The sequence below is a fragment of the Bradyrhizobium sp. C-145 genome, assembly GCF_023375135.1.
Taxonomy (GTDB): Bacteria; Pseudomonadota; Alphaproteobacteria; order Rhizobiales; family Xanthobacteraceae; genus Bradyrhizobium; species Bradyrhizobium zhanjiangense.
In genome coordinates this window covers 5979072-6034612 of record NZ_CP088150.1, presented here as the reverse complement: position 1 = coordinate 6034612, position 55541 = coordinate 5979072, and the positions used below count along the sequence as shown (strand labels likewise).

Annotated in this window: 55 protein-coding genes and 5 pseudogenes (2 of these 60 cut by a window edge); 26 read left to right on the top strand and 34 right to left on the bottom strand. The window is 62.9% G+C overall.

From position 1 onward, the window contains the following. From LRP30_RS28555 to LRP30_RS28535, 5 genes are all read right to left on the bottom strand, one after another. A protein-coding gene (locus tag LRP30_RS28555; protein WP_128939286.1) for a hypothetical protein crosses the window boundary here: on the bottom strand, window positions 1-197 show its beginning. The gene continues 412 nt to the left of window position 1, outside the view; 197 of the gene's 609 nt are visible here — the first part of the coding sequence; its start codon is at window positions 195-197; the stop codon falls past the left edge of the window. Further along, window positions 194-1042: an ABC transporter permease gene (locus LRP30_RS28550; RefSeq protein ID WP_130211771.1), complete on the bottom strand. Its 849-nt coding sequence runs from the start codon at window positions 1040-1042 to the stop codon at window positions 194-196. The genes LRP30_RS28555 and LRP30_RS28550 overlap by 4 nt, the downstream gene beginning before the upstream one ends. Further along, on the bottom strand, window positions 1039-1845 hold the full coding sequence (locus LRP30_RS28545) for an ABC transporter ATP-binding protein (protein WP_128945326.1): 807 nt from the start codon (window positions 1843-1845) through the stop codon (window positions 1039-1041). Before LRP30_RS28545 ends, LRP30_RS28550 begins: the two co-directional genes overlap by 4 nt. Then, complete coding sequence (locus LRP30_RS28540) at window positions 1842-2801, bottom strand: YVTN family beta-propeller repeat protein (RefSeq protein ID WP_249756892.1); 960 nt, start codon at window positions 2799-2801, stop codon at window positions 1842-1844. The genes LRP30_RS28545 and LRP30_RS28540 overlap by 4 nt, the downstream gene beginning before the upstream one ends. 193 nt (window positions 2802-2994) lie before the next feature. Continuing rightward, entirely contained in the window at window positions 2995-4176 is a 1182-nt protein-coding gene (locus LRP30_RS28535) for an ABC transporter substrate-binding protein (RefSeq protein ID WP_249756891.1), read from the bottom strand. A 59-nt stretch (window positions 4177-4235) separates the two neighbouring features. On the opposite strand from LRP30_RS28535, the gene LRP30_RS28530 reads away from it, so the two are divergent. Next, complete coding sequence (locus tag LRP30_RS28530; RefSeq protein WP_249756890.1) at window positions 4236-4805, top strand: DUF3280 domain-containing protein; 570 nt, start codon at window positions 4236-4238, stop codon at window positions 4803-4805. A gap of 161 nt (window positions 4806-4966) precedes the next feature. Here LRP30_RS28530 and fghA read toward each other — a convergent pair whose 3' ends face one another. Together fghA and LRP30_RS28520 are read right to left on the bottom strand one after the other, a co-directional pair. Beyond that, complete coding sequence (gene fghA, locus LRP30_RS28525) at window positions 4967-5812, bottom strand: S-formylglutathione hydrolase (protein WP_249756889.1); 846 nt, start codon at window positions 5810-5812, stop codon at window positions 4967-4969. A 70-nt stretch (window positions 5813-5882) separates the two neighbouring features. After that, complete coding sequence (locus tag LRP30_RS28520; protein ID WP_128939281.1) at window positions 5883-6503, bottom strand: response regulator transcription factor; 621 nt, start codon at window positions 6501-6503, stop codon at window positions 5883-5885. Window positions 6504-6697: 194 nt separating this feature from the next. Here LRP30_RS28520 and LRP30_RS28515 point away from each other — a divergent pair, with 194 nt between their 5' ends. From LRP30_RS28515 to LRP30_RS28500, 4 genes are all read left to right on the top strand, one after another. Beyond that, window positions 6698-8056: a histidine kinase gene (locus tag LRP30_RS28515; RefSeq protein ID WP_249756888.1), complete on the top strand. Its 1359-nt coding sequence runs from the start codon at window positions 6698-6700 to the stop codon at window positions 8054-8056. Window positions 8057-8219: 163 nt separating this feature from the next. Then, window positions 8220-10691, top strand: a complete 2472-nt coding sequence (locus LRP30_RS28510; RefSeq protein WP_249756887.1) for a TonB-dependent receptor — start codon at window positions 8220-8222, stop codon at window positions 10689-10691. 168 nt (window positions 10692-10859) lie between these two features. After that, entirely contained in the window at window positions 10860-11027 is a 168-nt protein-coding gene (locus tag LRP30_RS28505) for a hypothetical protein (protein ID WP_164940780.1), read from the top strand. 61 nt (window positions 11028-11088) lie between these two features. Further along, entirely contained in the window at window positions 11089-11496 is a 408-nt protein-coding gene (locus tag LRP30_RS28500) for a hypothetical protein (RefSeq protein ID WP_249756886.1), read from the top strand. Between the two features lie 138 nt (window positions 11497-11634). On the opposite strand, the gene LRP30_RS28495 is transcribed toward LRP30_RS28500, so the two are convergent. Beyond that, window positions 11635-13104: a sulfatase-like hydrolase/transferase gene (locus tag LRP30_RS28495; protein ID WP_249756885.1), complete on the bottom strand. Its 1470-nt coding sequence runs from the start codon at window positions 13102-13104 to the stop codon at window positions 11635-11637. Window positions 13105-13322: 218 nt separating this feature from the next. Between LRP30_RS28495 and LRP30_RS28490 the strand changes: the two genes are divergently transcribed. The 3 genes from LRP30_RS28490 to LRP30_RS28480 all read left to right on the top strand — a co-directional run bounded on the left by LRP30_RS28490 (window position 13323) and on the right by LRP30_RS28480 (window position 17050). Then, window positions 13323-14786: a GH1 family beta-glucosidase gene (locus LRP30_RS28490; RefSeq protein WP_249756884.1), complete on the top strand. Its 1464-nt coding sequence runs from the start codon at window positions 13323-13325 to the stop codon at window positions 14784-14786. 253 nt (window positions 14787-15039) lie between these two features. Further along, window positions 15040-16272 (top strand): acetyl-CoA C-acetyltransferase, encoded by a 1233-nt coding sequence (locus tag LRP30_RS28485; RefSeq protein ID WP_249756883.1) that lies wholly within the window; start codon window positions 15040-15042, stop codon window positions 16270-16272. Between the two features lie 475 nt (window positions 16273-16747). Continuing rightward, complete coding sequence (locus LRP30_RS28480) at window positions 16748-17050, top strand: HU family DNA-binding protein (RefSeq protein ID WP_084805933.1); 303 nt, start codon at window positions 16748-16750, stop codon at window positions 17048-17050. 72 nt (window positions 17051-17122) lie between these two features. Here the strand turns inward: LRP30_RS28480 and LRP30_RS28475 are convergent, their stop codons facing one another. The 5 genes from LRP30_RS28475 to LRP30_RS28455 form a co-directional block, all read right to left on the bottom strand. Beyond that, window positions 17123-17278, bottom strand: coding sequence for a hypothetical protein (locus tag LRP30_RS28475; protein WP_249756882.1), 156 nt, complete (start codon window positions 17276-17278; stop codon window positions 17123-17125). Window positions 17279-17283: 5 nt separating this feature from the next. Further along, a complete protein-coding gene (gene lon / locus LRP30_RS28470) occupies window positions 17284-19677 on the bottom strand; it encodes an endopeptidase La (RefSeq protein WP_249756881.1) in 2394 nt (797 codons plus the stop codon). Between the two features lie 8 nt (window positions 19678-19685). Continuing rightward, window positions 19686-20069 (bottom strand): Hsp20/alpha crystallin family protein, encoded by a 384-nt coding sequence (locus LRP30_RS28465; RefSeq protein ID WP_011088914.1) that lies wholly within the window; start codon window positions 20067-20069, stop codon window positions 19686-19688. A gap of 153 nt (window positions 20070-20222) precedes the next feature. Beyond that, window positions 20223-20789 carry a DUF892 family protein gene (locus tag LRP30_RS28460; RefSeq protein ID WP_128932484.1) on the bottom strand — a complete coding sequence of 189 codons (567 nt, stop codon included), beginning with the start codon at window positions 20787-20789 and terminating at the stop codon, window positions 20223-20225. A 113-nt stretch (window positions 20790-20902) separates the two neighbouring features. Further along, entirely contained in the window at window positions 20903-21109 is a 207-nt protein-coding gene (locus LRP30_RS28455) for a hypothetical protein (RefSeq protein WP_091898377.1), read from the bottom strand. A gap of 86 nt (window positions 21110-21195) precedes the next feature. On the opposite strand from LRP30_RS28455, the pseudogene LRP30_RS28450 reads away from it, so the two are divergent. The 3 genes and pseudogenes from LRP30_RS28450 to LRP30_RS28445 all read left to right on the top strand — a co-directional run bounded on the left by LRP30_RS28450 (window position 21196) and on the right by LRP30_RS28445 (window position 23907). Continuing rightward, a pseudogene (locus LRP30_RS28450) lies at window positions 21196-21802 on the top strand (MarC family protein). 170 nt (window positions 21803-21972) lie between these two features. Continuing rightward, complete coding sequence (locus tag LRP30_RS45035) at window positions 21973-22107, top strand: class II aldolase/adducin family protein (RefSeq protein WP_256477626.1); 135 nt, start codon at window positions 21973-21975, stop codon at window positions 22105-22107. A gap of 12 nt (window positions 22108-22119) precedes the next feature. Then, window positions 22120-23907, top strand: a complete 1788-nt coding sequence (locus tag LRP30_RS28445; protein ID WP_249756880.1) for a chloride channel protein — start codon at window positions 22120-22122, stop codon at window positions 23905-23907. Window positions 23908-23918: 11 nt separating this feature from the next. On the opposite strand, the pseudogene LRP30_RS28440 reads toward LRP30_RS28445, so the two are convergent. Then, window positions 23919-24168 (bottom strand): annotated as a pseudogene (locus LRP30_RS28440) (DUF2798 domain-containing protein). A gap of 302 nt (window positions 24169-24470) precedes the next feature. On the opposite strand from LRP30_RS28440, the gene LRP30_RS28435 reads away from it, so the two are divergent. Together LRP30_RS28435 and LRP30_RS28430 are read left to right on the top strand one after the other, a co-directional pair. Then, on the top strand, window positions 24471-24878 hold the full coding sequence (locus tag LRP30_RS28435) for a hypothetical protein (RefSeq protein ID WP_249756879.1): 408 nt from the start codon (window positions 24471-24473) through the stop codon (window positions 24876-24878). 653 nt (window positions 24879-25531) lie between these two features. Beyond that, window positions 25532-25723: a hypothetical protein gene (locus tag LRP30_RS28430; protein WP_028153650.1), complete on the top strand. Its 192-nt coding sequence runs from the start codon at window positions 25532-25534 to the stop codon at window positions 25721-25723. A 250-nt stretch (window positions 25724-25973) separates the two neighbouring features. Here LRP30_RS28430 and LRP30_RS28425 read toward each other — a convergent pair whose 3' ends face one another. After that, window positions 25974-26120, bottom strand: coding sequence for a hypothetical protein (locus LRP30_RS28425; protein WP_249756878.1), 147 nt, complete (start codon window positions 26118-26120; stop codon window positions 25974-25976). A 55-nt stretch (window positions 26121-26175) separates the two neighbouring features. Here LRP30_RS28425 and LRP30_RS28420 point away from each other — a divergent pair, with 55 nt between their 5' ends. Beyond that, window positions 26176-26385 carry a hypothetical protein gene (locus LRP30_RS28420; protein ID WP_249761988.1) on the top strand — a complete coding sequence of 70 codons (210 nt, stop codon included), beginning with the start codon at window positions 26176-26178 and terminating at the stop codon, window positions 26383-26385. A 19-nt stretch (window positions 26386-26404) separates the two neighbouring features. On the opposite strand, the pseudogene LRP30_RS28415 reads toward LRP30_RS28420, so the two are convergent. Then, window positions 26405-26641 (bottom strand): annotated as a pseudogene (locus tag LRP30_RS28415) (transposase); the annotation flags it as partial. Between the two features lie 403 nt (window positions 26642-27044). Between LRP30_RS28415 and LRP30_RS28410 the strand changes: the two are divergent. Continuing rightward, on the top strand, window positions 27045-27419 hold the full coding sequence (locus LRP30_RS28410; RefSeq protein WP_249756877.1) for a response regulator: 375 nt from the start codon (window positions 27045-27047) through the stop codon (window positions 27417-27419). Window positions 27420-27804: 385 nt separating this feature from the next. Here the strand turns inward: LRP30_RS28410 and LRP30_RS28405 are convergent, their stop codons facing one another. After that, entirely contained in the window at window positions 27805-28023 is a 219-nt protein-coding gene (locus LRP30_RS28405; protein WP_249756876.1) for a hypothetical protein, read from the bottom strand. 988 nt (window positions 28024-29011) lie between these two features. Between LRP30_RS28405 and LRP30_RS28400 the strand changes: the two genes are divergently transcribed. Further along, a complete protein-coding gene (locus LRP30_RS28400) occupies window positions 29012-29311 on the top strand; it encodes a DUF1330 domain-containing protein (protein ID WP_128944301.1) in 300 nt (99 codons plus the stop codon). Window positions 29312-30203: 892 nt separating this feature from the next. On the opposite strand, the pseudogene LRP30_RS28395 reads toward LRP30_RS28400, so the two are convergent. Continuing rightward, window positions 30204-30392, bottom strand: a pseudogene (locus LRP30_RS28395) (CsbD family protein); the annotation flags it as partial. 352 nt (window positions 30393-30744) lie between these two features. Here LRP30_RS28395 and LRP30_RS28390 point away from each other — a divergent pair. Next, window positions 30745-30945: a hypothetical protein gene (locus LRP30_RS28390; RefSeq protein WP_249756875.1), complete on the top strand. Its 201-nt coding sequence runs from the start codon at window positions 30745-30747 to the stop codon at window positions 30943-30945. A 45-nt stretch (window positions 30946-30990) separates the two neighbouring features. On the opposite strand, the pseudogene LRP30_RS28385 reads toward LRP30_RS28390, so the two are convergent. The 3 genes and pseudogenes from LRP30_RS28385 to LRP30_RS28375 form a co-directional block, all read right to left on the bottom strand. Beyond that, window positions 30991-31185, bottom strand: a pseudogene (locus LRP30_RS28385) (hypothetical protein); the annotation flags it as partial. Between the two features lie 627 nt (window positions 31186-31812). Beyond that, window positions 31813-32166: a hypothetical protein gene (locus LRP30_RS28380; protein WP_249756874.1), complete on the bottom strand. Its 354-nt coding sequence runs from the start codon at window positions 32164-32166 to the stop codon at window positions 31813-31815. Between the two features lie 62 nt (window positions 32167-32228). Then, a complete protein-coding gene (locus LRP30_RS28375; protein WP_249756873.1) occupies window positions 32229-32642 on the bottom strand; it encodes a hypothetical protein in 414 nt (137 codons plus the stop codon). A gap of 677 nt (window positions 32643-33319) precedes the next feature. Here LRP30_RS28375 and LRP30_RS28370 point away from each other — a divergent pair. After that, window positions 33320-33859, top strand: coding sequence for a DNA ligase (locus tag LRP30_RS28370; RefSeq protein ID WP_346016178.1), 540 nt, complete (start codon window positions 33320-33322; stop codon window positions 33857-33859). A gap of 426 nt (window positions 33860-34285) precedes the next feature. After that, window positions 34286-34726, top strand: a complete 441-nt coding sequence (locus LRP30_RS28365) for a nuclear transport factor 2 family protein (protein WP_249756871.1) — start codon at window positions 34286-34288, stop codon at window positions 34724-34726. A gap of 91 nt (window positions 34727-34817) precedes the next feature. On the opposite strand, the gene LRP30_RS28360 is transcribed toward LRP30_RS28365, so the two are convergent. Next, window positions 34818-35093, bottom strand: a complete 276-nt coding sequence (locus tag LRP30_RS28360; RefSeq protein ID WP_249756870.1) for a hypothetical protein — start codon at window positions 35091-35093, stop codon at window positions 34818-34820. A gap of 320 nt (window positions 35094-35413) precedes the next feature. Between LRP30_RS28360 and LRP30_RS28355 the strand changes: the two genes are divergently transcribed. After that, window positions 35414-36028 carry a DUF1080 domain-containing protein gene (locus LRP30_RS28355; RefSeq protein WP_249756869.1) on the top strand — a complete coding sequence of 205 codons (615 nt, stop codon included), beginning with the start codon at window positions 35414-35416 and terminating at the stop codon, window positions 36026-36028. A gap of 437 nt (window positions 36029-36465) precedes the next feature. Here LRP30_RS28355 and LRP30_RS28350 read toward each other — a convergent pair whose 3' ends face one another. Together LRP30_RS28350 and LRP30_RS28345 are read right to left on the bottom strand one after the other, a co-directional pair. Then, on the bottom strand, window positions 36466-36726 hold the full coding sequence (locus tag LRP30_RS28350; protein WP_249756868.1) for a hypothetical protein: 261 nt from the start codon (window positions 36724-36726) through the stop codon (window positions 36466-36468). A gap of 908 nt (window positions 36727-37634) precedes the next feature. After that, window positions 37635-37865, bottom strand: a complete 231-nt coding sequence (locus tag LRP30_RS28345) for a hypothetical protein (protein ID WP_249756867.1) — start codon at window positions 37863-37865, stop codon at window positions 37635-37637. A gap of 586 nt (window positions 37866-38451) precedes the next feature. Between LRP30_RS28345 and LRP30_RS28340 the strand changes: the two genes are divergently transcribed. The 4 genes from LRP30_RS28340 (at window position 38452) to uraD (ending at window position 41061) form a co-directional block, all read left to right on the top strand. Next, window positions 38452-38727, top strand: coding sequence for a hypothetical protein (locus LRP30_RS28340; protein WP_249761846.1), 276 nt, complete (start codon window positions 38452-38454; stop codon window positions 38725-38727). 89 nt (window positions 38728-38816) lie between these two features. Beyond that, entirely contained in the window at window positions 38817-39230 is a 414-nt protein-coding gene (locus LRP30_RS28335; protein WP_014493672.1) for a DUF3830 family protein, read from the top strand. After that, window positions 39231-40166: an allantoinase PuuE gene (puuE, locus tag LRP30_RS28330; protein WP_249756866.1), complete on the top strand. Its 936-nt coding sequence runs from the start codon at window positions 39231-39233 to the stop codon at window positions 40164-40166. Window positions 40167-40173: 7 nt separating this feature from the next. Then, entirely contained in the window at window positions 40174-41061 is an 888-nt protein-coding gene (uraD, locus tag LRP30_RS28325; protein WP_249756865.1) for a 2-oxo-4-hydroxy-4-carboxy-5-ureidoimidazoline decarboxylase, read from the top strand. On the opposite strand, the gene LRP30_RS28320 is transcribed toward uraD, so the two are convergent. Next, window positions 41058-43784 carry a molybdopterin cofactor-binding domain-containing protein gene (locus LRP30_RS28320; RefSeq protein ID WP_249756864.1) on the bottom strand — a complete coding sequence of 909 codons (2727 nt, stop codon included), beginning with the start codon at window positions 43782-43784 and terminating at the stop codon, window positions 41058-41060. The genes uraD and LRP30_RS28320 overlap by 4 nt on opposite strands. Next, entirely contained in the window at window positions 43781-44608 is an 828-nt protein-coding gene (locus tag LRP30_RS28315) for an FAD binding domain-containing protein (protein WP_249756863.1), read from the bottom strand. The genes LRP30_RS28320 and LRP30_RS28315 overlap by 4 nt, the downstream gene beginning before the upstream one ends. A 153-nt stretch (window positions 44609-44761) precedes the next feature. Here LRP30_RS28315 and LRP30_RS28310 point away from each other — a divergent pair, with 153 nt between their 5' ends. Continuing rightward, window positions 44762-46111, top strand: a complete 1350-nt coding sequence (locus LRP30_RS28310; RefSeq protein WP_249756862.1) for an 8-oxoguanine deaminase — start codon at window positions 44762-44764, stop codon at window positions 46109-46111. 94 nt (window positions 46112-46205) lie between these two features. Here the strand turns inward: LRP30_RS28310 and LRP30_RS28305 are convergent, their stop codons facing one another. The 4 genes from LRP30_RS28305 to LRP30_RS28290 all read right to left on the bottom strand — a co-directional run bounded on the left by LRP30_RS28305 (window position 46206) and on the right by LRP30_RS28290 (window position 50910). Further along, window positions 46206-47282: a BMP family ABC transporter substrate-binding protein gene (locus tag LRP30_RS28305; protein ID WP_249761845.1), complete on the bottom strand. Its 1077-nt coding sequence runs from the start codon at window positions 47280-47282 to the stop codon at window positions 46206-46208. 77 nt (window positions 47283-47359) lie between these two features. Further along, entirely contained in the window at window positions 47360-48277 is a 918-nt protein-coding gene (locus LRP30_RS28300; protein ID WP_249756861.1) for an ABC transporter permease, read from the bottom strand. Continuing rightward, the gene (locus tag LRP30_RS28295; RefSeq protein WP_249756860.1) at window positions 48264-49355 is read right to left on the bottom strand and encodes an ABC transporter permease; all 1092 of its coding nucleotides are present in this window, start codon (window positions 49353-49355) and stop codon (window positions 48264-48266) included. Before LRP30_RS28295 ends, LRP30_RS28300 begins: the two co-directional genes overlap by 14 nt. Continuing rightward, entirely contained in the window at window positions 49339-50910 is a 1572-nt protein-coding gene (locus LRP30_RS28290) for an ABC transporter ATP-binding protein (RefSeq protein WP_249756859.1), read from the bottom strand. The genes LRP30_RS28295 and LRP30_RS28290 overlap by 17 nt, the downstream gene beginning before the upstream one ends. 561 nt (window positions 50911-51471) lie before the next feature. On the opposite strand from LRP30_RS28290, the gene LRP30_RS28285 reads away from it, so the two are divergent. Further along, complete coding sequence (locus tag LRP30_RS28285; RefSeq protein ID WP_249756858.1) at window positions 51472-52575, top strand: hypothetical protein; 1104 nt, start codon at window positions 51472-51474, stop codon at window positions 52573-52575. A gap of 139 nt (window positions 52576-52714) precedes the next feature. Here LRP30_RS28285 and LRP30_RS28280 read toward each other — a convergent pair whose 3' ends face one another. The 4 genes in view from LRP30_RS28280 to LRP30_RS28265 are tightly spaced (at most 13 nt apart) and all read right to left on the bottom strand, a layout consistent with a single transcriptional unit that may run on beyond the window. Beyond that, window positions 52715-53200, bottom strand: coding sequence for a nucleoside deaminase (locus tag LRP30_RS28280; protein WP_249756857.1), 486 nt, complete (start codon window positions 53198-53200; stop codon window positions 52715-52717). A 13-nt stretch (window positions 53201-53213) separates the two neighbouring features. Next, a complete protein-coding gene (locus LRP30_RS28275) occupies window positions 53214-54746 on the bottom strand; it encodes an ABC transporter ATP-binding protein (RefSeq protein WP_249756856.1) in 1533 nt (510 codons plus the stop codon). Further along, a complete protein-coding gene (locus tag LRP30_RS28270) occupies window positions 54743-55426 on the bottom strand; it encodes an isochorismatase family cysteine hydrolase (RefSeq protein ID WP_249756855.1) in 684 nt (227 codons plus the stop codon). Before LRP30_RS28270 ends, LRP30_RS28275 begins: the two co-directional genes overlap by 4 nt. An 11-nt stretch (window positions 55427-55437) precedes the next feature. Then, on the bottom strand, window positions 55438-55541 hold the 3' end of the coding sequence (locus LRP30_RS28265; RefSeq protein ID WP_249756854.1) for an ABC transporter permease. Its footprint extends 823 nt past the window's final position; 104 of the gene's 927 nt are visible here — the last part of the coding sequence; its start codon lies off the right edge, out of view — the gene reads right to left on this strand; it ends in the stop codon at window positions 55438-55440.

The following is a 55541-nucleotide window of genomic DNA, read 5'->3' as shown; positions in this document are numbered from 1 at the left end:
ACCAGCGCGCTGATCTTGGCATCGTCCTTCCATTTGTTCTGGACGTCGTCGAGCGGCGGGCCGGCCCAGACAGCCGCCAGCGAAATCTCCGGCACCTTGGCCTGGGTGCAGGGCCAGTCCGGATAGCGCGAATCGGCCGCGCGCGCGGCCGTGCTCGACAGCGCAATTGCCATGGCAGCCAGGATCAGAACCTTCATCCTTCGCCTCCCGCAGGCCCGCGTCGCGCCAGCCCGCGCGACGGATCATAGGCGAAAATCGCACCGATCATGAAGACGATTGTGCAGATCGCGACCACCGCCAGCGAGACCCAGTTGATCTGTCCGTACAGCGCAAATCGTATCAACTCGACCGCATGAGTGAACGGATTGGCCTCGCAGAGGTAATACAGATAAGGGCTGCCCTCCTGGACCCGCCAGAGCGGATAAAGCGCGGAGGAGGCGAAGAACATCGGGAAAATGACAAAATTCATCACGCCGGCGAAGTTTTCCAGCTGCTTGATGCCGGATGAGATCAGCATGCCGAGCGAGCCCAGCATCAGCCCGGACAGGATCAACGCCGGCAGCACGGTGAGATAACCCGATGGAGGCGGGGTGATGTCCCAGAACCAGGCGATCAAGAGGAACGCATAGACCTGGAGCAGCGACACCGCGGTGCCCGCGAGCAGCTTGCAGAACAGCAGGAACCCGCGCGGCAGCGGGCTCACCAGCAGCGTGCGCATATTGCCCATCTCGCGGTCATAGACCATCGAGAGCGAGGACTGCATGCCGTTGAAGAGTTGGATCATCGCCATCAAGCCGGGCGCGATATAGACCTCGTAAAGGATGTAGGTCTCGTAGGGCGGGATGATGGAAATGCCGAGCACCTGGCGGAAGCCGGCGGCGAAGATGAACAGCCACACCAGGGGCCGCACCAAAGCCGAGACGAAGCGCTCGCGCTGATGCAGGAAGCGCAGGCCCTCGCGCCAGACGATACCGGTGAGGCAGGTCATGTACTCGGCGAACGAGAAGCCGCGCGGCGCTTCGCGGGTGGTGATGCTGCTCATGCGCCGCCTCCCGGCATGGTTTGCGCGCCGGTCAGGCGCATGAAGGCGGTGTTGACGTCCTGCGCGCCAGCTTCCGTGACGACGCGGCTCATCGGGCCCTGCGCCAGCACCTTGCCCTGGTGCAGCACCACGAGATCGTCGCCGGGCATGATCTCGTCGAACAGGTGCGTGGCCCAGAGCACGCCGATGCCTTGCTCAGTCACGAGCTGGCGGACATGGCCGATGATGTCGGCGCGCGCCTTGACGTCGAGGCCGACGGTCGGCTCGTCCAGCAACAGCAGCCGCGGCCGGTGCAATAGCGCCCGTGCGATCTCCAGTCGCCGCATCTGCCCGCCCGAGAGATCGCGCACCTTGCTGCCGGCGCGCTCTTCGAGGCCGATGCGCCCGAGCAGCTCGGCGCTACGTGCAGCCGCCTCACGCCGGCTGATGCCGTGCAGCGCGGCGTGATAGAGCAGGTTCTGCGTCAGCGAGAGGTCGAGATCGAGCGTGCGCGGCTGGAACACGACACCGAGCAGCCGCAGCGCCTCGCCAGGGCTCTTGCTGATGTCGTGACCGAAGATGGAGACACGACCAAGCTGGATGCCGAACAGGCGCGTGATCAGTGAAAATAGCGTGCTCTTGCCGGCGCCGTTGAGACCGAGCAGCGCCGTGAAGCTCGCCGGCTGCACGTTGAAGGAGACGTCGGTCAGCGCCCGTCGCGGCCCGTAAGAATGGCTGACGCCGTCGATCGACAGCGCCGGCACCGCGGCCGCTTCCGGCCTCGGCGTCTCACGCGGCTCAGGGGTGGGGGCAGGGCTGGTCATGGCGCGATCGCGACGCCCCAGGGCAGTTCGCCCACCTGAATGGTCTTGATCACTTTTTGCGCGGCGACGTCGATAACGGACACATCGTTCGACACGCCGTTGGTGGTGAGCAGGTATTTTTCATCCGGCGTGAACGCCATGTGCCAGACCCGCTGCCCGACCAGCAGATATTTCGTCACCTTGCGCGTCGCGACGTCGACCACGGCGATGCGGTTGGCGGGGCCGAGCGCGATGAAGGCGGTCTTGTCGTCCTTGGTCATGCCGATGCCGACCGGCTGGATCGCCTCTTTCCGCAGGCCGGGAATCTCGAAGGTGACCTTGCCGATCACCTCGTGCTTCCCGGGATCGATGATCGAGACGGTGCCGCCGATCTCCGAGGACACCCACAGTTCCGAACTGTCATGCTTGAACTCGGCAAAGCGCGGCCGCGCATCGACCAGCACATTGGCAACGATCTGGCGCGAGGATGTGTCGATGAAATGCGCCATGTTGGTCGTCTCGGACGTGTTAATCAGCGTTTTGCCGTCGGGGCTGATGGTCATGCCCTCGGGCTCGACGCCGACCTGGATGTCGCTGAGCCGGGCGCGCTTCTCGAGATCGATCACGGTCACCGTATTGTCGTTCTCGTTGGCGACGTAGAGGACCTTTCCGGCGGCATCCTGGGCAAACAATTCAGGGTCGGGGCCGGAGGGCAGGCTGTCCACCACGCTTTGCGTCTTGGCGTCGATCACCTGGATGGTGTCGTCGTCGCCGACCGCGACCATCACGAACTTGCCGTCGCGGGTGAAATCGATGCCGCGCGGGCGCTGGCCGACCTTGATGGTCTTGGTCACGGTCCAGCTGTCGGTATCGATCACCGACACCGTGTTGCTCTTCTCGTTCGAGACATAGGCGATGAACGCATGCGCGGGCGCTGTGACGAGCGCTAGAGCCACAAGCAGCGTTGCCTTCAGCATACGCAGGCGGGCGGTTCTTACCTCCCCAGCTTGCGGGGGAGGTCGTATCGCATCGTGAGATGCGATACGGGAGAGGCCTCGCTCCGCTTGGGGAGTTTTCTTCGTGGAGACACCCTCTCCCCAACCCTCCCCCGCAAGCGAGGGAGGGGGCGCAGTGTCGTCGCGGTGGCAGCTTGACCTCATCTCACGATTCTCATTTCAACTTGCATTTGCTCTCCGGACGGTCGTAGCCGAGCGTGTCGAGCTCGGAGACCTGGTGCAGGAAACCTTCTTGCGGCGACACCGACACCACCATGCGGCCGTCGACCAGCAGGATCGGCTGGCGAAGCTGGAGATTCCAGTCGCGCAGGGTGAGCCGCGTCCCCTTGAAGGCGGCGACCGAGAAATCCGGGCCCTTGATGAAGTCGGTGACCTTCTTGACGTCGCCGGAATTGGTGCGCGAGGTGGCCTCCCCAATCATGCGCACCGCGGTCCAGGCCTGCATGTCGAGCGCGGTCATGCGCCGCGAATTCAGCTTGACGAAGCGGTTCTGCATCTGGATCGCGCCCCACTGGTCCTGCGCGGCATCCCAGCTGCGCGGCACGAGGCCGGCCGAGCCCGCGACGGGACGGGGATCCCAGGTGCGATAGGGCAGATACGCGCCGAACACCTCGCTCTCGTCGGCGACAACGAGCACGTCGTACGCCGCGGCCTGCTGCGTGAACACCGGCATCTGGCGCTGGATCAGCGTCACGCCGGAGTCAGTCCGGCGCGCGCCGCCTTTGTCCTCGAAGGTGCGCTCCTGCACGATCTTGGCGCCGAACCGCGTTGCGGTGCGCCGGAGCGCATCGGCGAACAGCTTGTCCTCGTCATGCGAGCCGACCACGAGCAGCCAGCGTTTCCACTGCTTCCACACCAGATATTGCCCGAGCGCATCCGCCAGCATCGCGCGCGTCGGCGCGGTGTGGATGACATTGGCGCGGCAATCGGCCTCGCGCAGCCGCTCGTCGATTGCGCCGACGTTGAACAGCAGCGTGCCGCGCTCCCGCAGCGCATCCGAGACTTTCAGCAGCGCATCGGCTGGCAGGTCGGCGATGACGAAGCCGTTCTTCTCGGCGAGCACGGTCGCGGCCTGGACCGGATCCTCACCTTCCTTGATGCGGCGCTCCTCCAGCGTAAAGCGCTGGCCCAGGAATTTTCCGGTGGTGTTGTTGTCTTCGATGGCGAGACGGGCGCCGGCGAAGCCGTCATTCTCCGCGGGCTGCTCGACCAGCGACAGCGTCGATCTGGTGCCGGCGACGCCGAGATAGCCGACGCCGATCGTAACAGGGTCCGCCGCGAGCGCGCTCGTCGCGGCAACACCCAAGCCGATCAGGCCGACCAACCATCGGATCATGTTTCCTCCGGACGATCTCTCCGGCTTGACCGCCGTTGGAGAATTGTCTCTGCTAAAGCATGACCAATTTGTCAGGGCATGCAACCCCGCATTTCGTCCTCGCGCGTATGGGGACTGGAATCACGATCGTGCGAGCGCTGATATGTCTCGCCGCTTTGCTATTGACCGGATCGGTCGCGCTCGCCGACCCGCCGAAACTGGCGGTGTTCGATTTCGAGCTGATCGACACCAGCCTGCCTGGCGAGTTCTACGGCTCAAGGCCCGAGCTGGCGCGGCTGGAGCGCATCAGCGAGCAGCTGCGCAAGGAGCTGGCTGATTCAGGCAGGTTCCAGGTGCTCGACATCGCCCCAATCAGGGATGCCGCCCGTCACGCGAACTTACAGGCTTGCGGCGGCTGCGACCTCAAGCTGGCCGGGCAGCTCGGCGCCGAGCTGGAGATCACCGGGCTCGTGCAGAAGGTCTCGAGCCTGATCATCAACCTGAACATCTATCTGCGCGACGTGAAGACCGGCACCATGATCACGGTCGCCAGCGCCGACATGCGCGGCAACAGCGATGAATCCTGGACGCGAACGATGAGCTATCTGATCCGCAACCGCTTGCTGGCCCCGAATTACGGGCGGCCGTGAGGTCTTCGCCTCTCCCCGCCTGCGGGGAGAGGCCGGAATTTGCGAAAGCAAATTCCGGGTGAGGGGGAGTCTCCGCGGCTCCAACTGTTACCGTTTTCGCGGAGGCGGCCCCTCACCCCAACCCTCTCCCCGTAAGAACGGGGAGAGGGAGAGCAGAAAGCTCACCCCTTCAATCTCTCCGCATGCCAGTGCAGGTGATCGCTCATGAAGGTCGAGATGAAATAGTAGCTGTGGTCGTAGCCTGCCTGGCGCCGCAGCGTCAGCGGGATGCTCGCCTTGGTGCAGGCGGCTTCAAGCAGCTCCGGCTTGAGCTGCTCTTTCAGGAAATTATCGGCCTCACCGACGTCGACCAGGAAGCCGGAGAATTTCGCGCCGTCTTCGATCAGTGCCACCGTGTCGTGGCTGCGCCAGGTGTCCTTGTTGGGCCCGAGATAACCGGTCAGCGCCTTGATGCCCCAGGGCACGAGCGAGGGCGCCACGATCGGGGCGAAGGCGCTTGCCGCGCGGTAGCGGTGCGGATTGCGCAGCGCCACCGTCAGCGCGCCGTGGCCGCCCATCGAATGGCCCATCACCGATTGCCGCTTGGCATCGACCGGAAAATTCTCCGCCACCAGCTTCGGCAGCTCGTCGGTGACGTAGCTCCACATGCGATAGTTGCGTGCAAACGGCTCTTGCGTCGCGTCGACGTAGAAGCCGGCGCCGAGGCCGAAATCATAGGCGTTGTTGGCATCCCCAGGTATGTCGGGCCCGCGCGGTGAGGTGTCGGGCGCGACGAAGATCAGGCCGAGCTCGGCGCAGGCTTTGCGGAATTCGCCCTTCTCGGTGACGTTGGCATGCGTGCAGGTGAGCCCGGAGAGGTACCAGACCACGGGCAGCTTGGCGCCATCCGCATGCGGGGGGACATAGACCGAGAACACCATGTCGGTTCCGGTCGCCTGGCTCGCATGGCGGTATACGCCCTGCACGCCGCCATAGGATTTGTTCGTCGAGACAGTCTGAATCGTCATGCCCAAAAGCTCCGTGGCATCTCACCACATCAAGATTGCAACGCTTGTGTGACCGAAATTTGTGGCGGTGTCAGGCAACGCCGCTGTCGATCGCCAGACGCACCAGCTCGACCGAGGTCTTCACCCCGAGCTTCTGTCGCATGATCGAGGAGGTGTTGGCCACCGTCTTGTAGGACGATTGCACCAGCCAGGCGATCTCGGACAGGCTTTTTCCGGCGCTGAGCAGCCGCAGGATCTCCATCTCGCGCGCGTTCAGCTTCGACAGCGGGCTTTGCGCCAGCGTCGGTCCCGCAAAGGCAATGCTGCGCGCGATCGCGCTCGGCAGATAGGTGCCGCCGCTTCCGACAGCGCGGATCGCCTCGACGAGATCGTCGGGGTCGCCGGTCTTGGAGACGTAGCCCTTGGCGCCGCATTCGATCGCGCGCGCGGCGAAGGCTGGATCGTCGTTCATGCTGAACATGATGATGCGGGCCTCGGGCGCGCGCTCGAGGATGCGGCGCGCGAGCTCGAAGCCGGAGACGGTCGGTAGGTTGATGTCGATGATGCAGAGGTCGGGGCGCTCGACGATGAAGACGCACTCGCCGTCTTCGGCGTCGGCGGCCTCCAAGATCTCGATCTCGCCCTCGTCGGCCAGCACGGCACGGCAGCCGGAGGCGACGATGGGATGATCGTCGACGATCAGAATGCGCATAGGCGTTCCCCGCGACAGCCGAGGCCTGTTCTGCGCCGCATGAAGCCGACTAGGCAAGACGCGCGCGTCTTATGTCGCCTCATGCAACCCGGCCGGGATTGCTGTACGCTTCCGATTAGATATCCGCCGCTTCGCCTCTGTCAACGTCATCGGACAGGCGCGGGCAAAACCTTCGCGGGGCACGAGCGATACCAATGTGGCAAAACCTATCTTTGCGCGGGCGCATCAACCTGTTGCTGGCGCTGCTGCTGGCACTCGGGCTCGCCGTCAATATCGGCCGCCAGGTTGCGGAGGCGGGGCCGCGCGTGCAGGCCGAGGACCAGAGCGTGATCCGGCTCGCGCGCGAGTTCATCGAGATGATCGTTGCCGATCTCAACGAGGCACCCGATCCGGATGCGAGATTGAACCAGATTGCGCGCGATCTCAGCCGTCTGCGCCATGTCAGCATCGCGCTACGGGATGCCGGCGGAAATCCGCTGACGCCGCCCCGGTCTGATGTCGACGCCGACACGCGCGGGCCGCCGGCCTGGTTCGTCAGCCTGGTTCATCCCGAGCAGACCGCGGTCAGCGTGCCCGTCTCGATCCATGGCAAGCCCGGCTCGCTCGTGATCACCTCGCATCCGAACGACGAAATGGCCGAAATCTGGGACAGCATCGTGACCCAGCTCGAGGTCGGCTCGGTCATCGCGTTCGTGCTGTTCCTGGTGATGATGAATGTGGTCGGCCGGGCGCTGGTGCCGCTCCAGTCGTTGGCCGAGACGATGGCCGAGATCGAGGGCGGGCATTATGACGCGCGGGTCACGCCGGGCGGCGCGCCCGAACTCGCCGCGATCTGCGGCAAGCTCAATCATCTCGCAGCAGCGCTCGGCGAGGCGGTCGAGGACAAGCGGCGCCTTGCCGAGCGTGCGGTGTCGCTCCAGGACGTCGAGCGCAAGGAGATCGCGCGCGAGCTGCATGACGAGTTCGGGCCGTATCTGTTCTCGCTGCGCGCCCATGCCAGCGCGCTGGCGAAGCTGGCGGACGGACGTGCGCCGAGTGCGGAGGCCGTCCGCAAGCACGGCAGCGCCTTGCTGGAGCAGATCAATGCGCTCCAGCAGTTCACCCGCCGCGTGCTGGAGCGACTGCGGCCCGTCGGCCTCGCCGAGCTCGGCCTGCGCCAGGCGCTCGAATCGCTGTCGCGGCTATGGCGGGAGTCGCATCCCGAGGTCACGATCGAGACCTCGATTTCGCCTGCGCTGGGCGCGACCGGCGAGACCGCCGACCTCACCATCTACCGCATCGTGCAGGAGGCGCTCACCAACGTGTTCCGCCATGCCGGCGCGACCTCGGTCAACGTCATCATTGAACCGGCGGTGCTGGCGACGCGCGATGGCCGCGTCTGCGCCCGGGTGAGGGTCAGCGACAATGGCCGCGGCATGGAGCCGGGTCAGAAGCTCGGTTTCGGCCTCGTCGGCATGCGCGAGCGGATCCTGGCGCTGGGCGGCACGCTCAATGTCGTCTCCGGCGAGAGCGGTTTGACCGTCGAGGCGTTGGTTCCGACGGCGGCGGCCTGATCGCGCCCGAGATCATCGGGAAGAATTCCCGATTTGGTCGGGAAAACGGGTGCGGATATCTCCCGACCTTTTGTGGCTGGCGCACCCACTGCCGCTGATTACACTTGTCTCGACCAAACGGCGAAAATCAAAACAGCCGGTGGTCACGGATGGGAAGGCGGGGATGGGCAAGGGTCTTTCGTTCAAGCGTCGTTTGTTGATGGCCTCGGTGTCGACGGGGCTGATATCGGGTTTGGTCTTTGCAGGCCCTGCCGGGGCGGCGCAGGACGATGAGACCAACGTTCAGAACCTGCCGCCGGTCGAGGTGACCGCACCACCGCCATCGACGGCGAAGCGCACTGCGCCGTCGCGACCGGTCGCGCGCGTCGGGGCGCCGTCGTCCGCGAGCCCCAGGACACGCATTTACGTCTATCCGACCGCGCCGGGCACCGGCCGGGGTCTCGATGTCGACAAGGTCCCGTCGGCGATCAATGCCGTCGATGCCAGCCAGATCAGGCGCACCGGTTCGCTCAACGTCACCGATGCGCTGCGCGACAACATCGCCGGCGTCAATATCAGCGAAGTCACCGGCAATCCGTTTCAGCCCGATGTCGAATTCCGCGGTTTCGTCGCTTCGCCCGTGACCGGCACGCCGCAAGGCCTCGCCGTGTACCAAAACGGCGTCCGCATCAACGAAGCCTTCTCCGACGCCGTCAATTGGGACCTGATCCCAACCGCCGCGATCAGGTCGGTGACGCTGGTGACCAACAATCCCGCCTTCGGCCTCAACGCGCTGGGCGGCGCCATCAACCTGCAAATGAAGGACGGTTTCACCTATCAGGGTGCGGAGCTCGATGTCATGGGCGGCTCGTTCGGTCGCATCCAGGGCTCAGCACAATGGGGCAAGCAGGTCGACAGGAATTTTGGCGTCTATGCCGCGCTCGAAGGCCTGCACGACAACGGTTTCCGCAATTTCTCCCGATCGGACGTGCGGCGCTTCTACGGCGATGTCGGCTACAAGGCCGGCGACAGTGAATTCCACGCCAACATGGGCGTCGCCAAGAACGATTTCGGCGCCAGCGCCACCGTTCCGGCCGAGCTGCTCGACAAATATTGGGGCGCGACCTACACCACACCGCAGACCACGAGCAATCGCGTCGGCTATCTCAACCTCACCGGCAAGGTCGATGCGACGCCGACCTGGACGCTCGAAGGCACCGCCCATGTGCGCCGCTACGAGCAGAAGCTCGTCGATGGCAATCCGACCGATGTGCAGGAATGTGCCATTGCAGGGCTGCTGTGCTTCGGCGACGATACGACGCCGGCGAACGGCACGAACGGTCTTCAGCTCGCCAATCCCTTTGCCTCGGGAACCATCCTCGGCGAGATCGACCGGAGCACGATAAGGTCGACCACCCTCGGCGTGTCGGGACAGGCCACCAACACCGATCAACTGTTCGGCCACGACAACCGCTTCGTGATGGGCGCAACCTATGACGCCAGTGTCACGCGCTATACTGCGACCGCCGAGATCGGCTCGATCGGAGAAAACTACGTCGTCAGCGGCAGCGGCGTCTTCTTGGGAGCGACCGGCACGCCGGACCCGGTTGCCGGTCCGGTCTCGCTGCGGACCGTCAACCAGTATAACGGCATCTACGCGATGGATACGTTCAACGTCACGGACGCCTTCGCCATCACCGGCGGCGGCCGTTTCAACGTGGCGCGCATCACGCTGGAAGATCAGCTCGGGACCGACCTCAACGGCGATCACACCTTCACCCGGTTCAATCCGGTGGTTGGCGGCACCTACAAGATCACGCCCGAGCTGACCGCCTATGCCGGCTATTCCGAGGCCAACCGCGTGCCGACGCCGCTCGAGCTCGGTTGTGCCGATCCAGCCCGTCCCTGCCTGCTTGCGGCGTTTCTCGTCTCCGACCCGCCGCTGAAGCAGGTCGTGTCCAAGACAGTAGAAGCGGGCCTGCGCGGCACTAAGGAGCTGAACATCGGCACGCTCGGCTGGAAGATCGGCGGCTTCCGCGCCACCAACTATGACGACATTGTTGCGGTACCCGCCGTCGGGCGCACCGGCTTCGGCTATTTTTCCAATGTCGGCCGGACGCGCCGGCAGGGGTTCGAAGCCGAAGTCAGCATCAAGTCTCCCACGCTCCAGTTTCAGGCGAGCTACGCCTTCCTCGACGCGCGCTTCCTTGATCCGCTGGAACTCGGCTCGGAGAGCCCGTTCAGGGATCCCGTCACCGAGACCATCCAGGTCTCGCCCGGCAACCAGATCCCCGCAATCCCGCGCCATCGCGTCAAGATCGGCGTCGACTACGCCGTGACCGACGTCTGGAAGGTTGGCGGCAACGCGCTGTTCGTCTCCAGCCAGTATCTGGTCGGCGACGAGTCGAACCAGTTCGCGAAGCTACCGTCCTACACGGTGTTCAATCTCCACACCTCCTATCAGGTCACGAAGAACGTCCAGCTCTACGGCCGCGTCGACAACGTCTTCGATAAGCGTTACGCGACCTACGGCCAGTTCTTCGACCGCGAAGCCTTGCCCAACTTCACCAATGGCGGCGCAGAGTTCACCGACCCGCGCTCGCTCAGCCCGGCACGGCCAAGGGCGTTCTATGCGGGCATGCGAGTGACGTTTTGAGTGTGACGAATTGCGCGACGGATATTTCGTCGGGCGCGCTCCGTTCCCTCTCCCACAACAGGAGGGAAGGAAAGACCTTTAACCGATCAGAAACCATAGAAAATGATCCGAAAATTTTAACGAAACTCCCCGGCCGTCTCTGCGTCGGTTCGTCGGAGGGCCCGTCTGATGACAGAGCACCAGTTGAAAGAGCAGGAATTCCGGATCGCGCGTTACAGGCGCCTGGAGCGGGAGGTGACAGATCCGCTCGCCGCGTGTCTGCTTCACAGCATCATCGAGGAGCTTGAAGCCGAGCTGCGCAAGGACAGACCGGATTGGCACGGGCCGCGCGATTAACGCTTTCTTAGCGCTAATGATGCGGACTATCCGCTTGGGAATACCAGGGGAGACGGCTCCCATGCTGAAGGACGGCACCTACGCGGCTTGGTACAAGACGCCGCTCGACCAGGGTACCGGCATCGTCCATGTCGCAGACGGACAGATCTGGGGCCGCGACAGCCTGATGACGTATCATGGCTCCTGTCGGGTCGATGGAGATCGCTTCACTGCCACGGTATCGACGAAGCGTCATACCGATGGACGCGCAACGGTGTTCGGCAACGATGATGAGCTGACGCTGACCATCGAAGGAAACTGCCCCGGCAAGATCGCGACCTACACGGCGACCGCCGTACAAGTCCCGGGAATGATCCTCCAGGGCACGCTCATCCTGACCGAAAAGCAGCCACCGGCACCTGAACGAACCGAGCAGATGCCGGCGTTCAATCCCGACAAGCTGCCGAAATTGCCGAAGCGCTCGCGCTGAGCGAGGAGAGGCATCGCGCTGGCCTCCGATACCCGGGTTGATAGCGGCAAACGGCAGAGGGACAGCCTTGAGGGCGTGAAGCCACTTTACAGGTCTTCAAGGACGAGAGCGACAGACATGCGCAATACCACTGCTCGGTCATTGCGCACTTCGACTGCTATCCGCGTCGTCTGTCGATGCTCGCTGTTGGTTGCGGGCGTCCCGCATCGGCAGAGGAAACGCTCGCCGGGGCTGGAGCCTGTACCAAGCCACTTGACCGGGCTCGAATTGGGCGCGGTCATGTCTCGACCAGAACGGCGGGGCATGGTCGCCGACCACCAGGATGTCGGCCGGCGCCACGGCTGGGTCGCGAGCTATCTTTGCGACGACGGCAAATACGTCGTGCCAAAGTTCGGCCATCCTGCAAACCTTGGGTCGACTGAAGACGCCGCCGTCGGTCTCGCAATGAAAATCCGTCAGAGCTTGGCCAGGCGCGACCGGAATATGGGTATTCAATGTGAGCCAATAGATGAAGCGTGGCTTGCCTTGCTTTCCCGCTTCGCGGGAGGCCGCGGAAATCACGGGCGCGAGATCTGCATCGCACGCGCCAGCGAAGGCGCTGCCGCATACGCGGCGGGTCGTTTTGACCAGCTCGTCGCGGAAGAGTTCCTGGTCGAAGCCGATTGTCGGATACCACTGCTCACGCTCGAACATACCTCCAGCGAAGCCGTGCACGGCGATGTTGCTATACCCTCGCGCGGCCAGCAGATCCGGCAGGCAGGTGTTGGTGTCATTCTGAACGTACTCTGTATAGAATGTGCGCGTATTACATAGTTCCCGCATCTCGCCCGATGTCGTCGAACCGAAATAGACCGTTTTTCCGGAGGTGATGGTGTAGTCCCTGGTCAGACTTTGATCATACAGGGGTTCTGCTATGCGCGTTCGGGCGTTCTGGTCCTTCAGGTAGCCCAAGCTCTCGACGATCACCAGGACGACGTTGTTTCCGTCGGCCCCTGCTGCCTGCCTAAAACCCGACACCTCCGCAGCGGATTGGATCGGCTCGTTGCGTGCCATCGTGGAGCCGAAATGGTAGTGTGGCGACGCGTTGCTGACATAGTCCATCACGCCGAACGCCTGTGCCAAGAAGAAGAGAACCGGTATGTTCGCATTCATAAGCATGGCGCGCGGCCTTAAGCATGCCAGGCTTAGGCCCGTGGTCATGACGAGTGTGACGATCAAAGCGAAATAAAGCGGTGAGGCGAAGAAATTGATGCGCCTCGCGTGGTCGACAGCTGCCATTAGGTCACTCAGCCCGATGCCGAACATGAGAGACAACGTTTGCACAATGTCGAAGGTGAGCACGGCAAGAAACAGCGCGACCGTGAGCATGAAGGGAATACGCCGCGCCAGGATGGCAATGCTGGCATAGAGAGCGATGGCGATGGTCCGCGGCGGCAAGCCGATATCGACCAATGAAGCCATCGTTGCGAGCGAGATTAGGTTTGGTATCAGGAGCCCGCCCGCGAGGAGCCGCACGTTGGGCGAATCGAGCGTGCCAAAGAACGTGGCCCACTTTTCGCGACCTTGCGCGGCCCGCCGCGGATTGGCGGCAATTGACGACGGAGGCATTTTCGCAACCAAAAAGGGACTGTTTTTTCTGAGTGCAGCCTATAGGCGAGACCTGAAGCTTAGATTAATTGCGCTGCGGAAAAGGCGTTGAATGAGTTAACTATGGGGAGGCGGCCCCGGCTTGCCGACTTTCCAGGACGTCGAAGTCGGACATAATGCCTGAGCGTCCGCGACGAAGCTCGGGCGTCTCGCCCAAACCATCCCAGGAGGCAGCATCAATGTCGGACAAGGTCTCGCGTCGCCAATTCGCGAAAATCGCGGGGCTGTCCGCAGCCGGAATGGCAAATCCCGTTGGGGCCGTCGAGGTCAACCCGGCACCGCCGCCGCGCGCCGGCACCGGCTTTCCGGCAGGCTTTGTCTGGGGCACGGCGACCTCGTCCTATCAGGTCGAGGGCGCGGTCAACGAGGATGGGCGAGGGGCTTCGATCTGGGACAAGTTCGTGCGCATCCCCGGCAAGATCGAGGACGGCACTACCGGCGACCGCGCCAATGAGCATTATCACTGCTACAAGGAGGATATCGCGCTCATCAAGGAGCTCGGCTGCAAGGCCTATCGCTTTTCGGTCGCCTGGCCGCGGGTGTTTCCGGATGGCGATGGCAAGCCGAACCCGAAAGGGCTCGACTTCTACAACCGGCTCGTCGACGAGCTCCTCAAGAACGGCATCGAGCCGTGGCTGACGCTCTATCATTGGGACCTGCCGCAATCGCTCCAGGATCGCTTCGGCGGCTGGCGCTCGACCGAGACCTGCAAGATCTTCGGCGACTACGCGGCCTATGTCGCCGAGCATCTGACCGACCGGGTCAAGAACGTGTTCACGCTGAACGAGAGCGGCCGCTTCGTTTATTTCGGTTACGGCATTGGCATCGACGCGCCGGGCCTGACGCTGCCGCAGGCCGAGCTCAACCAGATCAGGCACAACAGCGCGCTCGCGCACGGGCTCGCGGTGCAGGCCGTGCGCGCCCATGGCCGCCACGGCACCAGGGTGGGACCGGCCGAGAACATCGATGCCTGCGCGCCCGCGATCGACACGCCGGAGAACGTCCGCGCCGCTGAGATCGCGCTACGCGAGATGAATGGCGGCTATCTCAACGTCATCATGACCGGGCAGTATACCGACGCCTTCCTGAAGTTCGCCGGGCCCAACGCGCCGAAATACACCGATGCGGAGCTGAAGATCATCTCTTCACCGGTTGATTTCCTCGGCCTCAACATCTACGCGCCGCAGAACTACGTGGTGGCTTCCGACCAGGGTGCCAGCTTCATGCCGCTGCCGATCCCGAAATCGTTCCCGCACATGAATTCGGACTGGCTGCGCGTCGGACCCGAGACGATCTATTGGGTGCCAAAGCTGGCTGCCAAGATCTGGAAGACGGACGCGATCTATATCAGCGAGAACGGCACCTCCGGCGACGACGTCGTGAGGCCCGACGGCAAGATCTACGACACCGACCGCATTATGTATCTGCGCAACTATCTCGCCCAACTCCAGCGTGCCACCAGTGAGGGCGTGCCGGTGCGCGGCTACTTCCTCTGGAGCCTGATGGATAATTTCGAATGGGTGTACGGGCTGAACAAGCGCTTCGGCCTCTACCACGTCAATTTCGACACCCAGGTCCGCACCCCAAAGCTCAGCGCCAGCTTCTATCGCAACGTGATCGCGACCAACGCGGCGGGGGTGTGATCTCTTCGCCTCTCCCCGCCTGCGGGGAGAGGCCCGGAATTTGCGACAGCCAATTCCGGGTGAGGGGGACTCTCCGCGAGTCCATCTGCCACCGTCCTTGCTGAAGCTCCCCCTCACCTGGATTTTCCGCTGCGCGTAAAATCCAGCCTCTCCCCGCACGCGGGGAGAGGCGAGGCGAGCCACCACGCATTGACTCACCTGTCCTCCTGATTCACAACGCCTCTCAACACCCATCAACAAGAGGACAACGCCAATGGTTGACGCGCTGATCATCGATGCCTGCCGCACCCCACGCGGCATCGGCAAGGCCGGCAAGGGAGCGCTCTCGGGGATTCATCCGCAGCAGCTCGGCGCAACCGTGCTGCGCGCGCTCGCCGACCGCACCGGCATCGACACCGCCGATGTCGACGACATCGTCTGGGGCTGCAGCGCGCAGGTCGCAACGCAAAGCGGCGATCTCGGCCGGATGTCGGCGCTCGATGCCGGCTACGACGTGCGCGCGAGTGCCGTGACGCTCGACCGTTTCTGCGGCTCCGGCATCACCAGCGTCAGCATGGCCGCAAGCTCGATCATGGCGGGCGCCGAAGACCTCGTTATCGCCGGCGGCTGCGAGATGATGTCGATGGAGGGACGCCGTGGCGGCGGTCCGATGATGATGGACAACGGCAATCTGCGCCTGCGCGCGCGGCACCCGCAGTCGCATCAGGGCGTCTGTGCCGACGCGATCGCGACGCTGGAAGGCATCACGCGGCAGGACGTCGACGCGCTCGGCCTCGAAAGCCAGAAACGTGCCGCGCATGCGATAGCAAATGGTCACTTCAAGAAGAGCCTCGTGCCCGTCCACCGCGAGGACGGCAGCCTTGCGCTCGACCATGAAGAATATCCGCGGCCGCAGACCACGATGGAGGGCCTCAGCAGCCTGAAGCCGGCGTTCCCCGCCATCGCCGACTATGCGCTCGATGACAAGGGCACGACCTATCGCAGCCTGATCCTGCAAAAATATCCGGACCTGAAGATCGACTTCGTGCACCACGCCGGCAACTCGTCCGGCGTCGTCGACGGCGCCGCCGCGATCCTGCTGGCCTCGCCGGCCTACGCCAAGGCATATGGCCTCAAGCCGCGCGCCCGCGTGGTGGCGATGGCCAACATGGGGGACTCGCCGACCCTGATGCTGAACGCGCCGGTACCGGCGACGCGCAAGGTGCTGGCGAAGGCGGGGCTGACCGTCGACGACATCGACCTGTTCGAGATCAACGAGGCCTTTGCTGTGGTTGCGGAAAAATACATCCGTGATCTCGAGCTCGACCGCGCCAAGGTCAACGTCAATGGCGGCTCGATCGCGCTCGGCCATCCCATCGGCGCGACCGGCTCGATCCTGATCGGCACCGTGCTCGACGAGCTCGAACGGCGCGACCTCAAGCGCGGTCTCGTCACCATGTGCGCGGCTGGCGGCATGGCGCCGGCGGTCGTCATCGAGCGCATCTAGCTTCACTCTCTCTCACCTCTCCCCGCTTGCGGGGAGAGGTCGGATTGCATCGTCAGATGCAATCCGGGTGAGGGGGACTCTCCGTGCGTCCGGCTGTCACCTTGAGCGCGGAAGCAGCCCCTCACCCCAACCCTCTCCCCGTAAGAACGGGGAGAGGGAGAGCAACTGCGATGGCGGCAACACACCAATCTAGCCCTTATTTTTCAGGGTGAATCGCGACCGGCCTCCGGCAAAGAGGCCGGTCGTCGCTTGTCGAAAGCATCGAATCAGCTTTAGCAAGGTGGCTTGCGGGCCTTTGAAACAAGGCAAAAACCGCTGCCTGAGGCTTCTTTCGCTCCGGAAGCAGCTAAAATGCAGGGTTTTTTGTCACAGAGGGCCAAAAAAGCCCGTAAAAACGCGATAAAACTGTGCAGAAGGCTATAGGCCTTCGCCGCTTGGTCTAATATGCAACCGGCAACGAATCAGAGGAGACACGATGCCAACCCAAATGTCCAAATCGCAGCTGATCGAAAAGATTGCGACCGCCACCGAGCTTTCCAAGCGTGACGTCAAGAGCGTCATGGAGACGCTGACCGACGTCGGTCACAAGGAGCTCAAGAAGAACGGCCTGTTCCTGGTGCCGGGCTTCGCCAAGTTCGTGGTCATCAAGAAGCCCGCCACCAAGGCGCGCAAGGGCACCAACCCGTTCACGGGTGAAGAGATGATGTTCAAGGCCAAGCCGGCCCGGAAGATCGTCCGCGCCCGCCCGGTCAAGGCTGCCAAGGACGCCGTGGCCTGACAACGCAAAGGCCCCCTCGGATAGGAGGGGGCCTTTTATTTGGGGCTGCCGCGAGGGCTCGAGACGGAGGGCTCAACCCTTGCGGCGCTTCACCCGGACCGGGACCGGCTGAAGCCGCGGTCCTGGCGCCGCCAGCGCATCGCGAACCCGATCGATGGCGCGATCGAGCAGCTGGCGCAGCCGCTGCGTTTTCCGTGATCGCTTCGCTCCTTCCAGCAATCCGCTCATCGCATTCACTCCGCCGCCTCGACCTTGGCATCAGCGGGCTCGAGCGCCGCGGCGATGGCTTCGTCCACGCGTTCCAGCCAGATGAATTCGAGGTTGTCCCGCGCGCTCTTCGGGATGTCGTCGTAATCCCGCTTGTTGCGCGCCGGCAGCATCACCCGCTTCAATCCGGCAGCGGCCGCAGCCACCACCTTCTCCTTGATGCCGCCGACTGGCAGCACCAGGCCGCGCAGCGAGATCTCGCCGGTCATCGCGGTGTCGCTGCGCACCGTGCGATTGGTGAGCAGGGACGTCAGCGCCGTGAACATCGCAACGCCCGCGCTCGGCCCGTCCTTCGGGGTCGCTCCCGCGGGAACGTGAACGTGGATGTCGCTCTTCTCGAACAGCTGCGGATCGATGCCGAGCTGGGTGGCTCGGCTCTTCACCAGCGTCAGCGCAGCTTGCACGCTCTCGCGCATGACGTCGCCGAGCTGACCGGTCAGGATCAGCCCGCCCCGGCCGGGTACGCGCGAGGCCTCGATGAACAGGATGTCGCCGCCGACCGGCGTCCAGGCGAGACCGGTGGCGACGCCGGGAACGCTGGTGCGCAGCGCGATCTCGCCCTCGAAGCGCGGCTGGCCGAGCACGATGGCGATGTCCCTCGGGCTCACCACGACCTTCGCGGCCGTGCCCTCGGCGACCTGCACCGCGGCATGCCGGAATACCTTGCCGATCTCGCGCTCGAGGTTACGCACGCCGGCCTCGCGGGTGTAGCTCTTGACGATCAGCTTCAGCGCCTCCGGCTCGATCTCGGCCTGTTCGGCCGAGAGGCCGTTGGCCTCCAGCTGGCGCCGCACCAGGTAGCGCCGTGCGATCTCCAGCTTCTCCTCCTCGGTGTAGCCGGCGAGGCTGATCAGCTCCATGCGGTCGAGCAGCGGACCCGGGATCTGGTCCAGCATGTTGGCGGTCGCAATGAACACCACGCGCGACAGGTCGAAGGGCACGCCCAGGTAATTGTCCCGGAAGGTCCCGTTCTGCTCGGGGTCGAGCACCTCCAGCATCGCGGCGGAAGGATCGCCCTGCACACCGCGGCCCATCTTGTCGATCTCGTCCAGCATCATCACGCAGTTGCGGGCGCCCGCCTTCTTGATGCCCTGGATGATGTTGCCGGGCAGCGCGCCGATATAAGTGCGCCGGTGGCCGCGGATCTCCGCCTCGTCATGCACGCCGCCGAGGCTGACGCGCACGAAGGGACGATCCATCGCGCGTGCGATGGATTGGCCGAGCGAGGTCTTGCCAACGCCAGGAGGGCCGACGAAGCACAGGATCGGCGCCTTGCCCTGCGGGGCGAGCTTGCGCACCGCCAGATATTCGATGATCCGGCTCTTGATCTTCTCCAGGCCGAAATGGTCGGCATCGAGGATGCGGCGCGCCTCCTTGATGTCGATCGGCTTCTCCGCGGGCAGCGCCCAGGGCAGCTCGATCAGCCAGTCGAGATAGGTGCGGACCATGCCGGCTTCGCCGGCGGCCTCCGGCATGCGCTCGTAGCGGCGCAGCTCCTTCTTGGCGTGCGCATCCGCCTCGGGCGGCATGTTGGCCTTGGCGATGGCAGCCGTCAGCTCGGCGACCTCGGCCGCCTTGCCGTCGCCTTCGCCGAGCTGGCGCTGGATGGTCGCCATCTGCTCGCGCAGGATCGCCTCGCGCTGCCGCTCGTCGAAACTGGCGCGGGTCTTCTGGCCGATTTCGTTGCTGATGCGCAGCACCTCCAGCCGTTCGGCCAGGTGCTTCGACACCTTCTCGACGCGCAAGGCGAGGTCGATGGTCTCCAGCACCTCCTGCTTGTCCTGCGGCTTGATGTCCATGAACGAGGTCGCCAGGTCCGCCAGCGCGCCGGGCGCGCTGGTGCCCCGGAACATCGCTGCCAGCTCGGGCGGGGCCTGCGGCAGCAGCTCGATCGCCTCGATGGCCAGGCGCTGCAGGTTCAGCGCGCGCGCCTCGATCTCGGGCGAGGTCGTGGTCGGCTCGGGGATCTGCTGGATGCGGGCAGCCGGGAAAGGCGTACCGGGCAGCAAGTCGAGGATGCGCGCGCGCTGCACGCCCTGGCAGACGATGTGGTGAGTGCCGTCGGGCGCGGTGATGTAGCGCACGATATTGGCGATGGTCGCGACCCGGTAGAGGTCGTCCGGACCGGGCTCCTCGATCTCGGGGCTGCGTTGCAGCACGATGCCGACCGGCCGCTGCTCGCGCAGCGCCTGCTGTGCGGCGGCGATGGACTTTGCCCGGCCGATCGAAATCGGCGCGATCGCGCCGGGGAACAGCACCATCTCGCGCACGGGGATCACGATCAGCGCGTCTTCGGGGACCTTCACGTCGGAATTGTTTTGGGAATTGGTCTGGGCGTTATTCATCTGTTCGGTGGCCATGATCGACCTCAGGATTTGGCGAGGCGCAGCGCAACGCAGCCGTCCATCACGAAGCGGCTGATGGCGTAGCGGCCAAGGGGGAGCGCGATGCGCCGCTCGAAGCGGCCCTGCGGTAGCTCGAGCCGGTGGATGCGGGCGTTGCGAAGCTCCGGCGGAAGGGTGCGCTGGCCGGAGATGACGAGCGCGCCGTCATGGATCACCGTCTCGACATTGTCCGGATTGACGCCGGGAAGCGCGACCAGGATCAGGAGCTCATGCTCGGTTTCGAGCACGTCGATCGGCGGCTCCCAGCAGGCTTCCTGGCGGCCGAACTGCTGGCGCAGCCGTTCGGCGCGGGTCAGCGAGTCCAGGGCTTCGGACAGCATCCAGTCGAGGGGATTTTTGGGTTGCATGATGCGGGCTCGGCGGTGGGAAAGGCTGCATATGGGGCCGGTTCCGCGGAAATCCAGCCCGACGATGCGGGCGTGCCATGCGCCATCGTGTGATCCCGAACAGGCAAACGCCGCGGCTCGGACCGCGACGTTTCGTCATTGCGCGGGTACGGCTCAGGCCGCCGCGCGGTACTCGTCTTCCGCTTCGAGGTTGATCACGGACGTCGCTAGCTCGGTCAGCGTGTGGTCGGTCGCCTCTTCCTCGTCCAACGTCTCCTGGAGCAGCCTCGCCGCATCCTGCATGCCGAGCTCCTCGGCCCAGGTCCGCAGCGTGCCGTAGCGGGAGATTTCGTAGTGCTCCACGGCTTGCGCCGCCGCGAGCAGACCGGCGTCGAGGGCAGGCGCGTTCTTGAATTCCTTCATGATCTCGGCGCCCTCGTCGGTAATGCCGTTGATGGCCTCGCAAGTCTTGCCACGTGCGGGCTTGCCCAGCATCTTGAAGACCTGGTCGAGACGTTTGACCTGGCCCTGGGTCTCGCGCAGATGCTTGTTGAAGGCCGCCGCAAGATCCTTCGAATGCGCAGCCTTGGCCATCTTCGGCAGCGTCTTGATGATCTTGTTCTCCGCGAAATAGATGTCCTTCAGCGTCTCCAGGAACAGGTCGCTGAGCATCTTCGGCGCCTGACGCGGTCGGCGCGCGGCGGTCTTCTTGGTTGTGCGTTTCTTCGCTCGTTTAGCCATACGTCCTCCTCTTGAGGTCACATCGGAAGGCGTCGCCTCCCTCAATCCTCAGGCGATCAAAGCCCTTTGAAAAACGAAAGTTCCAAACTGCAACCGGCGCTCACGGCGATCTCTCAGGTTGGATGCTTGTAGGGGTCCTCCTGCCGTTGCCGGGCCTCGGTGTTACGGTCGAGCTGCGCGCGTTCGCTGCGCCGCAGGCGTCCGGCCTTCATCACGCCGTAGACGAGGACCGCGCCGAGCAGGAAGGCTCCAATGAACCAGAGCCAGAGCAGGTTGGCCGAGAGATGGCCGAGCAGCATTCCGATTCCACTGTCGCTCATTGATCGTCTCCAGTGATTTCCAAAATGGTTCTGCCGGGCTAAGTCAGTCCGCCTGCCATCGTTCCTTCCGCGGAGCCCCCCGAGACATGATCGATTTCGCCCTGTCGGCCTTCGTGACGCTGCTGCTGGTGGTCGATCCCGTCGGCCTTGCGCCGGCCTTTCTGGCCGCCACCGCCGGCATGCCAGACAAGATCAAGCGAACGGTCGCGTTGCGGGCGCCGCTGATCGCCGCCTCGATCCTGGTCGTGATCGCGCTGGTCGGAAACGGCCTGCTCCGCCAGCTCGGGATCGGCATTCCCGCCTTCCAGATTGCCGGCGGGCTGTTGCTATTCGGTGTCTCGTACCAGATGATCTTCGGTGACCGTCCGCATCGCGAGGCCCGGAGGCCGACAAGGCGACATCCGAGCATGCCTCAGATGTCGCGGTGTTTCCGCTCGCCATTCCCATGGTGGCCGGCCCCGGCGCGATCGCGACCACGCTGCTGCTGGCGGGCGGCTCGTGATCATCATCGCCGTGGTGCTCTCGGTCTGCCTGCTCTGCATGCTGTGCTTCGTCTCCGCGAGCCTGATCGCCCGCACTCTCGGGCGCACCGGAAATGCCGTGCTCTCGCGCGTGCTGGGCATGCTGCTCGCCGCCTATTCGGTGCAGTTCGTCATCAACGGCATTGCAGCCGTTCGGGCGAGCCTGTCGTAGGGGTGCGACCATTTGCTAATTTATTGATTTTACGGTTCATTTCGAGAAGCCGCGGATCCGTCGGCAAGATGGCGCCCGATCAGGTCGCTTTCGCTTGCACTGCGACATTGCTTTGCCGTACTTCCCCTCTGACGTTCATCGCCAAGAAGCCGAGAAGAAGAGAGTTGTCGATGACAGCGGACGAGCTCGACAAGAGACAGGCCATCATCGACGCCTGCCGCCGCATGAATGCGCTCGGCATCTACCAGGGCACCTCTGGCAATATCAGCGTCCGCATGGCCGGCTACGGCCTGTCGGAAGGGTAGGGCGGGCAGAAGGTGTTCGTTCGAATCAGACATCTGATCGATAGCAAGAGAACGAACCGCACTATGGTTCGGCTGCGTGCCCTGCTGCGCAGCAACGAGTTCTACCTGATCCCGCTTGCGCTCGTGATCGGCACGCTGGCGGGCGCGATCGTGACGCTGATGGCCGAGATCGCCCAGATCGCGCACGTCGTGATCTACGGCATCCCCATCGATGTTCGCCTCTCGTCCAATGCGAGCGTCAGTCCCTGGGCGGCGCTGATTGCGCCGGCGCTCGGCGGGCTTTCGCTCGGCATCATGGAATGGTCGCGGCGGCGCATGAAGATCTCGAACGCGGTCGACCCGATCGAGGCCAACGCGCTGCGCGGCGGCAATCTCTCGATGCGCGACAGCCTGGTGGTGTCGAGCCAGACCTTGATCTCCAACGGCTGCGGCGCTTCGGTCGGCCTCGAAGCCGGCTATACCCAGATCGGCTCGGGTATCGCCGCGCTGCTCGGCAAGTTCTTCAATCTCCGCCGCAACGATATGCGCCTGATGGTCGGCTGCGGCGCTGCCGCCGCGATCGCGGCGGCGTTCGGCGCGCCGATCACCGGCGCCTTCTACGCCTGCGAGCTGATCGTCGGCGTCTATTCGGTCGGCAGTGCCGCCCCGATCCTGGCGGCCTCGCTCGCCGGCGCTCTCACCGCGCAATGGCTGGGCGGCGCGCCGTACTCGCTGGAGATACCGAAGGTCAGCGCCGTCGGTGTCGAGCAGTACCTGGCCCTGATCGGGCTCGCCCTCGTCACCAGCGGCGTCGGCATCGCCGTGATGCGCTCCTCGCCGACGTTCGAGCGCCTGTTCGCCTGGATGCCGGTCTGGCTGCGTCCGGTGATCGGCGGTCTCATCGTCGGCGGCTTCGCGATTGTCACGCCGCAGGTGCTGGCCGCCGGCCACGGCGCCATGGTGCTCGATCTCTTTCACGACATGACGATCGGCTTGATCGCGCTGATCATCGCCCTGAAGGTGACGGCCTGCCTGGTCTCGCTCGCCTCGGGCTTCCGTGGCGGCCTGTTCTTCGCCTCGCTGTTCGTCGGCAGCCTGATCGGAAAGTTCTTTGCCGTGCTGCTGCTCTTGATCAGCCCGAATTTCGTGATCGATCCGCTGGTCGCGATGCTGACCGGCATGGCGACGCTCGGGGTTGCTATCGTCGGCGGTCCTTTGACCATGTCGTTCCTCGTGCTCGAGATGACGCGCAATGTCGACGTCACCGCCGTAGTGCTGGCCGGTTGCATCGTCACCTCGATCTGCGTCCGCTTCATGTTCGGCCACTCCTTCTCGACCTGGCGCCTGCACCTGCGCGGCGAGACCATTCGCAGCGCCAACGACGTCGGCTGGCTGCGCAATCTCACGGTCGAGCGGCTGATGCGCTCGGACGTCGGCAAGGTGCCGTCGACCACGACGATCGCGGCCGTGCGCCGCGAATTCGCGCTGGGGTCGCGGCCCGGTATCGTCATCGTCAATAATGCGGACGAATATGTCGGCCTCGTCCTGCTGCCCGACCTGTTCTCCAGCGACCTCGACACCATCGCCGACGAAATCCAGGTGATCGAGCTCGCCCGCCTGATCGACATCGTGCTGATCCCGGAAATGAACGTGAAGTCGGCGATGGCGGTGTTCGACGAGGCCGAGGCCGAGATGCTGGCTGTGGTCGATTCCACCGACAGCCGCAAGGTAGTCGGCTTCCTCACCGAGAACTTCGCGCGCCGCCGCTATGTCGAGGAGATCGACAAGGCGACGCGCGGCGTGCTGGGGGCGCTGTCGTAGGGGCGCTCCGGCTATTGGCCTAGTTGAGGTGGGTCGGCGACGAGGCAGGCCACGATCCGGCGGACCAGCGGCAGCACCATGAGCAGCGTCGGGAAAGCGACGAGCCATGACAGCCCCCAGGCGCCGGGCCAGGAACGCCGGCGTTGCGCCGAGGCTTCGCAGCGTCGAAATGACCGACACCACCGCCGTCATGAGGATCGACGGCACGAATGGCATCACGATCGGCGCATAGCGCGCCGGCAGTTTACGAACCGCAATCATCTGATTTCTTTCGAGGAAAAGGACGCGTCGATCACGGTGAACCTTCGAAAATGGCATCGATTCCGACGGCGTCGGTTGATGCGTTGGTTCACGTGACACGCTTAGGGCGACCGAAAAACGGCGCGGCTGTTCATTATCCGCTCAGGTTGGATGGTTCAAGCTGGATCTGATCGTCCGGTTTACAATCATTCAAGGCGTGGCAGATCGCCGCGATCAGGAAACCATTTCAGTGGTTTGCGCGTTACGTGTCGTTGCCTATGTCGCTTTGGCGAGAACAGATGCGAGAATAGGGGAAGGTCAGAATGAGTGAAGGGCCGATGATTTCCGCAGCCCGCCGCAACATGGTCCTGGCCGCGTTCGCAACCCTGGCATTGGTCGCAACCCCCGTATCGCCCTCGGCAGCGGCATCCTTAGCACCGGCCACGGCGGTGTCCGCAAAGGGTGTCGCGGCAGGGCAGGGCTCCTCTGACGTCACTGATTTCAGCGCTGCCCGTCGCCGCCATTACTATCGACGCGGGCCAAACGCCGCAGGTCTCGCCTTCATGGGCATGGCGGCCGGTCTGATCGGAGGCGCGATCGCCGAGAGCCAGCGCCGCGAGTACTATGAGAACCGCTATTATTATGGCCCAGGTCCTTACTACGGCGGCCCCGGCTATTACGGCGGCGGTCCTTATTACGGCGGCCCGCGCTACTATTATCAGCCATATTAAGCGGTCGTTTTCGTCCAAAAGGGGTGGTGCTTTGCACCGCCCCTTTTTGCTGTGTCGCCCCCTGTCAATCCTCGTTCGCGAAAATATTCCACTTTACCGAAATTCGGAATTGGCGTATTTGTCGCTTATCGCGGCTCACCCTTGAGCGGCGATATTATGTGTCGTGATGATCGCAGACTCGGGCTTGCGGTGGACGGGGCAGCGTCGGGCGCGAGAGCCAAGAGCAGGGCGGATTGCTCTCCGTGAGCCCTTAAGGTTTCGCGTGGACGGACGGCGCTGTCAGGTTTCGTCGCGCCAGCATTTCGATGGCAACGTGCACAACGCCGTCGAACCCTGCGGTGCCAACGAACCGCGCGTACGGCAAAACCGTGTGGTCCTGGCTGCAAGCGATTTTTTCGGCCTGTTGAAATCGCCGGAAGCGCCTGAAGATAAAAGTATATTTCTGTTGCTGCCGACGGGCGAGAGGCCCGTCCGAACCTGCTGGGCCCTAACAGGCCCTAGTTTCACGTGGCGCGGGCCGGTCCCGTCCCCTGTAAGCCCGGTTGCCTTGTGCGGCCTTCCTGCGGCCATTGGAACGCCGGGACCGGCACGATGTTAGATGGATTGTGCACCATCGCGGCGGCGGTGACCGCGCGCTGGATCGGAGGCAGCACATGATCATCGTGGACGAAGACGGCGAGATCATCGCCACAGCATCCGATGACCATACTCTAATCGGCGGCCACCACCGCCTCGCTGTGGCGGCCAGCCTTGGTAAAAAACTGTTCTGGCGACATACCGGCGAACCAGTGAAGCTTGATAACTTCTTCAAGCATTATGGAAGTTCTCTTCGACATTCAGCCTAAGCCGCTCGACGAGGGATAATGTCTCGCTCACTTGCCCTGCATCGTGTGCTGAGCAAGGGCCCAGTCGGAGATCTTCGGCGCGCGCGCCCAGGTTACAGCCCATCGTGTGCCTGATCGCGCGCGCCGAAGCCGCCCTCTGCCCTGCCACGGTTCGGATCGCACTCTTGACCGCGTTTCCGCCAAGCGACGATCTCATCCTCGTGCCCCCGCTGAACCCCGATTACTTGCGCCGCTCCCCCGGTCGTCGTCTTCAAGAATGTCCGCCCCACCGATCAAGGACGTGCCGAAGGGACTGCTGTTCGGCCTCGTTGACGATCCGGCACCGCTCCCATGCCTCGGGCTCGATGTGCTCGTTGATTTCGGCTTCGACGCGCGCCCGCAGGTCGTTCGGGTCCATTGCGTCCAATTCCCAGCATCGCTGACCGAATGTTTTCCGGAACCACGGAGCGCGCGTGGTCCTTCCTCTTGTCTGCGACGTTGAAGGCAGGCCTTCCACCGTTGTCCGACGCAATGGTCACGACGAGAACGATCCCATTTTCGAGATCATCGACCACAGCGATGACGACGCGTCCTGGCCGGGTGTTTTTGTTGAAAAGAACGATGTCCCTGTCGTGGAGCCGAAAGTACGGAAGAACGATATGGACGACGATATTCCGTTCTGAGTGTCCGCACCGGCGCAGTCAGGCGCCGCTCCGATGGGATGCCGAAGCAGTAACCGATCAGGAGCATCCGGATCATCAGCTCGGGATCGATCGAAGGTCGACCGATGCTGCTGTAGAAAGGCGCCAGGTCCCGCCGGACCTGTTCAAGATCGACAAACCTGTCAATCAACCGCAGCAAGTGATCAGTCGGGATATGTCTTTCGAGCGAGAACTCATAGAACAACGTGGCCTGTTCGACTTGCCGATGCCCCATCATGATCTTCAGTCCTGCCAATTAGACAGACTGAATCACTGATATCTCTGCGTCGCAACAGCCGCCTTTTTCAACAGAATCGGCCAATTGCAGAAGTTTCACCCACCCGGGAGCTAAGGGGCGCTCGCGCGCGATCTCGCGCCTCCATAAGGTTCGGCACGCCCTCCGTTGTCTATGACTGGCGCTGCTGCCGAGGAGTGGGCTCGGAAGTTGCGCGCTTCGTCAGGCAAATCGATGATGGGCAAATCTGGCAACTCCCCCTCCGCGTATCGGTTGAAACGAAACGGTTCCGTCGAACTCCGTAACGCGATCCGGGCGGAAAGTTCAAAAGTGAACATTAGTCGGGGAACGATCGGGCAGTCCCGTCCTTTGTACTGTGGCAGTCCTTCTTCCATGGGGGCGTGCCATGAGTGATTGCGACAACAAGCTAAACGGTTGCCGTGTTCTCATCGTCGAGGACGAGTATTTTCTGGCGAACGATCTGGAAGTAGCGCTCAAATCCCACGGCGCGAGTATCATTGGACCCTTTGGTGACTTTGATGCAGCGTACCGCCGAGCCGCACGCGATCACTTCGACGTCGCCATCATCGACATCAATCTCCACAATAGGGCGGCTTATCCCATCGCAGACGAACTGATCCGGCAGGGCGTACCCTTTGTCTTCTATACTGGATACGGCGGCGAAATCATCCCGGAGCGCTTTGCGGGGGTGAAACTGTGGCAGAAGCCTTTCGATCCGCTAGAACTCGTTGAGGATATCGGGCGGCTGTGTCGGCGATGATCGTTCAGGCCGAGCATCGTGCGGTGTCGCATCAGCGCGGTCGTCGTCTGTCCGACTTGGGTCAAAATCGGCGGTCCAGACCGCTGCAATCAGTTTCCGCTCCACGCCCGACAGCCGACACCCCAACGACCATTCCGCTGGGCGGTGATGGGCCAACAGGAGACATTCGCAGTAAGAGGCCGCCAGCTGAGGCGGCCTTACTTCTTTCGGGATCGCTCCAGTATCTCAAGGACCTTGCCGGATCGGTCCAAGACCAGCGTGCTTTTTGCCAGCGTCATGTAACTGTCCGCCAGCATCTGAAGCTGGTAACGAGAATGCGAGTCAGAAGCCTCTTCGGCCGCTCTGCTGTAATGGGCCGCTAGTTGCGCAAATTCGTCCGGCATCATCATGGCCGGGCGTGAAGGAAACGGTCAGCGGGCGCGCCGACGCCATCAATTTGAACACGCTCCTGCTTGCGCAATTCATTGACTAGACGTTCGAGGTAGGGCGGCAGAGGCGAGGCTTCGAGAAATAAGTCCTCTTGCAACCTGTTACCCACCTCGTCGCAAATCGACTGGGCAGTCAGACGGTCGATGTGGTCCGATGCTCGACTGGTCGGTTCCATATCGCGACCTTTCGATTTTGGCCCCACGATTCACTTAAGTTTCAGGGGTGAAGAATGTTTCGCGTAGCTTCGAAGGATGCCGATGGTTCCAACGGAACGAAAGCTCAACCCAAATCGAACCTGGCGCAGCCTTTATAGAGCAGCATTCCGTAGGGACGTGCCTTCGCAATGTGCGTCAGGCTTATTGCCATCGTCAGCGCTTGTGCCAGCACCCCCGAGTTAGTGAAGCTCTAGGCGCGCGACTTTCAACACTTTCAGAATGTCTGTTCCGGATCAAAATGCGAAGAACTCAGGCTGAGCACATGAAGTCCGCTACGGTCCACTGAGCCGACCTCATGAGTGTGCAGCCACATCAACGCTGGCGCTCGTCTCAGTCCGAGTTTGTATGAACAGATTGGCGGTCCCGGTTGTGGGTTATCCCATGATAAACAGATCGACGGGCAAGCTGATCAGCGAGGTCGCCGAGACTCCTCTTACCGAAGCAAAATCGGAAAAGTTCGGGGCCAAATACGCCAAACGGGGGCCGTCGCGCGTCCCCGCGCCTCAAGGCCCGTTTCGAAGGATCCGCCAAAGCGCCGACACAAATTTCGAGAGTAGCCGGGATGGGTAAGCATCGTCCTGGCGATCCGGCGCGGCCGACGGCGCGCCGCCATCCAATTCGGTCAGCCGCTCCACCATGCCTTGCAGTCGCAATGGTAGCGGAGTGAGATCGTCCGCGAGCGTCCCGCGAAGCCGCTGGCCGATTTCGTCGCAGATCGCCCGGAGATGCTCCGGCTCTAAGTCGGAGGGTGAACCATGGGCGCGAGTTGGAGGGCTGTCCGCCACGGCTGCGACCGTTCTGGATTGCACAGCTTCCCTGCCGCCTTAAACGCGTATGACCCTTCGTTGCTCCTACGAGGCTGTTCTTTTGTTCGTGATCTCGAACCGAGCTACCCGTGCTATCAATCCGTGATAGGCTTCCGGCCAGAGACGATGCCGGAGAGCGGCCATGCCGAAGGCTTACGTGATCGCTGAGCACCTCATCACCGAGCCCGCCGTATTCGAGGAGTACCGGGTCAAGGTCGGGCCGATGATCGAAAAATATGGCGGGCATTATCTGACCAAGGGCGGCGCGCATCAATTCCCCGAAGGCGGTCACTGGGAGCCAGACCGCGTGGTGATCATCGAGTTCCCCGACAAGCAATCGCTCGATGCGTGGTACAACTCGCCAGAGTATCAGCCACTCGTAAAATTACGCAAAGAGAGCACGAGTGATCTCGATATGCTAATCACGCTTGAGGGCGTGTAGCCGCCGCAATCGGTACAGTGGAATTCGAAGTTGAAGTGATATTGATCAGGACAGTTCGGAATTTGCTGATAATCTCTGATCGAGATCGATAGCACGGGTACGGTTCGCCCGTTGCCGCTCTAGGCCTTTTCGAAGATGGAAAAAGTAGCTCTCGATATTGCGGGTATCGACTGGCTAGGTCTGTCAGCGTGCCGCCTCCGTGCTCCACTATCATCCGATACTCTATCAGGAACGGCAGAAAATCCCCGCCATTGACAGGTATCTGGCCAATTTCAGAGGCCATTGTCGTCTCGCGTGTTTCGTCCACCTCGATGCCAAGGGAACGCCAGGACCGGGTGACGGGCACCCAACATGCATGCTGCATCGGCACGATCTCTCTCGGTCGGTCGCTGCCTTCGTGGAATTCACCGTGTCGAAGCAGCCATGCGAGTGGCGTGCGCCTCTGCATCGTCACTGACAACTGCCAGCCTGCGATAATGTCGTCGTTGGACATGGGGGTCTGTCGCGCTGATCACTACGCCGTGCTCGGACCGACGCCGGTCTACTGCCGGTGGTGGACGTTGGACAACGCTGCCGGGGATTGCGGCTCACTGTTCGCGGGTCAGGGTCGTAACTTCCGCTTCCAAGGTGGTTGCGGCACGGCAGAGTGGACGCTTCGAGGCTCGATCGGCGGTGGAACGCCCAATGGGCGGCTGTCCTTGATCCGTTGGAGTTCTTCCTCTTCCTCTCGTTCCATTTGGTCGAAAGCCCGATGCAGGCGCGCATTCTCTTCGAATTCCCTGTCTTGCTCGGCTTGCCATTTTGCGAGTTCGACCGGGTCCTCCGGATCGGCACACCCGTTCCTGCGCATTTCTTCGACCCATTCGTCGAACTGCGCCATTCGCTCAAGGTCTTCTGCTTCCACCTCTGCTGCGTCTTTCGCCGCATCCTTAACGTCACCTACGGCATTATGTACAGCGCCCTTGGCCTTGTCAGCCTTGCCTTCCATTTGCAGGTCCTTATCGCCGGTCAGCTTTCCGGCGCCTTCCTTGATGCTGCCCTTGGCCTTGTCGGCGACCCCCTTCACGTGCTCGCGATCCATAACGTGCCTCCGTCAATCTGGATGACGCCCCAACACACGAGAAATTTCAGCGTTCCGAATAGCGCTATTGAAGCAAAGCCGATCGGCTGAGGTTGATCTCTTATGCGGCAATAAAATTGACCAAAAAAGTGTATCGTCCTCGGTGGCTACTTATCAGGGGGGCGTGGCACCCGAGGTGCGCGATCCAAGCTGAACGTTCCACCGCATCTTTGCTGGTGTGGCAACGTGAAGCAGAAGTCGCGGAGCGTTGCACATTTACAACCCGCACAGCCATTCGAGATAGTAAGCTGATCGATCAGAATGATTGAAACATATTTCGTGTTTGCTTCGATACGATCGGCGGGGACGCAAAATGTTTGATGTCTATCGCAATGACAAGCGCGACTTGCTTGTTCTAAGCAATGGCTCTGCAATACCCGTCGTTTGCTCTCGGAGTAAGTGGCGTAAGAGCAGAAAAAGAGTTCTCAAAGTCAGCGACGAGATCAAGTCAGCCGTTCAGAGACAGGGCTATTACGTTCGCAGCTTGCGGGTCACCAAGGAGCGGATAATCTAGGTCGAGCACGAAATGTCTTTGGGTGGTTGGGGTCTTGGCCGCACCATCCAACCGCGCGAGCCCAGCCTCGATCACGATGATATCTTCCTCGATCTGCTGAATGGTTGTCCGGCAGTCAAAGTCGGTGCGTGCCTTCAGGTCCACAGCCAGCTTCCGGCGCTGTATGCGCAAATCGTCGAGAGCTATCCTGTCATTGAGGCGAAGGTAAGCGTCCACAATAAGCTCGATTGCGCATGGCATCCCCGATCCTAGTCTCAATGACCACCCGCAACGATTAGCCCGCGACACTCTTCACAACGGCATCCCTTCGCAGATTGTGGCCAGCGGCTGTCAAATGGGACCCTATGATAAGGCCGAGACGCCTTAACGTGAGGAGAGCAAGAGGGTCGCACAATTCAATGGAAAGTCCGGCTCCTAATATCGCAATGGTGCGCTGTTCATCGCTATCGAGATCAGCCCATGAGATGTCCATCACGCGCCTCCGCGCTAAAGAATTATTAAAACCCAAACGCGTGCCTGATTTGTCGGAGCATAACCGCGTCGTTGTACCGACCGTCGGTTAGATATCGACCATTTGCGCTGTGCTAATCAGCGCCACAACTGCCACCGTGATGCCCCCCTAAACATTGGGGCTCTTCCTGAAGAGACCGCCAACCGGGGGTATCGAAATTAAACCGTACTCAGAATGCATCGCCGCATATAGCGACGACCTATATGTAATGGTGACACCGACTCGTAACCAGCTCGTTAATGGGGCCATGTCTGGATGCGCGCACCGTGGGCTTGGGCTCAGGCGCGTATCCGGCGAAGCGTTGAAGGGGCACGAGGCAACGGTTCTCGGGCAACCGCGCCAATTGCAGCATGGTCTTACTTCTTGAGAATGCCAATATCGGTGTTGCCCAAGTTCTTCATGGCGCGTTCAGCGGCGGGCGTATCCACCGCGTTGTCATGCAAGGTTGGAGCCTGAGTAACCGAGGAAGCATCCACGTCGCCGCCAGTCGCTGCATGGCTGAGCGCATTGCCCACGTTGGGACCGGAGGAGCCCGCAGTGCCGCTTAAGGTATGGCCGGTCGATAGGGTGCCGCCCGAATAACCTGTGGAGCCGGTGGCCGCAGTTCCACTCGGCGTAGAGCCGCCACTGCTCGATCCACCCGCACTCTGGGCTAAGGCGAGCGAAGAGCCGCCAACGAACAAGATCAAGATAAAGGCGATGTGGTTCAAAGAACGGTCCTCGATACGAATAACCGCTCAATGAGTTGCACGTCCGATGGTTCCGTAGGGGCCTATCGCTCTCCCGGCCACCAAGTCGAAGGCGGATCACTCGCCGAAATCTTCGTCGGCCGCAGCGCCACCAGATGGCTCCGCTTGTACGGATAGCCGCGCATCTCCGAGCAGTCCTTGCAACGCATGTAGCGCTCCAGCTCATGGATCCGCGTCGTCTTCGGTCGCCGCACAATATCGAGCGCAACAGTCTGATGGGTGTCGCAGCCGAGGCACTTCACTTCAAGATAAAGATACCCGGCGTTGAGGGCATCCCCGAGCGCTGGCGACGGCTGGGCCGGTCCTTGGAAGGCAAGCATGCGTTTATTCCACGCTTCACAGGCAAGCCGGTCGGCGACCTTGCGCGCCTCCACCGCCCGCTCTGCCGATGCGCGGACTGAGGCGCCATAGATGCTCTCTCGTGACTTGGTACCCATGCGCATATGAAAGCGCGGCGGCGGCCGAGACGCAAACTATCGATATGTTGGGGAGCACCCCCGGAGCGGCATACTGCTCGTCGTGGGTGTGGATAAAACCCGGCGGGTCCCGTAGCATCGGCAAGCGTTCAACGTCTCACCGGGATCAGACAAATGAGCCGTTTCCTGCTGTGCTGTGTAGGCGCTACCTGCTTCGCCGGAGCTTTGGTCTTCCAGTGCTCCGAAGCAAATGCTGTCTTTTGGCGCGGCATCACCGCGCCAACAAACATCGATATTCACGGGTGGCCGATCATCAAAGAGCCCCCGCCAAGCCCATGCCAGTGGATACGGGTGAGCGGTGGCTACTGGGTCCGACAGTGCGTTTACTAGGCCAGTATTGGCCCATCGCTCAACAGCGCTCCATTCAGAACATTCCGATCAAGATGAAAAGGCCGATCTCGGCCACGAACGTCACGGCCATGATTGCGACCGTGAGGAACACATCGCCCACCGGGAGAGGGGGTCATGGCGCGCCTCGCATGTTGCGAAGCTCCGAAGCCCAGTAGCCAACCTCTCGCCTGCGCTGAAATCTGTGCAGGGTCTTTAACCCCTGTTTGGGCGATCTTGCGAGAGGCCTTACGGTCCCGGACGGCCCGGATTGGCTTCATGAAATTAAATATGATGGCTATCGCCTCCGCTTGGAGCGCGACGGCGACCGCGTGCGGCTGATCACGCGCGGCGGCTACAATTGGGCAAGCCGTTATCCTTGGATCGTCGAGGCGGCGGGCAAGGTCCGCCAGCAGCACTTCGTGCTCGATGGGGAAGCGGTCGTGCTCGGCGTCGATGGCGTCTCCGATTTCAACGCCCTTCACTCGCGCAAGCATGACGATGAGGTTCAGCTTTGCGCTTTCGACATCCTGGTCGAGGGCGAAGATGATCTGCGCAAGCTGCCGCTTCATCTGCGTAAGACCAGTCTTGAACGCCTGCTTGCGCGGCGCCCTGAAGGAGTGTTCGTCAATCCTTTCGAACGTGGTGAGCTTGGGCCTGATCTGTTTCGCGCTGCCTGCAAACTGGGGCTTGAAGGGCTAGTGTCCAAGCGGCGCGACCGGCCGTATCAATCCGGACGGTGCCGGTATTGGGTCAAGGTGAAAAACCGCGCTCATCCGGCAATGGATCGGGGCGACATGTTTTGCCCCCAGCAGATCCCTCGCGGGGATGACAGTCGCAGACGTTTTTGATCGACGGGGAGAACCCCCGTAGGACTACGTCGTTGAGCCGCGTAGTGGACGCGTTTATGCTCGAATTTTGGGAGAGCTGCCTACCCTCGGGTTTGAGCCCGACATATCGGCCAGTGTGCCGCAATTTTACATTTATGGGCGGTCTTGTGCCTTCGGCGAGCACGCTTTTGTTGCCCGCACCAATTCGGAATTCCTTGCAGAGCGAAGGCAGGACTTTAGCGCCTGCCCGACAATGCCTTACAGGAGGCCGACATGACGAGTTATTCATATACAACCATCGATGATCCGTTCGCCGCTGCCGCCGGAGGCGACACTTCGAACGACACAATCACGTTAACTGGCGTCGCTCTCTCACAACTGCGCGCGAGCGACTCCTTCTTCGTTTAACCGGGGAAACGCGTTTTCAACTTACAGAGGAGATATCCCATGCGTATTACCCAAGCATCAGCGTTAGTCCTTTGTCTGCTCACTGTCGCTCCGACGGTAGGGCTCGCCGCAGACGCCAGGACAGAGGTTGAGAAAGCCTACGCTACCTTTAATGCCGCATTTAACAAACAGGACGCGAAGGCCGTCGCCGCCAACTATGTCCCGACAGCCAAGGTGCTGCCGCCGACCCACGAAGTCGCATCCGGCCCAGCGGAGATTGAAAAGTTTTTTGCCGGTTTCTTCGCAAATGGTGTGACCGGTCATAAGCTGGAGGTCATCGACGCTGGCGGAGACGACAAGGTCGTGATTGGCACGGCCAAGTGGAGCGCTACAGGTAAGGACAAGGACGGCAAACCGGCGGCATTCAGTGGACTTGCTATGCACGTCTTCGAACGCCAAGCAGATGGTTCGTTAAAGCTGAGGTTTCATACCTTCAACTGAGTTGTCCGAAGACGTTCAACTGAGTGACGCCGACCGCAACAAAGGCCCCGACGATGTTGCACGTCGGGGCCTTTCAAGATCATCAAGCCGGTTACATCCGCCGTGCCCTACGATCCTTGATGTCGTGCTTACCGCACGCGATCTGGTGCAGAACTGGCACGGCGACGGCATCAGCGTGATCACATGCGGCGCGAAAGCGGCACGCGTTTAGCTCGGCCTTGCGCCACTCTTCGCGCCGCCGGGGCTCGGCCGCCAGTGCCTTGCGCGTCTCCACGCCCCAGATGATCTTGTCGATCTCGGCGCCGTCCAGCGTGCGCTTGATCCGCAACACAATGGACAGCACCATCACAACATCGCCGTAGGGCATGAACAGGTCACGCGCAGCGATATCGAGGTAAGGCGATGAAAGCTCTGGAATGCTTCCTCACTGCGGCAGATCAGCGGACAGGCCCTGCGTGCCAGGCGTCGTTTCCGCGGACAAGGCTTTCAGCCTTCGATTTGGACAAGGCCATCAGGCGTTGAGAAGGCCCCCTGCGCGCCGGAACTGTCATGCCACGCTTGGTCCACGCGTGCCTCCCATCTCCGCTGAATGCGAGAGCGGGAGCCTAGCCAAAATTTACGCATGGTCCTACCATCACGGCTAACGCCCGGAGAAACAAGCCGGCAGATCAGCAGGGAGGAGTTCAAATGCCGATGACCTTGCAGCGTTATTTGCAATTCGCTCTTGCACTCGTCGCCTCGAGTTTCGCCGTGAGTCAGGCGCTGCCGCAGGTTAAAGCCCGGGAAGCGGTCTGGATCACGCTCTTCGACGGCAAAGGCCTCGAACAATGGGATCAGGTCGGCACTTCCAATTGGCATCTGGAGGACGGTGTGGTGATTGCCGACAAGATGGACGGCAAAGAGGCTGGTTATCTCGTCAGCAAGAAGCCGTACAAGGACTTCGTGCTACACGTCGAGTTTTGGTCCAGCGACGATGCAAACAGCGGCGTTTATTTCCGCTGCCTCGACGCCAAGAAGATCACCGACCGTACCTGTTACGAAGCAAATATCTTTGATCAGCGCCCCGATCCGAGCTACGGCACTGGCGCGATCACACGTTACGTCGAGATCAACCAGATGCCGAAAGCCGGCGGTAATTGGAATACGTTCGACATCACGGCAAAGGGACGCGACATCACCGTCGTGCTCAATGGAAAGAAAACGGCCGAACTGCGGAACGGAATGTTCGATGAAGGCTGGATTGCCCTACAACACGGCGCGGGAGCGATCAAATTTCGTACGGTGAAAATCCAGCCCTTGTAACGCCGCGCTAAGGACCGACGCAGACGAGTCTCGCCCGCGTCGAACCTAGGTCGCACCCAAAAGCCGACGTCTGCGCCAATAAGTGACACGAAAAAAGCAATGACCCTGGCGCCTATCCACCGCCAGCCCATTCGCGACCATCGGCTCAAGCCGGTTTGCGCTTCCGCCAATCGGTACGGCCGCTTGGCGCCGCCATCGCCAACCTACGCGTTCCGTGGGCCGGCCGTCTGCCCTGGCGGTCAGCAGGCCACGGCGCTCGGCGGGCGACCTGCCATCAATCAGTGAATGGTTGACTTCACCGGGTTTGTCGATTGATCGAGAGCTGTATTCTCCTCGGCCTCTTGCACTCGGCCTCGAGGGGTCTCAAGTTCGGCAGCTGAGAAAGAAGCGCCTGAGCGCGCAGGCACAGGACAACGCGGTTGTGCGCCCGATTACGTTTACTCATTGCACGCCCCCGATGTTTGAAGAGTTGGCCCATTGGGTCGATCTCGCGTTGCAGGAGTTTTCTCACCCGGCGGATCAAGCGAGCTGGTCGAGCTACCGACGTTGCATTCCCGGAAGTGGGACGACAGCTCAAGCTCAGCCAAGTGCTCCCAGCATTCCGCGTCCGCGAGGAGTTTCCATTTGTTCATGCTGTTGTACGCGGCCTGTTGACGGCAGAGCGAACCCATTGCGCGCAAGCGTCGCACCTTCTCCACTGCGAACCTCCTCCGGGCTTGTTCTTCGCAAGCCTATTACTTCTGATGTGTCCAAGACAAATACTTCGCAAATTGAAATTGCGAGCGATAGTCCGGTCTTTGACGGTCAACTTGATGACAGCGCAATCGTCTTACTTTTGCTTTGGCTTTGGAGCGTTGACGACGTTAAAGGCTAAGCGCAAAATGATGCCCTTTGCCGAGCGCTCCAGCCCCCCAAAGTCGAGGCGCTCTTCAGGAAGTTCACGGCTCCAGTCCCACAACTGCAGCCGTTTTCTTTGTTCACGAAATCAACCATGCTGCGCTAGAACGCGCGCAAGTTCTCAAGCGGCAAGCGCACTCCGCTCCATTTCAGTACTGCAACCAAATTTGTGAAGCAGCGCGCGATGAACGATGGTTAGCTGTAGTCAGTCTGGGCCAAGTACGTTTGATCCCGATCTATTGTGGCCCCGGCGCATTGCACTAAAAAGACCGCCTTCGGGCGGTCTTTTTCCGTCTGGTCCTCGGTATTCGCATCGTCCGGAAATCTCACGTAAACGGCTTGGATCGTGTCAAAGGCCCCGACGCTATTACACGTCGGGGCCCTCAAGATCATCAGGCCGGTTACATCCGCCGTGCCTTACGATCTTTGATCTCGCCGATTCCGCATCTGATCTGGGCTGAGGCATAAAGCGCTCGGCCGCCAGCTCGCCCTTGCGCCATTCGGCGCGGCGCCGGGCACTCGGGCGCCAACGCCTGATTACTCCGTGGCCTTGCCCACGATGTGGACATGTTCGTCGGCCGCGTTGCAGGCTCCGCGTACTGGTTTGTAGACGCAGCCAACCTTGCGAAGCTCCGGGAAGTGAGGCTCGTAACAGCAGGCTAACGGTGCTACGAACTCCTTGATGCGCTTAGAAGCCATGATCGGCCAGTTAGTGCAGCGTCGCGGACGGCCGCTCCATCATCGCCTCGACAAATTGCCGCAAGCCCTCCATAGCCTTGCTCCGCCACGCCTCCAGCTCGCCGGCGTATTTCGACAAGTCCGCACGAAACTGTTCCCCGTGAATGTCGGCCCCGCGAGCGAGCAGGCGGCGCGCATAGGCCGTGAGCGCAAGATCGCGATGGCGGCACAACTCGGCGTTTGCTTCGTCTAAGATTTTCATTTTGAACCGCGCTTCACAGCCAGTCGCCAAAAATTTCCGCCTTCACCCGGCCGAACGCTGGTGTTTTCCGCGTCGGTATGCCAAACCGAACCCGCATGCGTGACGAAGGATCCCGGCGGATACGTCCGCGATGCATCCCAAATGCCCAGGTAGCGCAGTGTCGGGCGCGACTCGAGTTCCTTGATCCGCTCTTTCAACCACGCGCTGTCATCGCCCGCGAAGGCGGGCGATCCAGACTCCGAGACGGCAGTGATTGAACCGAGAGGACGCGGCGTACTGGATTCCCCGCTTTCGCGGGGAATGACAGTAGCATTTGGAGGATGACAGCGGTGCCCCATACCCCGTCATTGCGAGCGCAGCGAAGCAATCCAGAATCCCTCCGCGGAAAGACTCTGGATTGCTTCGTCGCAAGGGCTCCTCGCAATGACGGCGTTGAAGCAGTTGCGCTCCCCGAATTCGTCTTGGCCTCCGCCCAGAGTGTTTGGCGCATGCCGGCTAAATATTCGGCAATCGTGCCCGCGGCGCCGATGGACTTGACCGCTGCAATCCGGTTCAATAGGGCCAATTGAGTTTCCAGGCGACAATGATGTCGAGATATCTGCTGGTCCTGCTCCTGATCGCCTCGCCGGCGGCGGCGCAAGTGAAGATGACGCCGAAGACCACGGCGGCGCATCCCGACCCCTGTGCCCCGATCGGGCGTACCGCGGACGGCAAGCTGGTCTACTCCATGAAATGCGAGACTCTGCCGGCGCCGCCCCTGCCGCCGCTGGCGGAACTGAAGGAGGCACCCGCGCCGGTCGCGGAGCCGGAGCCGGAGGTCCGGCGGAGCGGCATTTTCGGCTGGTCCTACGACCGCAGGTGAGGGCCGCGCCCCTTGCGCGAAGCCCGATGGAATGCTCTTTGCCGAGGAATCCACCGTGGGGCCCATCGCCCCCGACCCAGAGAGATGAGATGAGCAAACTCGTTATCCGCGCCGGCGATTTCACCTTCGATGCCCGCTTCGAGGAGCAGCTGGCACCCAAGACCGTCGCCGCGTTCCGCAAGGCGCTGCCGTTCGAAAGCCACATCATCCATGTGCGCTGGAGCGGCGAGGGGGTGTGGATGCCGCTCGGCGACCTCGATTTCGGCGTCGGCTACGAGAACCATACGAGCTATCCCGCGCCCGGCCAGATCATCCTCTATCCTGGCGGCATCAGCGAGACCGAGATCCTGCTCGCCTATGGCGGCGTGCACTTCGCGAGCAAGATGGGCCAGCTCGCCGGCAACCATTTCATCACGCTGACCTCGGGCCTGGAGAATCTGGCAACGCTGGGCAAGAGCGTGCTGTGGAAGGGCGCCCTGCCGATCCGCTTCGAGGAAGTCTGAGTGACTGAGACAAGCTACCCGCGCGATCTTCGCGGCTACGGCCGCAACCCGCCGCATCCGCAATGGCCCGGCAATGCGCGGGTCGCGGTGCAGTTCGTCGTCAATTTCGAGGAAGGTGGCGAGAACAACATTTTGCACGGCGACCGCGCCTCGGAAGCCTTCCTGTCCGATGTGCTCGGCGCGCAGCCCTGGCCGGGCCAGCGCCATGCCAACATCGAATCGATGTTCGAATATGGCTCGCGCGCCGGCTTCTGGCGGTTGTGGCGGATGTTCGGCGAACACAACTGGCCGACCACCGTGTTCGGTGTCGCGACCGCGCTGAAGCGCAACCCCGAGATCGTCGCGGCGATGAAGGAGGCGGGCTGGGATATCGCCAGCCACAGCCTGAAATGGATCGAGCACAAGGACATGACCGAGGCGCAGGAGCGCGCCGAGATCGCGGAAGCGATCCGCGTCCACACCGCGGCGACCGGATCGCGGCCGCTCGGCTGGTACACCGGACGCTCCTCGATCAACACCAACCGCCTCCTGATGGAGGAGGGCGGCTTCCTCTATCTCTGCGATTCCTATGCGGACGATTTGCCCTATTGGGTGAAGGGCGCAGGCGGCAAGCAGCTCATCGTTCCCTATACGTTAGACGCCAACGACATGCGCTTCATCAACCCGCAGGGGTTTGCCGAAGGCGAGCAGTTCTTCACCTATCTGAAGGACGCCTTCGACGTGCTGTATGCCGAAGGGCAGACCGCGCCGAAGATGATGTCGGTCGGCTTGCACTGCCGCCTCGCCGGCCGGCCCGGCCGCGCTGCGGGGCTGATGCGCTTCCTGGATTACATCGGCAAGCACGAGCGCGTCTGGGTGCCGACGCGATTGCAGATCGCGCAGCACTGGCACGACAAGCACGCGCACCTTGCGGCCGATGCATTCGAGATCGGGTGAGAGAGCGATGTCGCAGATCTCGCTGGCCGATCTCAACGCTGCAAGCAAAACCGATTTCGTCGCGGCGCTCGCCAACGTCATCGAATATTCACCGTGGATCGCCGAGCAGCTCGCCGGGAAACGGCCGTTCAACGGCATCAACCAGTTGCATGCTGCGCTGATGGCGGCGATCCAGAGCGCCGAACCGGACGTGCAGCTGGCATTAATCCGAGCGCATCCCGATCTCGCCAACAAGACCCAGCGTGCGGCAGGGCTGACGGCAGAGTCGACCGACGAGCAGAACAGCGCCGGCCTCGACCGGCTGTCGGACGCCGAATACGCCGCGTTCGAGCGCGTCAACACCGCCTATCGCGACAAATTCGGCTTCCCCTATATCGTCTGCGTGCGCCGTCACACCAGGGATTCCATCCTGCGTGACTTCGAGACGCGGCTGCTCAACATCGTCAAGACCGAGATAAGGCGCGCGATCGAGGAGATCGGCCGTATCTCCGCGCTGCGGCTCGATCAACTCATCATTGCCGACGACAAGCTGAAGGTGCACGGCCGGCTGTCGACGCATGTGCTCGACAATCACACGGGCAAGCCTGCGCAGGGCATCCCGGTTGAGCTGGTCGAGCTCGCGCGCCTCGGCGAGAGCCGCGTCATTGCGCGCACTGTCACCAACGCGGACGGCCGCACCGATCAACCGCTGATCGGCGGTCGCCCCTTGCCGATCGGCCGCTACGAGCTCAGGTTCAGCGTTGCCAGATATTACGCCGAGCGTAACGTGCCGTTATCCGACCCGCCGTTCCTCGACGAGATCCCGCTGCGTTTCGCCATCAGCGAGCCGGAGGGGCACTATCACGTGCCGCTCCTGGTCACGCCATGGAGCTATTCGACCTATCGCGGCAGTTAATCACCGAACTTGTCGAGCAGCGCCGGAAACAACCGGTCCGGCTTGAAAGGCGGCGCGGTGAAGCGGATGCCGGTGGCATCGGCAATGGCGTTGCCGAGCGCGGCTGCGACCGGATTATACGGACTCTCGCTCATCGACTTCGCGCCCAGCGGTCCGATCGTGTCGGACGTCTCGGCGAAGAACACCTCGGTGCGGGGCACGTCGGCGAAGGAGGGCAGGTGGTAGTCGCGGAACTTCGGGTTGGTGACCCGGCCGTCTGCGTCGATCACCATCTCCTCGTAGAGCGCGGCGCCGAGTGCCTGCGCGACGCCGCCTTCGACCTGCCCGCGGCATTGCATGGGATTGGCGACGACGCCGGCGTCCGCCGCCTGCACGCTCCTGAGAATCCTGAGCTCGCCGGTGCCCTTGTTCACGGCGACGCGAAAGCCCTGTACGTTGAAGCCGACCGAACGCGGTGTGCCGGTGGAATTGCCGGTGCCTGCGAAGGGCTGTCCGCGGTCGCGTGCGAGCCTTGCCAGCTCCACAAAGGACATGCGGCGCACGCCGCTGACGACGGCGTCAGCTTCGAGCATGCAGATCGCGGCATCGCACAGCCAAGCGTCCGCGGCCGCCGCCTTCAGCTCGGTCGCAAGCTGGAGCGCCGCCGCATGAGTCGCCTTGCCCGCGACGAACATGCCCGCGCTGCCATAGGCGCCGGTATCGTGGCCGCCATGGGCGGTGTCGGATTGGCGCAGGTGGATCCTGTCGACGTTGGTCGCAAGCGTCGTCGCCGCGATCTGTCGGTGCACCGTGCTGGTGCCGTTGCCGAACTCGGCGGTGCCGACGGTAAGGTCGAAACCGCCGTCATCGCGCAGCACGATCATGGCGTCGGCGAGGTGGCCCGCCGGCGGCGCCGTGTCGATCATGGTCAGCGCGATGCCGTCGCCGATCAGCCATTCCGGCGGCAGCTCGGGCTGCGGGCCATCGGCCTGCATCGCGCGCTCGACAAGGTCGAGGCACTGGTCGAGCCCGTAGGAGCCATAGTCGACGTCGTGAAATTCGGACGGTGGCGGCGACAGCATGGGATCGCCTGGCCTGACGATGTTGCGCCGGCGCATCTCGTAGGGGCTGATGCCGAGCTGCTTCGCCAGCTCGTCGATCGCGGCCTCGACCGCGATCAGCGCCTGCGGCAGGCCATAGCCGCGAAACGCCCCTGCCGGCACCGTGTTGGTGTAGACGGCAAAGCCGTCGACCCGCTTGTTCGGGCAATTATAGACGCTGATGGACTCAGCCAGCGCGTGGAACATCACGGGCCCGGCGTGATTGCCGTAGGCGCCGGTGTTGGAGAGCACGTCGAGCTGGAGCGCGGTGAGCTTGCCGTCGGCATCGGCGCCGGCCTTGATGTGGACCCGCATTGGGTGGCGCGTCGACGTCGCGATGAACTGCTCCTCGCGGGTCAGCTCCAGCTTCACCGGCCGCCCGGTCTTGAGCGCGGCAAGCGCCAGAATGTCCTCGACGAACATCTCCTGCTTGCCGCCAAAGCCGCCGCCGACGCGCTCGCAGAACACGCGGACCTTGTCCATGGGAAGCTTGAAGATATCGGACAACGCGCGCCTGGTCAGGAACGGGACCTGCGTCGAGGTGCGGACATTGAGCACGCCGGCCTCATCGAGCCAGGCGACGCCGCCATGGGTCTCCAGTGCGGCATGCTGCACACGATGACTGTGGAAGGTGCCCTCATAGGTGACGGCAGAGGTGGCGAGCGCAGCCGCGACGTCGCCGAATTCGCCGTGCGTCTCCGCGACGAGGTTGCGCTGGGCGTCAGTGACCCGGTTCGCGACGGTGCGGTCAGGATGAATGACGGGTGCGTCCGGCACCATCGCCTGCTCCGGATCGATCAGCGCAGGCAGGATCTCGTAGCTGACCTTCAGCCGGCGGCACGCCTCCTCAGCGGCAGCCTCGCTCTCGGCGACGACGGCCGCAACCTTCTGGCCGATGAAGCGGACGACGTTATCGAGAATGCGGGTGTCCTCGGGATCCATCCACTCCTTCTCGTGCCGCGCGGTCGACATCAGGACCGACGGCGCATCCTCATGCGTCAGCACGGCGTGCACGCCGGCGACGCGAAGGGCTTCCGACTTGTCGATCGCCACGATCCTGGCGTGCGCATGCGGTGAACGAAGCAGCTTGATGTGCAGCAGCCCGTCGATGGCGGTATCGAACGTGTAGCGCGCCTTGCCGCGCACGATGTCGGGACCCGCGGGGGCCGGAAGGCTACGGCCAAATGCGGCGCCAGCCTCGACACTCGCCTCGACATTGGTGTTGCCGAGGATCGCGTCCTCGATCGAACGATAGCCGGTGCAGCGGCAGATATTGCCCTTCAACGCCGTGCCGAGATCGGTGCGCTGCGCCTGGTTCAGCGAGGCGCAGGTCAGGATCATGCCGGCAGTGCAGAAGCCGCATTGAAAGCCTTGTGCATCGAGGAAGGCCTGCTGCATCGGATGGGCGCCGTGGTCGCCGCCAAGACCTTCGATCGTGGTGACGCTTCGCCCCTCGGCGCGGAACGCCGGGATCAGGCAGCTATGGACCGGCTCGCCATCCAACAGCACGGTGCAGGCGCCGCAATCACCGGCATCGCAACCCTTCTTCACGCCGAAATGGCCGAGCTCGCGCAGGAACGTGCGCAGGCACTGGCCGGCACGCGGCCCTTGCGAAAACGCCTTGCCGTTGATCTCGAAGCTCATGATGGCACTCCGCCCAGGAGTTCGCCGCGGATCTCCTCGGCGAGCCGCAGCGTCATGTGCTTGCGCCAGAGCGGCTTGCCATGGATGTCGGTATGGTACAGATCGTCCGTGATCTGCTGCGCGATCACATCGCGAAGCGCACTCGCGTCGGGGGCCTTGCGGAAGGTCAGCTGGATCGGCCGCACCGTCGATGCGGTGACCGTTAATGTCAGAGTGCCGTCCGGATCGAGGCTGCCGATCAGAAGCGCCGCCGAGCGGCCGACGGGCGCCAGCGAGATCTGGCGAAAGGCGGTGCGGCGCTTTAAAGCGGCAATCGGGATATCGATCTGCCGGATCAGGTCGCCTGGCGTCAGGCGGTTGCGCTGGTTGCCGGTGACGAAGTCGGCGACGGAAATCCTCTGTTCACCACCGCCGGCCTTCCAGATGGTGCAGACGCCGTCGAGCGCTGATGTGAGCGAGATCATCGGTCCCGCCGGCAGCGACATGCAGAGATTGCCGCCGACCGTTGCCGTCTTCCAGATCTTGAACGAAGCAAGGAAGGCCCGACAGCACTGGCCGATCAGCGGCGCGGCGAGCCAGTCGGACGGGCAGGCGAGACCATCGAGCTCTGCGATGGTGCAGGTGGCCGCCATGCTGAGATGGCTCTCGGTGACCGTCAGCGCCGGCCATTTCAGGTCGGTGAGATCGATCAGCCGCCTCAGATGCGTTTGCGGCTCCGAGAACAGCCAGGTGCCGCCCGCGAGCCAAGCATCGCCTGCCATCCAGGCAGGGAGTTGCGCGCGTGTTTGCGGATGGGCGACTGCTGTGATGGTATTCAAATCCATGGCTGCGCCAACGCTTCCGCCGGGTGAATTGGACAAGAGAAAGTCTTGCAAGACCGGAGCCAAGTCGCAACAACAAGTCGCAGCCAAGAACGCGGTCGGACCGGCCGCCGCCTTGCAGGCCTGCCGTCAGCGGATCTGAGGAGAAGCAGGATCATGACCGACGCAAGTCCGATCTGGATCAGGGATCCCCTGGCCATCCTCGCCGACGGGGCCGAGCGCGGGGTCGTGGTGAAGGATGGCCGGATCGTCGAGCTCGTGCCGGCCGGCGGGGCGCCTGCGACCGCGGATGTCGCGGTGTTCGATGCGGGCGACCACGTCGTGCTGCCTGGCCTGATCAACACGCACCATCACTTCTACCAGACGCTGACGCGGGCCCTGCCGGCGGCGATGGATCGCGAGCTGTTTCCCTGGCTCCAGGCGCTCTATCCGGTGTGGGCGAAGCTGACGCCGGAGGCGCTGGAACTCGGCGTCACCGTGGCGATGTCCGAGCTGCTGCTATCAGGTTGCACCACGACGACCGATCATCACTACGTCTTCCCGGCAGGACTCGAGGACGCCGTGGATATCGAAGTGGCGGTGGCGCAGCGGCTCGGTGTGCGCGTGCTGCTGACGCGCGGCTCGATGAATCTGTCGCAACGCGACGGCGGCTTGCCGCCTGATAGCGTCGTGCAGGACGAGGACACCATCCTCGCCGACAGCGCGCGCGTGGTCGCCAAGCATCACCAGCGTAGCGCGGATGCGATGGTGCAGATTGCGCTCGCGCCGTGCTCGCCCTTCTCCGTGACGACCTCGCTGATGCGCGCCACCGCCGAACTCGCCGAAAAGCTCGACGTGCGCCTGCACACCCATCTCGCCGAGACCGAGGACGAGAACAAGTTTTGCGAGCAGATGTATGGCTGCCGCCCGCTCGACTATCTCGAACAATGTGGTTGGCTCAATGCGCGGACCTGGCTCGCTCACGGAATCTTCTTCAACGCCGAGGAGATGAAGCGACTCGGCAAGGCCAGGACGACCATCAGCCATTGCGCGTGCAGCAACCAGCTGCTGGCCTCCGGCTGTTGCCCGGTGTGCGAGATGGAGGAGGCCGGCGTCGGCATCGGCATTGGGGTCGACGGCTCGGCCTCCAACGACGGCTCGAACCTGATGCAAGAAGTGCGTGCCGCCTTCCTGCTGCAGCGAGCCCGCTACGGCGTGACGAAGGTCAGCCACAAGGACGCTCTGCGCTGGGTCACCAGAGGCTCGGCGGCGTGCGTCGGCCGGCCCGAGCTCGGCGAGATCGCCGTCGGCAAGGCCGCCGATCTCGCGTTGTTCAAGCTCGACGAGCTGCGCTTCTCCGGCCATGGCGATCCCCTGGCGGCACTAGTGCTATGCGGCGCGCATCGGGCCGACCGCGTCATGGTGGCAGGAAAATGGGCCGTGGTCGACGGCGCGATCCCGGGCCTCGATGTCGCGGACCTCATCCGCCGCCACAGTTCGGCGGCGCGGAGCATGCAGCTGGGATAAAAGAGGGGGCAGCCACAAGTGCCGGGTGCTTCTGGCCACCCCCTCCGAACCTCCTCCGGGAGGAGCAGGTGATCTGGTCAAAGCAAGAAGCGTGCTACCGGCCCGGCAGCTTGTCGTCGATGCCTTTGACGTAGAAATTCATGCCGAGGACCTGGCCGTCATCGAGGTGATCGCCGCCCTTGCACTCGACCGGCTTGCCGTCCTGCCCAACGATCGGGCATTTGAACGGATGGAGCTTGCCTGCTGTGATCGCGGCCTGGGCATCCTCGGCCATTTTCTTCACGTCGTCAGGCATGTTGGTATAGGGCGCCATCGCGAACATGTGGCTGTCGAGGCCGCCCCAGGTGTCCTCCGACTTCCAGGTGCCGGCGAGCTCGGCCTTGACGCGCTCGATGTAGTAGGGGCCCCAGGTGTCAAGGATCGAGGTCAGCTGGGTCTTGGGTCCGAACTTGATCATCTCTGAGTCCTGGCCGAAGGCGAGCTTGCCGCGTTCGCTGGCGATCTGCATCGCCGCCGGCGAATCCGTGTGCTGCATGATCACGTCGGCTCCCTGGTCGATCAGCGCCTTGGCGGCGTCGGCCTCCTTGCCCGGGTCGAACCAGGTATTGGCCCAGATGATCTTGACCTTGATGTTGGGGTTGATGGTCTGCGCCGCCAGCATCGTCGCGTTGATGCCGGAGACGACCTCGGGAATCGGGAATGAGCCGATATAGCCGAGCACGCCCGACTTCGACATCTTGGCCGCGATCAGGCCTTGAATGTAGCGGCCCTGATACCATTTGGCCGAATAGGTCGACATGTTCGGGTTGCGCTTGTAGCCGGTCGCGTGTTCGAAATGCACGTTCGGATACTTCTTGGCGACCTTCAGCGTCGGATCCATGTAGCCGAAGGAGGTCGTGAAGATCAGCTTGTTGCCGGCACGGACGAGCTGCTCGATGGAGCGTTCGGCATCGGGACCTTCGGGCACGTTCTCGAGATAGGTGGTCTCGATCTTGTCGCCCAATTCCTTCACCAGCGCCTGCCGCGCGAGATCGTGCTGATAGGTCCAACCGAGATCTCCGATCGGACCCAGATAAATGAAGCCGACCTTGAGCTTGTCGGCGGCGGAGGCTGCACCGACGCTCCCGGCAAGCAAAAGCCCGGCAGCCAGCGCAAGAAGTGATTTCCTCATCATCAATCTCCAAACATCAGGGGAAAGCCACGATCCGCAACGCGCGCGCCCCATCGCGCACGCTGCGGAAACGAAACTCAGCGGTCAGGCACGAACACGGTGCCGAGCGCGGCGGGCGCGGTCGAGCCGCCAGTGCGCGCGCGGGAGAGCAGGACCAGGACGATGACGGTTGCGAGGTACGGCAGCGCCGACATGAACTGCGAGGGAATGCCGACGCCCCAGCCCTGCGCATGCAGTTGCAGGATCGTCACCGCGCCGAAGAGGTAAGCCCCAATGACGAGCCGGCCCGGCCGCCAGGACGAGAACACCACCAGCGCCAGCGCGATCCAGCCACGGCCTGCGGTCATGCCGGGAATGAAGAACGGCGTATAGGCAAGCGGCAGATAGGCGCCCGCAAGACCCGCGCAGGCGCCGCCGAACATCACGGCGAAGGTGCGGATGCGGAGCACGGGGTAGCCGAGTGCATGCGCGGAGACATGATTGTCGCCGCAGGCGCGCAGAATCAATCCCGCGCGCGTGCGGTACAGGAACCACCAGACGCCAACGATGAGCGCGACCGAAAAATAGATAAAGGCGTCCTCGCCGCACAGCACCCGGCCGATCAGGGGGACATCCGTGAGGCCGGGGATGGTGAGATGCGCGGCCGGCGTGATGCGCTCGCCGACGAAGCCGGCGCCGATCAGCCCGGAGAGCCCGATGCCGAGGATGGTCAGCGCGAGACCCGTCGCGACTTGGTTGACGGCGAGCCCGAGCGTCATCAGCGCGAAGACCAGTGACATCAGTGTGCCCGCGACGATGCCGAATAGCGCTCCAATGAAGATCGAGCCGGTCAGCCAGGCGCCGGCAAAGCCGCAGGCCGCGCCAACGATCATCATGCCCTCGACGCCGAGATTGAGCACGCCGGAACGCTCGGTCACGAGCTCGCCGGTCGCCGCGATCAGCAGCGGCGTCGATGCGGCGAGGATCGCGAGGATGATGGCCTCAACCAGCTCCATGGGGCACCTCTCGGTTCGGGAAGGTCAGCTTGAAGCGGTAGAGGATGAGGGAATCGCAGGCGAGCACGTAGAACAACAAAATGCCCTGGAAGACCTTGGTGACGTCCAATGGGATCTTCATTGCGATCTGTGCCTGCTCCCCGCCGATAAAGGTCAATGCGAGAAAAAGTCCTGCAATTAATATTCCAAGCGGGTTCAGCCGGCCAAGGAAGGCGACGATGATCGCGGTAAAACCGTAACCAGGTGAGATGCCGGGCTGGAGGTGCCCGACGGGTCCTGCGACCTCGATGATGCCGGCAAGGCCTGCCAACCCGCCGGAGACGGCGAAGGTCAGGATGATCAGCTGGTCGGCATTGAATCCGCCGAACCGCGCGGCACGCGGCGCGGCGCCAACCACGCGGATCTCAAAGCCCTTAATGGTGCGTGCGAGCAGGATCGCGGCTGCAGCGACGACGAGCAGGGAGATGATCGAGCCGAGATGCAGCCGGCCGCCCTCGATCAGCAGCGGAACCGTTGCCACCGGATCGAACTCCGCCGTGGTCGGGAAGTTGAAGCCGTGCGGATCGCGCCAGGGGCCGCGCACGAGATAGTCGAGGAAGAGGTCGGCGACATAGACCAGCATCAGGCTGGTCAGGATTTCGCTGGCGCCGAACTTCACCTTGCAGATCGCGGGGATGAGCGCATAGAGCGCGCCTGCGGTCGCGGCGAGCACGAGCATGGCCGGCAGCACCCAGGCGCCGGCATCGGTGCCCTGCGTCTTCACCGCAATCCAGCTTCCGGCGACCGCGCCGATCAGGAATTGTCCCTCGGCGCCGATGTTCCAGGCATTGGCGAGATAGCAGAGCGACAGCCCGATCGCGATCATCACCAGCGGCGTGGCCTTCACCGCGATCTCCTGAAGCGAATAGCCGTCGGTGAGCGGCGCGATGAAATAGGCATGCAAAGCGAGCAGCGGATTCTTGCCGAGGATCGCGAACAGAATGACCATGGTCACGATGGTGAGGCCGATCGCGATCAGTGGCGAGATCAGCGCGATCGTATTGGAGCGTTCGGCGCGCTTCTCAAGCACCAACTGCATGCGTGACCTCCTTCGGCTCCAGGCTGCTGCCGCCCATCAGAAGACCGAGCTTTTCGCGGCTCGCTTCGCTCGCGGCAATCGGAGCCGACAGCCGGCCGTGAAACATCACCGCGATGCGGTCGGCGATCTCCGTGAGCTCGTCGAGATCCTGGCTGGTCACGAGCACGGCGGCGCCAGCGGCTGCGAGATCAAGCAGCGCCTGGCGGATCACGGCGGCTGCGCCGGCGTCGACGCCCCACGTCGGCTGGCTGACCACCAGAACCGCCGGGTTGCGCAGGATCTCGCGGCCGACGATGAATTTCTGCAGATTGCCGCCGGAGAGGGATGCTGCTTCCGGATCGCGTCTGGCCTTGCGGACGTCAAACGTTTCGGTCGCGCGGTCGACCGTCTTCAGCGTTGCCGCGGTGTCGATGAAGCCGTGGCGGACCATGCCGCTGGCGGCATGCCCGGTGAGCAGCGCGTTCTCCGACAGCTTCATGCGCGGCGCGGTGCCGTGGCCGAGACGCTCCTCGGGCACGAAGGCGGCGCCGAGCTTGCGCCGCTGCGTGATCGAGAGGTGGCCGGCGGCGATGCCCTCGATCACGACGGTGCCGGGGTCCTTCGACAGGCGCTCGCCGGAGAGTGCGGCGAACAGCTCGTCCTGGCCGTTGCCGGCGACGCCGGCGATGCCCAAGATCTCGCCGCCCTTCAGCTCGAACGAAATGTGCTCGAGACGTACGCCATGCGCTTCGCTTGGAGAGAGCGAGAGATCGTTGACGACGAGACGCGGCACGGTGGTCTTGCGGCCGGATGCGGCCTTCACTTCCTTGATCTCAGCCCCGACCATCATGCGCGCGAGCGAGGCGGCGGTCTCGCGCCGGGGATTGCAGGTTTCGACCTTCCTGCCGCCGCGCAGGATCGTTGCGGTGTCGCAGAGCCGCTTCACTTCCTCGAGCTTGTGGCTTATGTAGAGGATGGCGCGGCCTTCGGCCTTGAGCCGCTCCAGCACGATGAAAAGCTGGTCGGCTTCCTGAGGCGTCAGCACTGCGGTGGGTTCGTCCAGGATCAGGAATTTCGGATCCTGCATCAGCGCGCGGACGATCTCGATGCGTTGGCGCTCGCCGACCGACAATTGCCAGACCTCGCGTCGGGGATCGAGCGGCAGTCCGTAGGTCTTCGAGACCCGCTCCAGCCGTGCCGACATGTCCTTGAACGATTCCTTCCCGTCGAGGCCGAGCGCGACGTTCTCGGCGACGGTGAGATTGTCGAACAGCGAGAAATGCTGGAACACCATGCCGATGCCGCACCTGCGCGCGTCCGAGGGACCGGACAGCACTAGTCGTTCGCCCTGCCAGCGAATCTCGCCGGCGCTGGGCTGGATCAATCCGTAGATCGCCTTGACCAGCGTTGACTTGCCGGCGCCGTTCTCGCCGAGCAGCGCGTGGATTTCCCTCGGCTGGATCTCGATGTCGATGGCATCGTTGGCGAGGAAAGCACCATAGCGCTTGGTGAGCCCGATCGCCTGAAGCAGAGGGGGCTCGCCGGAATGCAGGCCGTTAGGCGTCTGATCTAACATTCGGTGATGCGCTGGCATGGATGAAGTGCCTCAATTGTGGGCTAGTTTGAGCCGCCGCGTAAGATGTGAAAAAGCGTCATCCCTTGCTCAACGCTGCGGCAGGTGCAGCGGTGCCGGTTGAGTCGTTCCGCGCTTTCGAGCGCAAACATGGACAGCGGAAGCTATCGCGCTTCGAGCCGCGCCTGTTGCAAATTTGTGACGGTTCAAACCAAATCGGAACCCGCTGTGCAGGCTTGATGCCATGTTGAGCAATGATGCGTCGGTCCGTCCAGCGCTTGCAGCGCAGCGGTCGCGACGGCTGCTCCCAACTCGGCCTCGCATCGGGGCGCGATCAGAAAATCCGAATAAAAACAATCGGGAAATGTTCGGCAATAGCGATCCCTTGCCTCTCGTGCTCACTACGTGCGGGCACTCTGCAATCTCCTCGATGACTCGTCACGTGCTGCCGCAACAAGCGGCACGCCGTGTGAAAAGTTGAGGCTTCTCACTCCGGAAGATCGGCGCAAGTGTCGCACCCAGGGGACGTTCATTTTTACGTGTCCAAACTTGGGGGTATTCAGGATGTCGTTTCGTTACACGGCAATGGCAGCAGCGGCGCTGTCACTTGCTACGCTGGCCACCGGTGGCCTGGCTCAAGCGGCGGATCTGCCGGTCAAGGCGGTCAAGAAGGCGCCGGACCTTCCGTTCTTCCTGGTCATCGATAACCGCGTCACGTTCTCGTACATCTTCAACGCCTCGCAGCCGGGCGCGTGGTCATTCCGGCCGGATGGATCGATCAACAGCAAGACCACCAAGCAGGTCTATTCGTTCACCCATTTCGACCTCTGGGCATACGGCACGAACTTCTTCACCATCTCCATGTTCAAGTCGGATCACAATGACCCGGCGGGACCCTGCACCAACGCGGGCACGATCTTCGGCGCGCCGGCATCCTGCGCCGGAGCGACCGAAATCTATGGCCTATTCCGCTCGACCTTCGGCTGGAACGAGCTCTTCAACACCAAGGCTTTCACCGCGGGACCGCTGCACAACATCTCGTTTGAAGTCGGCATGGATGCCAATACGGAGAACAGGTATTTCGGCGCCGCCAAGCGCGACGTCGTCGGCGGCCTGCAGTTTGCGTTCGACCTGCCCTACAAGGGCTACATCAACGTCGCGCCGCTGGTCTATTGGGAGTTCGCCAACCACAATTCCTTCAGCCAGTGCGGGCTGTTCGGTCCGGGCGTTCCCGGAGTGACGTGTCTCGCGGACGGCAACACGTCGTTCAAGCCAACCTGGGCTGTCGAAGTCAATTACTACATGGACCTCGGCTTCCTGCCGCCGAACATGCAGTACTTCTCGATCAGCGGCCGCGCTGGCTGGTACGGCAAGAAGGGCACCGACACCGAGCCGCTTCCCTACAGCCCGGCGAATGGCGTCTACAACACGGCGGTCGAGTTGAACTCGGAACCCATCCGTCTGACCTTCGACGCCTCGAAGGCGGCCTGGGGTGACAAGTACTCCCACTTCGTGGACGTCTGGGTGGCCTACCGCTACTGGCAGAACAAATTCGGCCTCGATCACAACCTTGCCGTCGGCTGTACCACGGCCATCGGTGGCCGGACGGTGAGCACCGGCTCCTGCACCGAGTCCTCGCTCTATTCCGGTATCACCGTGAAGTTCTAACCACCTGACGCTCTGCAGTCGTAGGGTGGGCAAAGCGAAGCGTGCCCACCACTTCTGCTTCTGTAGCACTCTACGGTACTGCAGGTGACGATGGCGCCGCGTCAAACCTCCGCGGCGTCATCTCCTTTTGGATGTGCTGCTACTTCGTCCACACGCCGTCGTGCAACGCTTCGGCCTCATCCTCCAGCAACGGCCCGACCACCTCGGTCGGCCGCTGCCCGCTGGCAAAGACCTCGCGGCAGGGCAGGTCGAGCGTCGGATTCTCCGGATGGTTGCCGGTAACGCCGCGCAGGCGGTGCTCGCTGAGACCGTAAACCACGCGGCCGATGCCGGCCCAGTAGATCGCGCCGGCGCACATCGCGCAGGGCTCGGCGGAGGAATAGAGCGTCGCCTTCGCCAGCACCTCGCGACTGAGCGTGCGGCAGGCCTGCGTCGCCGCGAGGCGCTCGGCATGCGCGGTGCCGTCGTGATCCGGCATGTAGCCGTTCTCGGTCTCGATCAGCAGGTTGCCGTCCGCATCGACGATGATGCAGCCGAAGGGATGATTGCCATGGGTGAGGGAGCGGCGGGCGATCGCGAAGGAGAGGCGGAGGAAGTGCTCGTCCCGCTCGGATGCGCCGCTCATCGCTGCTCCCTGGTCAGTGCCCCGCCATGTGCCGGCCGACCACGGTGAGGTCGGCCTCGCTGGTCCGTGCTTCATACACGAATTCGCCGTGGAACATCACCACCAGCCGATCGGACAGTTCGAGCAATTCGTCGAGATCCTCGCTGACGAGCAGCACGGCGGCGCCGCGGTTGCGGGCGGCCATGATCTCGGCGTGGATCTGCGCCACCGCTGCGAAGTCGAGGCCGAAACAGGGATTGGCCGCGATCAGCACCTCGACGTCGCCGGCAAGCTCGCGGGCGAGCACGGCACGTTGCACGTTGCCGCCGGACAGTGCCGAGATCGGCGTATCCGGCGTGCGGGTCTTGATCTTGTATTGCGCAATCTTCGTCCTGGCGTCGTCTCGAAAGGCGCCGCGATTGAGCCACCAGCCGCCACGGGCGAAGGGCGCACGGTCGAATTCGCGGAAGGCGATGTTGTCGGCGACGCTCATGCCGCCGACGCAGGCGTTCTTCAACGGCTCCTCGGGCAGGAGCGACATCTTGTGGCGCCGCATCTCCTCGCGGCTGGCGCGGTAGGGATCGCCGGCAACACGAATCTCGCCGCTTTCGGCCTCGCGCTGGCCGGCCAGCACCTCGACCAGCTGGCGCTGGCCGTTGCCGGAGACACCGGCGATGCCGACGATCTCGCCGGTCCGGACAGTGAGCGAAACGTCATGCACGGCGACTGCGCCGGCATCGTCGAGCGCACGGAGCTTTTGCAGCTCGAGCCTGGCTTGGCCAGCCTTACCGGTGCGCGGCGGCTGCACCGTCAACTCCTCGGCGCCGATCATGGTGCGAGCCATCGCGTCCGGCGTGAGCTCAGCCACCTTGCCATGACCCGCCAGCTTGCCGCGGCGCAGGATCGTGACGTCGTCGGCGAACGCCATGACCTCGCGGAACTTGTGCGTGATCATCAGGATCGTCAGCTCACCCCTGACGACCAGGCCGCGGAGCATGACGAGCACCTCGTCGGCTTCCGCCGGCGTCAGCACCGAGGTCGGCTCGTCCAGGATCAGGAAGCGACGCTTCAGGTAGAGCTGCTTGAGGATCTCGCACTTTTGGCGTTCGCCGGCAGAGATGTCCGAGACTTTGGCGCCGAGCGGCACCTTGAAGGGCATGCGGCTCAGAAACGCCTCGAGCTCCTTCATCTCCTTCGGCCAGTTCACCACCGCCGGCACATCGTCGCGGGCCAGCACGAGGTTTTCCGCGACCGTCATCGCCGGCACCAGCGTAAAATGCTGGTAGACCATGCCGAGCCCGAGCGCGTGAGCGTCCTTCGGATTGCCGATCGCCTGCTCGCGCCCGCCGACGAGGATGTCGCCTTCAGTCGCGTGGTAATAGCCCATGATGCATTTGACGAGGGTCGATTTGCCGGCGCCGTTCTCGCCGAGCAGCGCGTGGAACGAGCCCGGCCGCACCTGCAGCTCGACATTGTCGAGCGCCAGGAAATCGCCGAAGCGCATGGTCATGGCGACGGCATCGACGCCGAAGGCGCCGGAGGGCGGTGGCGTTTCACCGATGATCACGAAATCGCTCCGATGAAGGCGTCCGACGTCGAGACCGCGCCGAACACGCCGCCCTGCATCTTGATCATCTTCAGCGCGTGGTCGTGGTTGCTCTTGTCGGTCGCGCCACAGCAATCGTGCAGCAGCACGCATTCGAAGCCGCGATCGTTGGCCTCGCGCATGGTGGTGTGAACGCAGACGTCGGTGGTGATGCCCGTGAGCACGATGTTCTCGATGCCGCGCACGCGCAGGATCAGCTCCAGGTCGGTGGCGCAGAACGAGCCCTTGCCCGGCTTGTCGATGATCGGCTCGCCCGGCAGCGGCGCCAGCTCCGGGATGATGTCCCAGCCGGGCTCGCCGCGTACCAGGATGCGGCCGCAGGGGCCGGGATCGCCGATGCCGGCGCCGATCTGGCGCGAGCGCCAGCGCTTGTTGGCGGGAAGATCGGACAGATCGGGGCGGTGCCCTTCACGGGTATGGATGATATGGAAGCCTTGGCTGCGCATCATCGCGAGCAGCTTCCTGATCGGCTCGATCGGTGCCCGCGTCAGCGAGAGGTCGTAGCCCATCTTGTCGACATAGCCGCCGATGCCGCAGAAGTCGGTCTGCATGTCGATGATGATGAGCGCGGTGTTTTCGGGACGGAGGTCGCCGTTATAGGGCCAGGCATAGGGCTCGGACTTGATGTGTCGCTCAGGCATGATCTTGCTCTCTAGCGTGTGATCGACAATTCCGCCGGGGCTCCGGTCAGTGTGCGTTTGGGCGAGCAGGTGATGATCATGATCGCCAGCGTCAGGATGTAGGGCGCGGCGTTGA

Coding starts and splice junctions, on each gene's coding strand:
- LRP30_RS28365 (WP_249756871.1), top strand. CDS start 34,286: ATGCGTATTACCCAAGCATCAGCGTTAGTCCTTTGTCTGCTCACTGTC.
- LRP30_RS28485 (WP_249756883.1), top strand. CDS start 15,040: ATGGTTGACGCGCTGATCATCGATGCCTGCCGCACCCCACGCGGCATC.
- LRP30_RS28340 (WP_249761846.1), top strand. CDS start 38,452: ATGTCGAGATATCTGCTGGTCCTGCTCCTGATCGCCTCGCCGGCGGCG.
- LRP30_RS28270 (WP_249756855.1), bottom strand. CDS start 55,426: ATGCCTGAGCGACACATCAAGTCCGAGCCCTATGCCTGGCCCTATAAC.
- LRP30_RS28290 (WP_249756859.1), bottom strand. CDS start 50,910: ATGTTAGATCAGACGCCTAACGGCCTGCATTCCGGCGAGCCCCCTCTG.
- lon (WP_249756881.1), bottom strand. CDS start 19,677: ATGGCCACCGAACAGATGAATAACGCCCAGACCAATTCCCAAAACAAT.
- LRP30_RS28300 (WP_249756861.1), bottom strand. CDS start 48,277: ATGGAGCTGGTTGAGGCCATCATCCTCGCGATCCTCGCCGCATCGACG.
- fghA (WP_249756889.1), bottom strand. CDS start 5,812: ATGACGATTCAGACTGTCTCGACGAACAAATCCTATGGCGGCGTGCAG.
- LRP30_RS28540 (WP_249756892.1), bottom strand. CDS start 2,801: ATGCTGAAGGCAACGCTGCTTGTGGCTCTAGCGCTCGTCACAGCGCCC.
- LRP30_RS28345 (WP_249756867.1), bottom strand. CDS start 37,865: ATGAAAATCTTAGACGAAGCAAACGCCGAGTTGTGCCGCCATCGCGAT.
- LRP30_RS28495 (WP_249756885.1), bottom strand. CDS start 13,104: ATGCCTCCGTCGTCAATTGCCGCCAATCCGCGGCGGGCCGCGCAAGGT.
- LRP30_RS28515 (WP_249756888.1), top strand. CDS start 6,698: ATGTGGCAAAACCTATCTTTGCGCGGGCGCATCAACCTGTTGCTGGCG.
- LRP30_RS28510 (WP_249756887.1), top strand. CDS start 8,220: ATGGGCAAGGGTCTTTCGTTCAAGCGTCGTTTGTTGATGGCCTCGGTG.
- LRP30_RS28305 (WP_249761845.1), bottom strand. CDS start 47,282: ATGAGGAAATCACTTCTTGCGCTGGCTGCCGGGCTTTTGCTTGCCGGG.
- LRP30_RS45035 (WP_256477626.1), top strand. CDS start 21,973: ATGACAGCGGACGAGCTCGACAAGAGACAGGCCATCATCGACGCCTGC.
- LRP30_RS28320 (WP_249756864.1), bottom strand. CDS start 43,784: ATGAGCTTCGAGATCAACGGCAAGGCGTTTTCGCAAGGGCCGCGTGCC.
- LRP30_RS28285 (WP_249756858.1), top strand. CDS start 51,472: ATGTCGTTTCGTTACACGGCAATGGCAGCAGCGGCGCTGTCACTTGCT.
- LRP30_RS28480 (WP_084805933.1), top strand. CDS start 16,748: ATGCCAACCCAAATGTCCAAATCGCAGCTGATCGAAAAGATTGCGACC.
- LRP30_RS28505 (WP_164940780.1), top strand. CDS start 10,860: ATGACAGAGCACCAGTTGAAAGAGCAGGAATTCCGGATCGCGCGTTAC.
- LRP30_RS28295 (WP_249756860.1), bottom strand. CDS start 49,355: ATGCAGTTGGTGCTTGAGAAGCGCGCCGAACGCTCCAATACGATCGCG.
- LRP30_RS28465 (WP_011088914.1), bottom strand. CDS start 20,069: ATGCAACCCAAAAATCCCCTCGACTGGATGCTGTCCGAAGCCCTGGAC.
- LRP30_RS28550 (WP_130211771.1), bottom strand. CDS start 1,042: ATGAGCAGCATCACCACCCGCGAAGCGCCGCGCGGCTTCTCGTTCGCC.
- LRP30_RS28390 (WP_249756875.1), top strand. CDS start 30,745: ATGTTTGATGTCTATCGCAATGACAAGCGCGACTTGCTTGTTCTAAGC.
- uraD (WP_249756865.1), top strand. CDS start 40,174: ATGTCGCAGATCTCGCTGGCCGATCTCAACGCTGCAAGCAAAACCGAT.
- LRP30_RS28315 (WP_249756863.1), bottom strand. CDS start 44,608: ATGGATTTGAATACCATCACAGCAGTCGCCCATCCGCAAACACGCGCG.
- LRP30_RS28335 (WP_014493672.1), top strand. CDS start 38,817: ATGAGCAAACTCGTTATCCGCGCCGGCGATTTCACCTTCGATGCCCGC.
- LRP30_RS28360 (WP_249756870.1), bottom strand. CDS start 35,093: ATGCCCTACGGCGATGTTGTGATGGTGCTGTCCATTGTGTTGCGGATC.
- LRP30_RS28455 (WP_091898377.1), bottom strand. CDS start 21,109: ATGAGCGACAGTGGAATCGGAATGCTGCTCGGCCATCTCTCGGCCAAC.
- LRP30_RS28400 (WP_128944301.1), top strand. CDS start 29,012: ATGCCGAAGGCTTACGTGATCGCTGAGCACCTCATCACCGAGCCCGCC.
- LRP30_RS28535 (WP_249756891.1), bottom strand. CDS start 4,176: ATGATCCGATGGTTGGTCGGCCTGATCGGCTTGGGTGTTGCCGCGACG.
- LRP30_RS28310 (WP_249756862.1), top strand. CDS start 44,762: ATGACCGACGCAAGTCCGATCTGGATCAGGGATCCCCTGGCCATCCTC.
- LRP30_RS28425 (WP_249756878.1), bottom strand. CDS start 26,120: ATGGACCCGAACGACCTGCGGGCGCGCGTCGAAGCCGAAATCAACGAG.
- LRP30_RS28520 (WP_128939281.1), bottom strand. CDS start 6,503: ATGCGCATTCTGATCGTCGACGATCATCCCATCGTCGCCTCCGGCTGC.
- LRP30_RS28435 (WP_249756879.1), top strand. CDS start 24,471: ATGAGTGAAGGGCCGATGATTTCCGCAGCCCGCCGCAACATGGTCCTG.
- LRP30_RS28545 (WP_128945326.1), bottom strand. CDS start 1,845: ATGACCAGCCCTGCCCCCACCCCTGAGCCGCGTGAGACGCCGAGGCCG.
- LRP30_RS28375 (WP_249756873.1), bottom strand. CDS start 32,642: ATGGGTACCAAGTCACGAGAGAGCATCTATGGCGCCTCAGTCCGCGCA.
- LRP30_RS28500 (WP_249756886.1), top strand. CDS start 11,089: ATGCTGAAGGACGGCACCTACGCGGCTTGGTACAAGACGCCGCTCGAC.
- LRP30_RS28475 (WP_249756882.1), bottom strand. CDS start 17,278: ATGAGCGGATTGCTGGAAGGAGCGAAGCGATCACGGAAAACGCAGCGG.
- LRP30_RS28405 (WP_249756876.1), bottom strand. CDS start 28,023: ATGGAACCGACCAGTCGAGCATCGGACCACATCGACCGTCTGACTGCC.
- LRP30_RS28410 (WP_249756877.1), top strand. CDS start 27,045: ATGAGTGATTGCGACAACAAGCTAAACGGTTGCCGTGTTCTCATCGTC.
- LRP30_RS28430 (WP_028153650.1), top strand. CDS start 25,532: ATGATCATCGTGGACGAAGACGGCGAGATCATCGCCACAGCATCCGAT.
- LRP30_RS28460 (WP_128932484.1), bottom strand. CDS start 20,789: ATGGCTAAACGAGCGAAGAAACGCACAACCAAGAAGACCGCCGCGCGC.
- LRP30_RS28490 (WP_249756884.1), top strand. CDS start 13,323: ATGTCGGACAAGGTCTCGCGTCGCCAATTCGCGAAAATCGCGGGGCTG.
- LRP30_RS28530 (WP_249756890.1), top strand. CDS start 4,236: ATGACCAATTTGTCAGGGCATGCAACCCCGCATTTCGTCCTCGCGCGT.
- LRP30_RS28355 (WP_249756869.1), top strand. CDS start 35,414: ATGCCGATGACCTTGCAGCGTTATTTGCAATTCGCTCTTGCACTCGTC.
- LRP30_RS28280 (WP_249756857.1), bottom strand. CDS start 53,200: ATGAGCGGCGCATCCGAGCGGGACGAGCACTTCCTCCGCCTCTCCTTC.